Consider the following 57671-nt stretch of genomic DNA (forward strand, 5'->3'; position numbering starts at 1 on the left):
AGTTGTCCACGTTCTATTATGCTAAGATGGGAGTAGCTCATGTTGGGTTCTCCTGTGAAAAATGGTGTTGTGGTGACTTCCATTTTACACGAATCCAAACATGGGCCTCTTTGTTTTTTAGCTGTCGCACTTCATATTACAATCCGTCAGATAAATAAACTTAATCTTCATCCTCATCCAAAACAAGCTTCTTACGCAAACGCCTAGGCCGTATTGCAAGGTACGCTAGCGCTAGAGCCGCTGAAACAAGCGATGGCATGTACACGCCTGATAGTGCTAGAGGCAGAGCTGCAAAAAGCCATAGCAGCGACGTGCATACAAGCATAGCTAAGCGGTCTACTTTCAAAAATTGCTCGATTCGCTGCTTCTCCGGCAAAGGGTATACATGCTTCCATACCGAATAGCGATGAACGTGACGCAAGCCGCTTAATTGAACGGCAATCAATCCCATGAAAATAAAAAATACAAGAATACTGCCATAACCGGATAAAGACACCGCCTCCGCAAACCAATAGATGATCAAGCAGCCTAGGAAGAGCAGGCGAATCATCATCCCGCCCATCTCCGTTCTCAGGAGCGAGGCCGTATAGAGATAAACGAATGTATTGCGGCTCGCATAGCGGACTGCACGGAGCAGCCAAGCGATATACGGCCTTTTGGCGATACTTGATGGAAGCGTTGGCACGTCAATGAATAGTCCGAAAAAAACATAATAGCGTTTCCGCGTTCTCGCTTCCTCATCAATCAACCTCTCCCAAGGCAAACGGTGCTTGCTTGGCAAGCGGTATAGCAAGCCGTATAGCGCGCAGAGAAGTACGGTAAAGCCTGCTGCTTGCCACAGCACGCTCGTAAGCCATGCCGCAATGATTAAAACGGTTATAACCCAGCGCAGCAAACGCAGCAGGCGCCTCATGCCCGGCCATGTCATCCTCCGCTCTCTCCAGGCTCCCCAAATATTGACTGCCTTCATAACTACAGCGATTACAGCAAGTGCCCATCCTCCGTTAACAGCCGGTCCTTGCAAATAAATGGGAAGGTACAACAGAAACACGACTGCCGCCAGTAACGAACAAGCAATCGTATTATATCGAAACGATAGGCGTAAATAACCAGACATTTCCGCTTCGCGCGGCATCAAAAAAACGGTATCTCCTGCGACAAGCCAGGTCCGAAGCGGGCTCCAGCACAGAACCAGCGTTAACGCGGTAATGCCGACAGCCGCAAAGGGAAAGTCGCTGGGAACATCACGAATTAAATTGATGTAGCCGATAGCCGAAGATATGATGAACAAAGACATAAATGCCGGAAAACCGCTTTGACCCATGTATCGGAAATAGGGTAACGCCTCCTCACGGAACGCTTTGGCGCGGCGATGCCACAACGTTTCAAGCATGCGATCATGGCTCATTAAACATGGCCCCCAGTTACTAGCTTATAGAAGGCATCCTCCAGCGAGCCGCCGCGCATGTCCATTCCAGCTGCTTTCCTGACATCCTCCAGCGTGCCTATAGCGACGATTTTACCGTGATGCATCACGATAAACCGATCGCAATACGCCTCGACCGTTGAGAGGATATGCGAGCTCATCAGAATGGCTGCTCCCTTCCGCTTGACCTCAACCAACCTTTCCAGCAAGGAGCGGATACCGAGCGGATCAAGACCGAGAAACGGCTCATCTATAATGTACAAAGGCGGCTCTGCAAGCAGCGCATTCATAATCATGACCTTCTGTTTCATCCCCTTCGATAAATGGGAAGCGAAGGCTTTGCGCTTCGGTACCATCTGAAACTCTTTTAACAGCTCATCCTCTCGTTCTTCATAGTGGTTGTCCTTAACGCTGTAAGCCATGCCTGTTAAACGCAAATGCTCCTCCACCGTCAGCTCATCGAACAGCACCGGCGTCTCCGGCACATAAGCAAATGCAGCGCGGTAACGCTCCGTTTCCTCATCCAGAGTCACACCATCAATCCGCACATCCCCGATTTGCGGCTTCATAAGTCCTAGAATATGCTTAATTGTCGTACTCTTTCCGGCGCCATTTAGGCCAATGAGACCAACCATTTCGCCAGCCTTCACCTCAAAAGAGATGTCATGCAGTACCGGCCTTCTTGGGCTATAGCCGCCGGTTAAACCGTTTACCTGTAAAATGGACTCCATCCTATCACCTTCAACATTGCAATTTAGTATTAGCTAGTAAACAGCATACCGAAATATTCGACTAATATCAAAAAAGCATACCGCTGAGAGATTCAAGAACGTAAAAACGAGAAAAATGGGCAGCCATCGGCCCCCCATTTCCCTAGAAAAAACATTTTCTTTTACTTATTACTTTGAAAGCAAGTTATAAAGCACCTGCGCCACCTGAGCTCTCGTGGAGAAATCCCGAGGGTTCAGCTTTGATTGGCTTCCAGTAATAATGCCGCCCTCTACAAGCGATTTAAACGCATCGCTTGCGTAACCGGCAATTTGTTCTGCATCGCTAAAGCTCGACACGGTAACATTCGAGGTTGCCGCTGGAAGCTCTCCCAGCACCTCTAACGAACGGTAAAGGAGTGTGAATAGGTCTTGGCGCGTAATTTTGCTATTAGGCTCAAATGTAGTACCGTCAATGCCGTTCGTTATGCCTAGGCGTTTAGCTGCGCCCAAATAATTCGTGTAATAGGTATCTCCAGCATCAGAGAAATTATTTGTCTCCTTTACATTTGGCGAGATGCCGTAAGCTTTCAATAAGAAGACAATGAATTGTCCTCTCGCTACTGTCGCATTCGGGCCGTAATGCTCCTCGTCCGTTCCGGTAGTAATGCTTCTTGCAGCTAGGAAACCGACTGCATCCTCGTACCAAGACGTATCCGGTACATCCGTGAAGCTTACTTTGTTATAGCCGACAATATACTGGGAGAAATGTGTGGTAACGAATTCTACCGTTCCCTCAGCTGCGTTATATTTACCTCGAATCGTCTCGAGGCCTGATTCCGATACATAGTAGACAACAACTGCATTTGGATCTTCTCCCGCTTGTAACGAATAAGGTACGCTCACTTGAAGCTTGCTGCCGCCGAAGGTCGTTAACGGGCTAGTGCCCGCAAAGACGGAGAAGTCATAAACCGGGCGGTCGCCCAATGCTTCCTTGCCTTCATCGGTGAGTTCTCCCTTGGAAATAATGATACTGATGTCTCCCGTTTCAGCAGCTTTGCTTATACTTTCAATCGCTTCTGGTTCAAATATAACCGTCGCAATACCATAGTTAACTTTAACACCAGCGTTTGTATTGTTTGCCACATCGTTAAACGCATTTCTAGGAATGCTCAGCTCAACTGATTTGGTTTGGGAAGAAGCTTCGACCTTAAGCTCTACTACCGACGATTTGCCTGCTGCTTCCGCTTTTTTCGCTTGCTCCACTAAGCCTGAAATGACAGCCGTAGTCGCTTTCGCAACGGTTGAACCTGTTGAAGAGTCCGTTGTTGCTGAGACCGTAGCCGATGGAGACGTCCCGTCATCTCCGCCGACTGGCGCAGTTGGCGAAGGCGACGGTGATGGCGTTGGCGTAATAGGACCGCTTGGATCTGTGTTGGCAGGAATAACGATATCAATGGATTGGCCTGCTTTGTATGGAACAGATGTCGGAATTCCTGTTGCATTAGGAGTTGGACCATTGTATCCGGCTTTTGCTGCATATCTCACGTTATAAGTACCTGGCACAAGGTTAGTAATGGCTTCGCCGGTTACCGCTTTGTATTCCGTTTCAGAAACCAGTTTATATTCCAAAACTTTGTTTTTTGTTCCGATAATTTTCCCGTCCAGCTGCGCTGAAGTCGTTGGCGAAACTGCTGTTAAGCCAGAGGGTAAAGCTTCTACTCTTGAAAACAGACTGTCTAAAGCATTCGTATAGTTTCTGTAGTGAACGCCGGTACCTGCGCTGCTAACATAATTAGGCTGGATACTCGTCCATGTATACATCAATTCGATGTGTCCAAGAATGGGTGCTGCTGTGCCGTCCGCATCTTTGTTGTTTTTATTGTATTGAAAGAAAAACGGAACCTGCAATCTGTCACCTTTAATCACATTGCCGTTGGCATCCGTATAGCTAATGACCGAAGGCGGCGTAGCGGCATTGTTTTGAGTTTTGATATTCGTTAAATATTGATTAACAATATTGACATATAAATTAGCGTAAGGGTGGTTGTTCGCTCTAACCTGGAGCGTTTCGTTTTTATGAGGTATATTGCCTGTTTTAGCAACATCCACGCCGCCGTCCAGCTTTGTATCCCATAAATAAACCGTGCCGACATTGTATTTTTTGGCATACTGATTAATGAATTTTATTGCCGCTCTTGTATTAGGGCACCACGAACCGCCGAATAGAATTGTATAATTGCCATCACTATTTAATAGATGAGTCAGCTCGTCATAGGTTACATATTTATAAACGACGGACTGGTCACTGTCATCAAAGATTTCGATATTCGTTGGAGGATTTGATTCGATATTTGCATTTTTATTATAAGCCGTCTTGAAAAATTCAAAGTAATCGATCACATCGTAATTGGTAGTCTTGCTTCCATTCACTTCTGTCGTAATGGCTTCGAATACCGGTCTTACTTCTGCTTTATAAGCTTCTACCTTAGCAGGATCCACATTCCCATCTGTCAAATAATCATTCCAAACTTGATCCGTTTGCACGGAATCTATGATTCGATTATTTGTCCCGTCATAAACGAATAGAAAAGGAGCTTCGATTTTTTTGGCGGAAATCGTTATGTCTGCCCCGTCACTATCTTTTGCAGCGTAGCTAACGCTTTCAACTCCCGGGAGCTGCTCGTTAAGATTAGTTAAATACTTATTGATCACATCGACATATTTATATGCATATGGATTGCTGCTATCGGCAATTTCGAACTGATTGCCGTCTAGCTTTGTATCGAAATTATAGATCGTATCCACGCCATATTCTTTCGCTACTTGATTGATAAAGCCTATATTCGCTTGCGTGCTTTCACTCCATGCCCCTCCGAATAAGACAACATAATTGCCCTTGCTATCAAAAAGATTAACAAGCTCTTCGTAGTTCAAGGTCTGAAACACATGATTCTCATCATTCAAGTGTTCATAGGCCTTGCTGAAATAATCAAATGGCTCTGTACTACTATTTACTAACGCGTCCGCTGGGCTGGCATTAACAACATTGACTACGGGCAAAATGAGTAATGCCGATAGAAGCAGCGCTAGTATTCTCTTTGCTGTGTTCGATTTCATTTTCATATGTTCTCCTCTATCTCACTTTATTTTGTGTTTCTTAGCCGTATGAACTATGTATTCCCCACTCATAACTTGAGATTTTGATATGGAGGTCTGCGATTATCGGTTAGACCTCCATATCATGTTAGTAAGAATGGATTAGCAGATTTCTTCCTCGTCAGAAGAATTATCCTCATTCGCAGGCGGTGCTGCCGGCTGTTGTGTATCAGGTGAAGAAGATGACGAGGTTGATGAATTTGATGATGAGTTAGAAGTCGTTGGCGCCTTTGGCTGAACCGTCTCTTTTTTCACGAAATTAAGGGATTTCGATTTGTCTTCTTCTGTTTTAGCTGCTTCAGCTGGCGTTGCTTTTACTTCTTCCTTTACAACCGGAGCTGCTTTTACTTCTTCTTTTACTGCAGCAGCCTTAGGCTTGCTTTCTTCTTTTATCGCAGGTGCCGCAGCTTTTGGCTGTGTTTCTTCTTTTACTGCCGCTGCAGCGTTTTTTGTTGATTTGGACACTACTTCCTTTTTATCAACTACTGCACTTGCTTTTGGCTGCGCTGTATCTGCCGCTTTCTCTTCTTGCGGCTTCGTTTCTTCTATAATTGCCGGAGCAGCAGCTGTTTGCGGTTGTGCTTGTTCGGTTGCAGCAGCGGTGCTTACTTGCGGTAGTTTATCATCCGTATTAACGATCGTTATCGCTTTAGGCTGCTCTTCTTTTGCAGCGGATGTTACGGCGGGGCTGTTCTTCGGCACGGGAACCCCTTGTGCCTGTTTCGCAGATACGGCTGCGTAAGTTAAGGCTGAGAAAGCCACCGTTGCGGAAATCAATGTGATAGTCAGTTTTTTCATGTTTGTTAACATCCCTTTCGTTTCGCTCATTGAGCTTTGTATTCGTTTTTAATGATGGGTTATTGTTTTGTTTGTTTTGCTTGGATAAAAAAAAGGAGACTCAACAAGGGCGCATCATGCGCTCTCATCGAATCTCTGGTGGTCCAGTAGATTGTTCTTCTTTTGTTATCCGACAAAATGGTTAGCCAACACATCTTGATTACTTTTCTATCTTATTCCCCAAGGAATGCCATGTCAACGATTATTTTAATTTTTCCCATCGTTTTTGTCGGAATTAAGAGTGCCGCGGTTAATAGCTAGGTTCGTGGATAGAAAAAAAGGCATCACCGCCATGGATGATACCTCTTTCTTTTACGTATTTAATTACTTGATTTCAATTGTTTTTGCCGTTCCGTTTTCGCCCTTAACCTGTACGAGCTGACCAGGCTTCAACAGCGATGCATCACCGGTAATTGCAACATTAGCATCCACGTTATAAGTAAGCATAACCGTTTGCGAGTTTTCAACACGCGTAATAGATAGCGTTACAAGCTTCGCTTGTGCGTTGAACGTTAGCGTATTAAGTATACCAAGCTCCGAGAAGGGTGTTACCACGGGAGCTGACTTCGTAACTTCGATGAAAACGACTTTATTTTGATAAGTGCGCACAAGAACCTCATCACCGGCACGCAGGGCGCTCAGTGGAGCTTTCTTATCATCGCGGAAAATAAATACGTTCGAATCAATGGCCAATGAAGCTTCTGTGTTATCCGCTTTAACCACAGTCAGCTTGCCGTCAGCAGGAGCTGTTTTCAGCTTACCCGTAATGGCTTGCGCATCTTGATCCGGCATTTCCGTATCCGTACGGTCCAGAAGAGCGGCTAGCTCTGCACGAGTAACGGGTTGGTTCGGACGGAATGTTTTTCCGTGTTTATCGTTGTAGCCCGTAATAATCCCTTTCTGAAGGGCGAGCGCGACATAGCCGACTGAACCGGCTGGAATTTCTTTCGCATCCTTGAAGTCGAGCTTCGTATTGTTAAGCGCTTTCGCTTCGTCTTCCAATTTAAGCGCTTTTACAAGAAGGATCGTAGACCAAAGTCTTGTCGCATTTGCCTCTGGTTTTACTTCTGTTTCCGTTTCGGAGAACAAATCGTTTTCCAGCGCGACGGCTACGTAACCGACAGCCCATGGATACTTTTTCTCGATTTTGTCAGCGTCTTTGAATTGCAGATCCGTATTCATTTCCGCAGATGATTCCGCTTGTGCGCGAAGTCCCATCAATCTGACTGCAGCCGTTATCGTCTCAATGCGGCTAATTTTTTGATGCGGCTTGAATGTTCCATCCTCATACCCTGTAAATACACCCTTCGACGCTAGTCGCATTATGTATTCCATTGCCCATTTCAAGTCATCCTCATCTTCGAATTGCCATGTTACTTTATACTTATCATCATCTTTATCATGCTTGTCCTCTTGTCGGTCATTATTATCGTCACGACCGCCATCATTCCCTCTGTCTCTACCGCCATCTGCAAAAGCTGACGTCGCTCCGCCTGCAAGCATTAGCAGCGCAAGCGAGGAAATTGCTGTTTTTTTCAACATTGTGTTTTTCATTAAGAAAGCCACACTCCTTATTCGATTGCGGGTTTTGCCGCATTTTTTACCTTCGCCCATACGTTTCGGGAGAGGCGGATCGATTTGAGAGGGTGGCATTCAAAATTATTTTATTTTATTGTTCTTTCTCGGCCTCACGCTTCGCTTTCAGCCATTTCGGCGCTCCCTTGTTTTTGCCCTCGCGCTTTCGCTCCACCTTCTTGGGAGCAGGCTTCGGTGCCGCTTTTTCCGTTATTCTCGACTTCGGTGCGGAACTGGTCGATTTCACGTCAACAAGCTTCGTTTCCTTTGCAGCTGCCGGCGGTTCCTTCCGTTCCAGAGAGCGCTTCGCTTGGGCTGCTTCTGAGCGCTCGGCGAGTTTCGCCTCATGCCTAGCAGCAAACGGACGTGTTGCTTCTTTAAGTTCTTCCTCCGTAAGCAGCTTGCCCCGGAACATAGTCCGCTCTGACAAATCAATGCCGAGCTGCTTGCGGAACTTCTCCATAATAAACAGCTCCTGCGGCATCACAATCGATATGACCGTCCCTGGTCGTCCCATACGGCCGGTGCGACCAGCACGATGTACGTAGTGATCCGCGTCCGCAGCAGGATCAAGCTGTATAACGAGCGGCAAGCCTTCAATATCTAATCCGCGTGCAGCAACATCTGTTGCAAGCAGCAGCTGGCAGCGTCCCTCACGAAAACGTGTCAGCGTTGCTGCTCTTCGCTGCTTATCCGCATCTCCGTATAGAGCTTCAACCGTGAAGCCCTCATAGCTCAGCTTCGATTCCCAGTTCGAGATATTGTCGGTATCATTAAGGAACAACAGTGCGGATGACGGGTTCAGTAATCGAACAAGCCGCCTTGCCGTATCCGTCTTGTCCCGTTTATCGCTGACAACAAAATAATTATCGATCGTTTGGGATACCCGGTGCTCGGGCGTAATTTGAATGCGTTCCGGGTTTTTCATCCAACGACCTTCGAATCGCGCCATTTGATCAGGATAAGTCGCCGAGAAGAAAGCGATTTGACGCCCCTTACCCATGCCATGCAGCAGGATCTCGACCTCTTTTGTCGAGCCTAACTGAAATACCTGATCCGCTTCATCTACCACGACGTTATTTACATCGTTCAGCTTCAGCTTGCGCAGCTTGAGCAGCTCATGCATACGGCCCGGCGTACCGATGACAAGCTGCGGGCGCAGCTTCAGCTTCTCTACTTGACGCTTTAACGCCGCTCCGCCAATCAGCTGCTGAACGCGAATATTCAATGGCTCTGCGTAAATTTCCGCAACGCGTACGATTTGCATGGCAAGCTCTTGCGTCGGCGCTAAAATTACCCCTTGTATAGCGTTCGAATACGAATTCATCTTTTGAAGCATCGGCAGCAAATAAGCGAGTGTTTTACCTGTACCTGTCTGAGATCTCGCCGACACGTCGCTGCCTCCAAGCAGAATTGGAATCGTCTCTGCCTGTACATCCGTTGGTTCAATAATTCCGTTTGCTGAAAGCTTGTTCTCCAGCAGCTCATTAATACCGATTTCATTCCATGTGTGCTTACTCATTCTTTAATCCTCTCTCATTTAAACCTTTATTTTCGATTTAGCATACCGCCGAAAAGCCGGTCGATGGTGCGCGGCAGTAATTGATAAAACTTTATGCCAAGTGCTGCTTTTTTCGGAAGATCGAGCTCTGCTTTCCGCAGTTCGATCAATCTAACGATTCGTTTGACCACATATTCTGGCTTCATCATAAACCAACTGACATTTTTCACGTAAGAGCCGGAAGGATCAGCAAGCGAAAAAAAAGGCGTATCAATCGGCCCTGGATTCACGGCAGACACCTGAATTCCATGACCGCGGAGCTCCATTCTTAGCGAGTTTGTAAAACCCAGCACTGCATGCTTTGTCGCTGTATAACTGGTTGATTTCGCCGTGCCAATCTTGCCAGCTAACGAAGCGACGTTTACGATATGACCGCTCCCCCGTTTCACCATATGGGGAATGACAGCCTTCGTACAACGCACAACTCCCATGTAATTGGTATCCATCATCTGCTCAAAGCTTTCCACAGGCATGCTTGTAAAATACTCAAATTGCCCATAGCCGGCGTTATTCAGCAATACATCTATTTTACCGTATTTCGCAATGACGGCTTCCACTGTCTGCTTTACTTGTTCGTTGTCTGTGACATCCATCTGATAAAACGCGTTTTTTCCTTTTATTGCGGATGAAATCTCCTTCAGCTTCTCGATATTCCTTCCCGTCAGCACTGGAATCGCCCCATGCTCGGACAGTCTTATCGCCGTTAACGCTCCGATCCCGCTCGATGCGCCGGAGATGAAAATAACTTTATCCTTTAACATCCAACATCACCCATTTACAAGTTTACTTGATTGCTAATGCAGACGCAAAAAAAGCTCCCTAAGGAGCTATTTCTGTGCTAAGATGCGATTAAAACTTGGATGTCAAGTTCTCCGATTCCTTCCATAATTAGCGGAATCGTCAGCGCCTTTTGTGCGGTAAAGCCTGCTGATTGCGCGGATTGGATTACCTTAGGCGGCGTAATATCAACCCGTACACCTTGGTTAAACAGCATTGTGCTGGCATTTCCGCTGATCATGTTACCGAGCTCAGAAATAGCACTCTTCACGATTTCGTCGATTTCAGAAATTACGTATCCACCCATCATCGCAGAAACCATTTTCATAGCTACTTCTTCGCTTAGCCCGAATACAATGTCTCCGTTCATCTGTCCATTGAGTCCAATTTGAATCCAAATATAGTTCTCAACAAACTTTATATCCTTAAGACCTAGTTCACCAGTCGCAGGACGTATTTGAACCACTTGCTCAATCACGATTTTTGCGGATTCAAGAAACGGGTTAATGTATTCTGCCTTCATAATGAAGATACGCTCCTTTTCGACAAAATTCGCGCTTTGTCTTGTTTAATTTATATTATACTTAATTCATTAGGACAAGTATACTATAAAAAAAATATATATACCCAAAGAACTATATTTTTTCCACGAAAACTGTAGAATGTTGTTAATGAATGGAGGTTGCTCTGCATGCCTAACGTATGGGCTCATTTCATATTTGGACAGCTTGTGCTTGAGAAGCTTGGTGAAAGCGCTCTTCTGCAAATTGAGGAGCATAAAAACATGTTTAATATGGGTTGTCAGGGACCGGACTTTTTATTTTATCATCGTTTCTTCCCTTGGCAGCGCAGCTTGGCGTTGAACCGATTAGGTACCGAGATGCATAACCGCCATTGCGGTCCGGTGCTCACAGAAATGTTGGATGGTGTCATCGACAGGAAGACCTGCCCCAAAAGGCCTGATCCTTCTATACTATATACGCTTGGTTTTGTGCTGCATCATATTCTGGACCGTAACCTGCATCCTTATGTTTTTAGCAAATCCGGATTCCGCAAATGGGATCATCAACGATTCGAAATTATGATGGATACGTTAATTGCGAGAGAGCTTTGGGGAGTCGAAACGTGGAAAACCGCTGTTTGGAAATACGTAAGCACGAATGGCAGCTTCCCGCCTCCGATTCTGGACGTATTCGAATCGATTGCTTCAACCTATTACGGGGAGCTTGCACCGCTCATTCAGCGTGAAGACTGGAACCAAGCTAATCGCGATTTCACGGCTGCGCAGCGCTTATTCCATGACCCGCTTGGCATACGGAGAAAACTTACGTTTGGGCAAATCGAGCCTTTTGTTTTTAAGAAAGAGCCTTTGCCCTTTGATGTGTTAAATCTAGAGGAAAAGCCTTGGCTTAACCCGGTAAACGGCACAACCTATCATCACGAGAGCGTCTGGACCTTATGGGAGCAAGCTCTGGAGGACGGAATGGAAGTCTTGAATGCCATCCTAGTATGGATGCGGGCGCATGAAGGTCCCCAGCTTACGAAGGAGGACCGATCTCACGTACGTCTGCTGCGGGAGCAGGCTGTTGACTTAATTGGCAACCATTCGTATGAAACAGGCCTCCCTTGCGACTCAGGAGCAGCTATCCGTTACGCTGACACCGTATGGCCTGACCAAAGCGGCATTACGAAGTCTCCTTAATTCAAGGAAGGAGGCTTCGTAAATGACAAAAACCGCCTCAAAATTCGTTCGCTGCCTTAAACCGCTTTACTTGTCATGCTTCTCCGGAAACGCAGCCTGATAAGCCGCAGACGCTCATATAACACATCGACTGGCTTACTAAGCTGCGAAGCCTCTGAAGTCCCGTATACGTGCTGCAGCACGGGTTTCAAGTATTTGTCTCCAACCTGCGTCAGTGCATCCCAGACGAGCTGCAGCTCGTCCTCTGACACGTCGTTTAGCTCCCTGGTAATCAACGACTCCATATCGTAGCCCTCTTGCTCAAGCTGCTCGATACGATCCATCAGCTCACGTCTTGAGAGCTCCAGTTCAGCCCCAAGCTGCTCTAACGAGCCGCCCTGCTGTATCGTTGTCAAAATATGCTTTTTGGCTAATTGACGGTCCATCTGCGATTTATATTTCGTTTCCTTCTGTTTGTACAACCACTGCGTATAAATTCCGGAGTCTAGCTTCTCGACCACCCATTGCAGCGGAAATTCCGTCTCCCGGTCAGCCTCTTCTGTTATAGCGAGTACTTCCATACCATAGGACGCATGCTTAGTGCTGCCCCATCCTGGAATTTGTGTCAGCTCTTCTGCCGACTTCGGAACAAAAGCGCTAATCATCCACAACATGCGGTTGGTTGCAACAAGATAAGCCGAGCGCTTCTCCGAAACCGCTTTCGCACGTCGCCATTCGCGAAGTTTTTGGAAGAGATCCGGATTAGAGTGAAGCTCGCCATAGCACTGCAGCATGGCTACGAAGCTGCCTGCAGAAGCCCTGCGGTCATCCAGCATGCTGTCGATAATTGGTGTATAGCCTTCTCCCATCACCCTTGCAATGCCATGCCTGAAAGCTACAATCATATCCTCCCATGATGTGCCTTCGAACCAAGTTTGCGGATCTCCGGTTTCTGCTTCCCCTTCTACCCACATCACAGACCAAATACCTTGACGTTCACAAATAGACAGCTGCGCGCTAATGACATTTTGATCCTCACCAAGCTTCTCAAACGTGTTCAAGAATACGATTTGCATGTTGACCTCAATCCTCCAATAAATATGAATTAGCGAATGAATTGAACGAGAAGGCAACCATTCCGGAAACAGAGCGACATGCCGGAAACAAAAAAAAGCACCTCCTTTGCCTACGGCAAAGGAGGTGCTTCCTCACGTTCAATGATTCGATTGGTTTCATGCTATCATAATGATTTCTTTATTACAAGCATTTTGTTATTGTATAATGAGTTTATTAATGGAGTGGAGGCTATACCATATGCTGTTGCCTGATTTTGATTTTATGTCCGATTCAACGGAGGAAACTTCAACCCGATATGTCACGTTCATTGGTCCTAGCTTAAAGCGCTTCGATCTTGCGATTACATCTACAAGCCGTTTCTATGGCAAGAAGCTCATTACTGATCTCCAATTCGGAAAAACCGCTATCATCGGCCCTGATGATCTTGAAGAGGAAGGTTATCTTGAATATACGTTTAAGCTAACCGAAGAAGAAGCGTCCGAGCTTGCTCAATTCTTATACTTTGTTGTGGGAACGGTGCATTTTACAGATTAATCAGGGTACACTGAAATGGTAATATGGTAATACCATACCATTTTGGGAGGAGTCTGCTGATGGATCGATTTATGGAAGAAAATCGCCAGCCATATACAGATGTATCGACAGTTGAATCACAGCGTAACGACCTGATTCCGGAGGAGTTTCCGGATGGCCCGTACGGCTCTGACCTGCGGATGGAATCCCTTGGCAAGAGCACGCCATGGCGAATGGACCAGCGGCCACCTAACCCCTTCAACTATGAGAATCGAGCGCTTCATGCGGGAATGTCTCGCGATTATCCCGGGGAAGACGAATATGACCATGCTTTTCCTGAAGTACACGACGAGCCATAAAGAAACTTAGCCCTCAATTATGCACGCTCAATTGCGTGTATAATCGAGGGCTTTTTTATGGGGATTGTTTTATTTCGCGGCAGCTTTGAATGACAAAAAAGACCATCAACAGCCTATGCTGATGACGGTCTTTTTACATTTTGCTTTACGCTGGATTAAGCTCAAGATCATCTTCATCGCCGCGATCAAAAGCTTCGCGATCGAATTCACCTTCAGAATTGGCAACAAGCAGCGCCGTTACTGTCGTTCCTGTTGCATTTACAGCCGTACGGCCCATATCGATCAAAGATTCAACCGCAACGACTAGCGCAATACCTTCAAGCGGAAGGCCAACCGCTGTAAGCACTACCGTTGTTGAGATCGAAGCCGGTCCAGGTACGCCTGCCACACCGATAGAAGAGATTACACTTACCAAAACGATTAGTACATAATCCGTTGCCGTAAGCGTAATTCCGTATACTTCGGAAACGAAAACCGATACAATAGCAGGCCATATGCCGCCGCAGCCGTTAAAGTTCATCGTCGCTCCAAGCGGAGCTACGAAGCTGGCGATTTTCGGCGATATGCGAAGGCGTTTCGTAATAACCTCCAGATTAATAGGAAGCGTAGCAAAGCTGCTTCGTGTCGTGAACGCTACAGCGACCGTTGGATAAGCTTTTCTAAAAAACTTCAACGGATTAACCTTCGCTACGAAGGTTACCAAACCGCCAAATACGAATACGAAGTGAAGAAGGAGAGCAATATAGCTTACAGCAATTAGCATAGCTAGCGGCTCAAGCGTTTCCCAGCCGTATTTGGCCGCCATAACCGCAATTAGCGCAAAAACTCCGTATGGCGTGAAACGAAGAACAAACTTAACCACTTGATGCATAATTACCGTTGCGGATTGAATAAAAGCTTTGAACGGCTGTACGGAATCCGGGTTTTTCGCTCCTACCTTAACGATAGCGACCGCAATGAATAGGGCGAAAATAAGGATTGGCACGACTTTCCCCTCCGCAGCATCGCTGATCGGGTTGGAAGGCACTTGATCCAATATCACCTGGAAAAAGCTCGGCACTTCGCGTGCTTCGAAATTTTCAGGTGTCGTTAATGCAAATCCAGCACCTGGACTAATTGCCGATGCAACAAGTAGTCCGATGATAGAAGCTACGCCTGTTGTAGCTAAAAACCAAGCGATTGTCTTCACGCTAAGCTTGCGTAAAAACTCAATGTTCGTAATCGATATAATACTGTTTATGACTAGTACAAAAACGAGCGGAATAACAATCATTCGAATGAGGTTTATATAGATCGAACCGATTGTACCTACACCTTCCGTGTCCAGCTCAAAATTATTAAAAATAATACCTGCAACTAAGCCCAGTCCAAGAGCTACTAGAACCCGCGTTCCGAAGCCTACCCGTTTTTTGGCCATAAAATAAAGGCCGCCAAGAAGTATTGCTGATACAAACAAGGTGATCCAGTTGTTTTCAATTGCTGTCAATAAATTATTTTCCATAATACAACAATCTTCCTCTCTGTTAAAATTCTATGATGTTCAGCACAAATTAACTTTTAAATTAATAATACATAATCCCGATAAGAATACTGCGCTTTACGTAAAACAATATATCATCGGTGTTTCATTTATGTCAATATGATTTTTCCATGGCTAAATCTTAGAAAAAAAGAAGAGACGCGTCACAACCTGGCATAAACCAGTCGCTCCGCATCTCTATGTAACTTATAAGATAATTAATACACTTTTTCCAGAAAATTCACCGTAGCTTGGAGAGCTTCTGACAAGTATAGTGTAGCTCCCTCATAAGGATGCAGAACGCCAAACACATGATCCGCTCCTTCAATCGTAACAAAGGTTTGTTCCGGATTCGTTTGCCTCAGCCTTTGGTTCACGGCAAGCAACCGCTCGTTATCGGCGCTTCCTTGTACAATTAACGCCGGCTGCCTCAACGATTTGAATTGTGTCAGCACGTCAAACCGTTCTCTATTCGCCTCCGCATCCTCCGATACGAGCTGCTGGAGTCTCGTCACATTTTGCTCATCAGCTCCTCTAGCTGGCGTTGAGCCTCCATTCCATACGACGACGGCTTTCACATTCTCAGGCTGCTCCGCTGCTATAATGAGACTGCTGCTTCCTGCCCTGCTGTGCCCGATAATCGCAATTCGGTTGGCATCCGCTTCATGGCTTAGCGGAAGCAAGCCTTGCTTCACATGCTGTATGATCACATCAAGATCTACAAGCTCTTGAGAGACGGTGCTCGCTTCGGCCACACGTTCCTCAGCAAGTCCGGCTTCTTTGGCAGTTACACGAGAAAAGTCAAAACTGATTGCATAAAAGCCTTTCTCAGCTAAGCTGTCCGTTACCTCGGGCCAGAATGCCCAATCCTGAAAGCCTCTATAGCCATGCGCAATAATCACTACAGGTCTTGCGGCTTCTCCTTCCAGTGTCTTTACTCTGCCCTTCAAAATGAGCTGCTCGTTTAAATTAATCTCAAAAGGCTGTGACAAAATCGTTCTCTCGGTCATATTCACCACTCCTTAATAAAGAATAAAAAAAGGAGGCAATCCTTTGGAAAAAGGACACCTCCGTTTTTACGGTCGCATGTTTTGCTTTTTAAAAATTAATACAATAATACTTATAGACTTACTTGGTTATTTTTGAATAATAACAATCCTGCCTAGTTTTGTCAACGAAAAAGAGTTAGATTGTGTTATGACTATACTTTCGTAAGTTCGAAACTTGGTTTAACGTTTTTAAAATCTACATTTTCGCCGCTCACCATAAGGCCCATGCCCCAATCAAAATGAACCTGCTCCGACGGTTTATCCGCTGCGTCACGATACTGGAATAGAACATTTCTTCGTGTTCTATCACTACGGTTCACGTCCGAACCATGAATCGTCAAGTAGTTGAAGAACAAAACATCACCTGCTTTGGCTGGACAAAGCGTTCCCGAGGAGATCGGATACTCCTTATGATTAAGATAGTGTTTGCCTACATGCGGCAAAGGTCCTTGCAGATGCGAACCGGGAATCACAGCCAAGCAGCCGTTCTCCTCATCCGCGTCATCTAAATGCACGCTGGCAGCCAGCATGGAATGGTTATGATGCGGAAAATACGGGAAATCCTGATGCATCGGAAACGCTGCGCCATTAGCAGGGGGCTTCACAAGCATTTTGGAATGATGGAGCTGAACATTGTGACCGATGATTTTGTTCAGAACGGCCGTCATTTTCGGGTGAATGACTGCTCTCGTAAAGGCCGCGTCATGGTAATGCACATCGTGAAAACCTTTCAGCACCAGCTTCTTAAGCTGTTCAGGTGGAAGGAAATCACCCTGCCAAGCATGGTTCGTATCCGCTTGATTCTGAGCTGCGCGATTAATGATTCTCTCGACCGCCGCTCTCATCTCCAGCACCTCTTCCTCATTAAACACGCCTCTTACCAGCAAATACCCGTTTTCCTTGTAAAATTGCACATCATCATTGACGTTCATATCGATTCTCCTTATCCTATAATTAGTTTGAATATGCTTTCATTATAGATGTGGTAAGGTAAATTCGTATTTATCCGTCAAAGACGTCTTTTTGCACAATTACGCCAAGGGAGTTGATGGTTCATATGTATGTTTGGCCAAAAAGCGAAGAGCGATTAAATCGGTACGCACGCTTGCTGCATGGCGATAGCGTAACCATTCATGTTTATTATTGGGGAGCGGTACAAGGGTTAATCGAGAATACCGTTCATAAACATTCGTTTTTTGAGATTTGCTACGTTACCGGAGGCAGTGGAATTTACGAGGAGGGGCATGTCACTTATCCATTGCGGGAGGGAGTTCTGTTTTGTTCCCGTCCAAATATATATCATCAAATTCGGGATGTAGACCAATTGGATTTATTATATGTAGCGTTTGAGCTTGATGAGAAGCTTTCAAAGCCAGATGAATTCGATTATTACAATCAAGCCTTAAATAGCGGACCGATATGGACAGATAAGCAGCAGCTCTCGCCGACTGCTCACATTTGGCACGCTTTGCTCGTTCCAAGCGGCGATAGTCATGCTGCTCCGATTTCTTTAATCCCTCAGCTTGCGCACGCCTTGATCCTTACTTTTCCCACTATCGTTGGCGGGAAGAACAGCAGCACGGAAACGGTATTACCTGCATCTAATGCTGCAATGCTCATCAGCCGCGCCAAGCTGTACATACGCGACAATCTCGGAGCGAACCTGAACCTCGCAGAGGTTGCCCGTTATATTAACGTATCGGAGCGGCATCTCTCTAGGCTGTTCTCGCAGAGCGTGCATGAGTCATTTTCCATGCTCGTTAGGCATGAGCGAATACGCGCCGCTGAGCAGCTGCTGTCGCAAACTTCAACGCCTATTAAGAGCATTGCTGAGCGCTGTGGTTTTTCATCCGTTCATTATTTTACAAGAACCTTTGCTGAGGCTAAAGGTATCCCACCCGCGGCTTTTCGGCAGGCTAGCCGCAGAAATTCCGAACAAGAATAGTATTTCTAATTAATATGGGCTCATAAGTCATGTATTGTGATTTCGCTTCTAACCATAAAACGGGCATTCACACCTGCTTGTCCGATTCCTTTTGAAATATAAAAGGTGCCGTGCTGGTCCGTGTGGAGCCCTTTGTAGATTCCTTTAGCCGAAAGCGGACCTTTCGGCTTAATCGCAAAAAAGAACGGCACGTTCAGCTGCTTTCCATGCAGATGACCGGCCATTAAATAATGATACGGACGTTCGATCTTCAGTACGACGTTAGGATCATGTGTGATGATGATGATGGGCTTCGAGTCGTCGACAAATCGAAATGCTTGCTTGATATTACTGTGACCAGTACCGTAATCATCGATCCCGACTAATTGGAAATCCTCTAATAACACAGACTCGTTTAGCAGAACTTTTATTCCATAAACCTCAAATAGATCAAGCAATTTTCTTAAATGAGGCAGTTCATAATCATGATTACCCAAAACGGCATAAACAGGGACACCGCAGTCAGCTATCACTTTAAAGTATTGAGCGGCTCGTGATAAGTAGCGTTCTCTATAGGTAAAATCACCTGTCAAAAAAATATAGTGAGGATTAGTCATCTTAATTTCTTCCCTGATTCTTCTTGCACTCACACGCAGCCTGTCAAAGTGAAGATCGCTTATTTGAAGAATACGCTTGTTAATGCCAATTGGATTGTTAATCTTTTCCACTTTCAACCATTGTGTTGGAAAGATAAAGAACAGATATATGATAATGATGCATCCGCTAATGATTAAATAAATCAATATGATCCCACCTTTCCTCCATATGTAGATATACTTTATAAACTAGTATATTCAACTGCATCCACGATCACAACTGCGGAACAACTTCACCTTTCAGCTATTATGGCAGTGGCTTTGCTCTATCAAACTCTGTTATTTCAGTAAAATGATACAAATCACAAATTAACTTGTTGACAATGAAACAGCAGAGATGTTAACCTAATCACAAGTTCTTTATAAAGAACAAAAACGAAAAACGAGCTTTCAAATAAACTATAAATAAAATGGTGATGGTTTAACTATTTCCTAATCTTTAATTCATTATTTAAACCACACACAACAGTTCTTAAATAAGAACAACATGCCATAATAAATTCTTTTCATCAGCTTGTGCTTTATCAGCGACAGGAGGAAACAATGAGCGCTATAGTCGGTGTTTGTCATCTCAATAATGAACCAATTCATCCAGAACTGGGTATGCAGCTGTTACAAAAGCTGCAGCACTTTCCTGCAGATGATATCAACGCATGGCGCAATGAACATGTTTTCTTGGGATGTCACGCGCAATGGATTACTCCTGAATCCGTTAACGAAATTCTGCCTTACTTCGATTATTCAAGCGGCCTCGCAATAACCGCCGATGCCATCATTGATAATCGTCCTGAACTGTTTGAAAAGCTGCAAGTTGGATTGACTGACCGCAAGAAAATGACCGATAGCGCACTAATCCTGCTTTCCTATCAGAAATGGGGAAAAGACGCTCCCAAGCATTTAATTGGCGATTTCGCTTTCGTTATATGGGATGAACAAAATCGCACCTTGTTTGGAGCTAGAGATTTTTCTGGCAGCCGCACGCTTTATTTTGCTCAAACAAAAGAGTTGTTTGCTTTCTCTACAACCATTCAACCTCTTTTTTCAATACCAGGAATAAATAAGCAGCTAAACGAGCAATGGATATCCGAATTCCTAGCAATCCCTATTACAACCGATGCCGTTGATTTGTATACAACCGTGTACAAGAATGTAGGACAGATCCCCCCCTCGCACACGATTACGGTTTCCGATGGCGAGTTGAGGTTTTCTAGATATTCGACCTTAGCAGTTGAGAACAAATTAAAACTCAAAACCAATGAAGAATACGAAGAGGCGTTTAGGGACGTTTTCCAAACAGCGGTCTCGTCTCGGCTTCGCACGTATCGACAGGTTGGAGCAAAATTAAGCGGAGGACTCGATTCCGGATCAGTTGTAAGCTTTGCAGCGAGGGAGCTGCGTAACCAAAATAAACAATTACACACTTTCAGCTATGTGCCGCTTGAAGATTTTCAAGATTGGACGCCCAAGAGCAGAATTGCAAACGAGCGCCAAAATATACAATCTACAGTTAAGCATGTTGGCAACATCAATGATCAATATTTGAATTTCCCTGAAATGAACCCACTTACTGAGGTTGATGAGTGGCTCGAGATCATGGAAACACCGTATAAGTTTTATGAAAATTCCTATTGGATTAAAGGAATCTACCAGCAAGCGCATGCTCAAAACCTTGGTGTTCTGCTAACAGGCAGCCGAGGAAACTGGACGATATCCTGGGGACCCGCCCTCGATTACCAAGCAAGCTTGATTAGAAGCTTTAAATGGATTCAGTTTGCCAAGGAAAACCATCTTTACAGCAAAGAGCTTGGAATTAAGAAATCGCGCATTCTTCCAATCGTAGGAAAAAAAGCCTTCCCAAAAATTTCAAAGCTGTTATTAACGAATAACGAGCCTGAACTTCCAGATCTTATTAACCCGGAATTCGCTAAAAAAACTAACGTCTATGAGCGGTTACAGCAGCATGGTTACGACTTCTGGGGAAATCCTTTCCAGGATGTCTATGAAGTGCGAAAAAAACAATTTGAAATGCTCTATTACTGGAATATTACTGGTACAGTCGGATGCAAGCAATCTCTGCGTTATTCCATGTGGGAACGCGATGCAACCAATGATTTGCGAGTCATTCGATTCTGTTTATCGGTACCAGAAAAGCAATTCGTCCAAAACGGTTTCGATCGTTCCCTCGTTCGCAGGTCAACAAAAAACTATTTACCCGAAAATATAAGACTAAATCAAAAAGTACGCGGAATACAAGGTGCCGATGGTCTACATCGGATGATTCCCTCATGGGGCCTACTAATTGACGAGCTCAAACAGGTTATAAAAGATCCAATTATTTCGGAGTACTTGAATATTAAGGAACTAAAAAACGCATTGTCTATCATTGAAAAGGATCCGCGTCCGGAGCTCGTCTTCGAGACTCATTTCCGAATACTGATGCGCAGTCTAATTTTCCACCGTTTTATCAAAAAACAAGCTTGAAGGGAGGTGATTTCTATGCAAAACCAAGTAAAAAAAGCGTGGCAACAACCTGCTTTGGAAGTGCTTAATGTCAATATGACAATGGCTGGTCCTGGACTTAAAACACCTGATGCTGTTCAACCCGACCCAACTGAAATTATCAACTTCAGCTAGTCTTAAATCAATATTCTTTTCATACTTAGAATTCAGGTGCCTATATTCTCATATATGGGCACCTCCCCCCCCAATATCGCATTACGATCCGGAGTGATACTCATGATAAAGACCGAGAGCAAAAACAGCTATTATTCCTTTGGTTTCCGTATCGATAGCTATCTTCCGCTGCCTGAACTGCCCCCAATTAATGAACACACCAATATGAATATGGAAACTGTCAGAGTAGCGATAACGGATCTTACAGCTTGCTGGAATTCCGCTGCCTCTTCAAGTGAATATTTCGCAGTGAAAGACAATCAAGTACTTATTCGAGTTCCCAACACGGCTATTTTCTGCATTAGTAATGGTGAATCCATTATGGTCTCTCCTTTTGAAGGCTTTAACGATGATAAAATCCGTCTCTACATACTAGGTACGTGCATGGGTGTTATTCTTTTGCAAAAAAGAATTCTTCCGCTGCACGGCAGCGCTATCGCTATTAATGGCAAGGCCTACGCCATTCTCGGCGCGTCCGGTGCTGGGAAATCAACGCTTGCATCCATCCTGCTTGAAAAAGGGTTTCATTTATTGAGCGATGATCTAATACCGGTAACTATAGACCAAAATAATGTTCCAATGGTTTCGCCTTCCTATCCGCAGCAAAAAATGTGGCAGGAAACCATTGATCATCTTGGCATGAGCTCATCCCAATTACAACCGCTCTTTGATAGAGAAACTAAATTCGCAGTGCCTGTCTCTTCAAGATTTTGCAACCAATCCTTACCTTTGGCTGGTGTATTTGAACTCGTAAAAACGGAAACAAACGCAACGATAGAGCCCCTGCAAGGACTTGTAAGGTTTCAAACGTTGCTTCGACATACATTCCGCAACTTTCTCCTTGAGCACTTAGAATTGCGTGAGTGGCATTTCACAACGCTTTCACGCTTCGTCAATCAGATTGACATGTATCAGCTGCAAAGGTCATCTTCCTATTTTAGTGCACATGAGCTCGCCGATTTCTTATTAAACACCATTCCCGAGGAGGATTTAGAAAATGAATAATACTGAAACGATAACTTTATCCGATTTCATTGTTTCTTGCGAACAAAATATTGTCAGCGATATGGGCGACGAAAAAGTAATGCTTAGCATCCGTAACGGCAACTATTATAATCTTGGTACGACCGGAGGCCGTATTTGGGATTTTTTGAATGAGAAAATTTCAGTTAAGGAAATAGTTGATCAATTATTATCCGAATATGACGTTGAACAAAAGGAATGTGAATATCAAGTTATTTCCTTTTTGGAGCAGATGAGGAAAGAAGGTTTAGTTCTTGTTACTCAAGAAAATTAAACTAATATTCTCGCTTAAAAGGCACACCTTTTTCTTGTTTTGCGAGACTTATTTCTTCTTGGGCTGGGCGCGTATCCTTATGTATAGGCCATTTTCAAAAATCGCTCCGTCGCTTGGCGCAAAGAGGGAAGAAACAGCAAATCATGCCGTACAGACAGACCTGCGTACGATAAAACATATTTCTCACGCCTTAGCGATTGTAAGCCGGCATACGTTTTGGGACAGCAAATGCCTCGTTAGGGCGATTGCAGGCTTAAAGATGCTAGAGCGGCGTAAAATTGACAGTACTCTGTACCTCGGTACGGGGAAGGATGAACATGGGAAACTGATCGCGCATGCCTGGCTGCGCAGCGGGCCACTATATATTACGGGAGCCGATGTGATGGATCAATTTATTGTTGTGGAGAGATTTGCAAAAAAGGCTAGCTGAGCTCCTCTATCCGTCCCCATATCCAAATCATATGCGTCATTGGTTATCCTTGAAAGGAGAAACAAATGAATTACATTTTGCACTATATGAAGCGATTGCATCATTTTTCGGGAGTCGCTTTATACATCAACCTATTCGGAATGACGATCTCCAGTTTTTTAGATAGTATTGGCATCTTACTATTGATTCCTATGCTGAGTCTTATCGGTATCGTAAGCCTGGATGTTAGTAACAGCTATTTTTCAGGACTTTCTGATTATATGCGAGAGCTCTCTCCTACTCTTTCTTTGCTAATCATTTTAGGTATCTATGTCATTATTGTATTCTTACAAAACCTCATTCAGCAGAGGGCTTCTATTCGAAATGTTGAGATTCAACAGCATTTTAGCCGTCAATTGCGTTACGAAACCTACCATTCCATTCTTCTTTCAAACTGGCCCTTTTTCTTGAAAAAAAGGTCATCCGATCTTATTAATTTGTTGACAATAGAATTAGCCCGCGTGATTGGGGCTATCAATCTTTGCCTACAGCTAATAACCTCCCTTATATTCACATTGATCCAAATCGGAATTGCCTTTTGGTTATCGCCTACTCTGACTATGTTCGTATTAGCCTGTGGCATTATTCTAGGAATGTTCTCCAGAACATTCATAAAAAAGGCCAAAGCGCTCGGCAATCAGACCTCACAATTGTCTCAGAGTTACCTGGCGGGAATTACCGATCAACTAAACGGAATGAAGGATATTAAAAGCAATACGCTTGAGCAATCCCGTTTAAATTGGCTCTCTGGATTGACTAAAGGAATGATGGAGGAACAAGTGTCCTATGTCAGACTGAGGATGAATTCACAGCTTGTTTATAAATTAACATCTGCGCTCCTCATTTCATGCTTTATATTGGTTTCATTCAAGCTTTTCCAAACGCAAAGTATTCAACTGCTGACGATTACCGTCATTTTTGCGCGTTTATGGCCAAGATTCACCACTATTCAATCCACACTGGAACAGCTTGCTTCCATGATCCCTGCTTGCAAAGCGTTAATGGTTCTTCAGAATGAATGCAGCAATGCAGCTGAGCGGCTTGAAATGGAGGATGACAAAAGAGAGACTTTACGCATAGAACACGGGATTGAGTGCCGTAATATGAACTTTCGATACAATCAAGATGAAGATAATTTTACGCTGCAAAACATTAATCTATTCATTCCTTCAAACAAACTGACAGCAATAGCCGGCCCATCGGGCGCTGGAAAAAGCACTCTTATTGATCTTATAATGGGATTGATGCAGCCTGAATCAGGTCAAATTCTAGTTGATGGGGTTCCAGTCTCAAAGGACAATCTAGTTTCTTTCCGTCAATCCATTAGTTACGTAGCTCAAGATCCGTTCCTATTCAATGCAAGCATTAGAGAAAATTTTTACATGGTCAAGCCTGATGCTAACGATGAACAGATCTGGGAGGCATTACAATTCGCATCTTCGTCTGACTTTGTTCGAAAGCTCCCTAATGGACTTGATACTGTAATTGGGGATCGTGGAACCAGACTTTCCGGAGGAGAACGCCAGCGGCTTGTAATCGCACGAGCTATCATACGTAAACCATCTATCCTCGTTTTAGATGAAGCTACAAGCGCATTAGACACGGAGAACGAAAAGAAAATCCAGGAAGCTATCGAGCGTTTAAAAGGAACGATGACCGTTATCGTTGTTGCTCACAGGTTATCAACCATTAAACAAGCTGATCAAGTTATCGTAATCAATCAAGGAATACTTGTTGAGCAAGGAGAATTTCTTAAGCTCGCTGCTGATTCAAAGAGTTTATTTGGAAATTTATTAAATAATCAATCTATGGCTAGTGCTTAATATTAGATATAGATAACAAAAAAAAGGGCTTACTCATAGGTAGGCCCTTTAGCTTGTAGCTTAAGATATTAGAATATTTTAATTCAATATTCATATGACAACATCCAATATCATACATAAGTGGCGGCTAAAGAGCTTTCGCATTCCTTAAATATTCGTTATAATAGGATTTAGTCTACAACGATGTAATGACGGAGGAGTTTGTTATGATCGGAGAACGCATAAAGACGCTGCGTAAGAGAAATGGCTTATCACTGACTGAACTTTCACAAAGAGCCGGTGTTGCGAAATCTTATCTAAGCTCCATTGAACGAGGACTTCAACAGAATCCTTCGATTCAATTTCTCGAAAAGGTAGGCGCGGTATTGAAGGTTCCTGTAGAAGAATTTTTGAATAGCGATCAGTCTGAGCAAAAAGCTGAAAATCTTGATCTCGAATGGGCCGATTTAGTAAGAGAGGCCATGGCTTCTGGTGTCAGCAAAGATCAATTCAAAGAATTTTTGGAATTCAATAAATGGAAAATCAAGCGCGAATAGCGCTTTTTTTATTTCTACACAGCAGTACCTTGCATCTCATCATTGCTGCTTTCCTTTAAAATAAGTAGTGCTTTTTGCACATCTTCTTTACTAAAGCCTAATGTACGTGCATTCATTATTAAAGCAACCCATTCCAAATCCAAGTCTTGATGGTCATCTGAGTTTATAAGTACCATTTTCCCATGTCCCCCATTCAATTTGGGACGGTTGCACCACTGACTCCATGCGTTTAAGGTGCCCAGATACTAAACGCATTTCAACGTCTCCCTATGCTTGTCATTCACTTATAGATGTATTATAGATCACCATAATTGCGCATGCTGTCGCTTCATGTCTTACAAAAATGATAGATAATTACATTTTTTGTCGAATAACTTTAAGCATTATTAAAGAAAATAGAATGAATGGCCCAAAATCTGTAAACACCAAAAACTAATCCTTACGGCTTATTTTTATTGCGCAGCCTTAATGTAATCAACCGCTTCCCTCTCGAGTTCCGAATGTTCTGGTATCTCATAGCCGCTCGGATTCGAATATTGCCAGCGCCAGGAATCCTCGCACATTTCTTCTAATCCTAATGTCGCAGTCCAGTTCAGCTCCTCATTTGCCTTCATTGTATCCGCATAGCAAATGGCAATATCGCCCGGTCTGCGTTCAATAAGCTCGTACGGTATACTTCTGCCAGATATCTTTTCAAATGCAGCTATCATCTCCAGCACGCTATAACCGCGTCCGGTTCCGAGATTATAAATATCCACACCCGATTTACTTTTGGCCTTCTCTAACGCCCGCAAATGCCCTCTGGCAAGGTCTACAACGTGGATATAATCCCTTACCCCTGTACCATCAACGGTAGGGTAGTCGCTTCCAAAAACATTTACATGCTTTAGTTTTCCAACAGCTACCTGGGATATGTAGGGCATAAGGTTATTCGGGATCCCATTCGGATTCTCGCCGATTCTACCACTTTTATGTGCGCCTATGGGATTAAAATATCTCAAGATAGAGATCCCCCATTGCTCACTTGACACCGCTAAATCCTGTAGAATCTTTTCTAGCATCAGTTTAGTTCTACCATACGGATTAGTCGCTCCCACAGGAAAATCCTCTGATATTGGTACTTGTTCTGGAAGTCCATAAACAGTTGCAGATGAGCTAAATACAAGCTTATGTACTTCATACTTTTTCATAACTTCGCATAGGATTAAAGTGCTTGTTATGTTCGTGTGATAGTAGGTCAACGGTAAACGTACGGATTCACCAACCGCCTTCAACCCCGCGAAATGAATAACTGCCTCAATAGAATGATTGCTAAAAACCTCTTCCAGTCCGCTGCGATTCATTATGTCCATCTGGTAAAACGTTAATGTTTTGTTTGTGATTTCTTCAACTCGTTCTAATGAAATACGGCTGCTGTTGGACAAATTATCTACAACAATAACTTCGTGGCCCGCTTCCAGAAGCTCAACGCAAGTATGGCTCCCAATGTAACCAGCTCCGCCTGTCACTAAAATTGCCAATATATCAGCTCCTCTCAAGAAATAATTTCAAAAAATAAATCCATTCTTTAATAAGAGTAATATTCAAATAATTCCACTTTTGTATAAATACTCTCCTGATTTTATTAAATTTGATCGCGTTAATTTTGTTAGTATATGGTCGAGACCGTATTTCTAGAATCCAATATAAGTACAATAACGCTAACCTTTATACTCACATACTATTACTCTCCTGAAGCCCCATCAGCTCATATAACTTCTCTAGCTCACCGCTGTTGCTGTAATCAGAGCTTTTACAATGATTCGCTAGGCGTTCTCTCAGCTCGCGGTCGTTGTATAATTTCTCGATCCCCTCAGCTACGCCTTCGATTGATAAATCAGTTATATAGCCATCCGTCATATGTTCGATCTGGCTTTCCGCCGTCGAATAATTTGTAATAACGATTGGCTTTCCTAAAATCTTAGCTTCTGTAACGGTAACCGCTTTACCTTCGTACCTCGAGGGCTGCACATATAAGTCACATAAATTCATATACGGATAAGGATTTAATTGCTTTCCTAGCAATATAAATCGCCCTTCCAGTTGATTTTTCTTGATCAATTCTTGTAACATCGCTTCATCTCCGCCATAACCGACAATATACCAAACCATATCGTCATAGCCTTTATCTACTAGAAGCTTAAACGCTTTTATCGCATCATCAAATCCTTTGGCATGACAGAGTCTTCCGACAGACAGCAGCTTAAAACGCGTATCATGAGCCAGAGGGTTAGATTCTGCCTGTTCATAGGACATACTGCGAATAAACAATGGCGAAACGATATTTTCCATAACGACTACCTTATCTCTTAATGATTCATAGCGCTTTAGAAAAGATTCCCTGCAAGCATCGGAAACGGCAATGATGTATTCAAATTTTTCCCACATCTTCAGATCCATTTTATAATTTGCATCTATCGTGGAATAATCCGTATGAATCCAAGCAATTTTCTTATCGGCGGTTACCTTGTCGGCAACGAAGTAATGAGGCCATAAATAACTGATTGCAACGTCATATTCCTTTTCTAATCTGGGTAGAAATGGCATTGCATACTTCCACACTAATTGCATTTGAACATAACCGATTTCATGTATGCCTTTAATTTTGCCTTGAAGTAAAGAATGGCCTTTCGCTATAACACGGGAAAGACCAATTGGCAGCTGCTTATCTTGAAATGTTTCTTTAATGGATTTTCTGAATGAGGTGTACTGAGCAATTTCGCCAAGTAAATTCGCCTTATCTGTTAGCAAACCCATAAAATCTCCCTTATGCCGGTACAGCATCAGATCGATGTCAAAATCTGCATAGTTAAACTCATCAAGCATTCCAGCTAAGCTTCTCTCGACACCGCCGACTTCCATATCGTAAGAAGCGATCAATACATTTCTCATCCTGAGCTCCTATTCACATATAGGTTTCGTTATTTTGATTTTTACTTCTGAGCTTCCTCCACCCCCATATGAATGGCCGAAGCGGAAAATAGAGAAAGTGCAGCGGCTGTGGAAGCGGCAGCGTCTTGGCATCCTCTGGATATGGAAAAAGAAAGCTTGCAATAAACGTGACCTTTTGTCTAAAGGTCAATAGACCAAATAAATACTTTCTATGATAGCGGTCTACTTCTTCCGCTATTGGAGGACTATGAAGATTTATCATTCTATGTACGTAAAACATGGCATCCTCAGCCGACCATTCTGCTCTTCTATCATTTAGTAACGGCTTCATTTCCTCACGTAAAGGAACTGCAAACAGCCTCGCTAATAATAGTAATGCCTGACCGCCAATATGCGTGAACTGATGCTTTCGAAGGAGAATAATCAGCTTAGGCCAATCTATCTTCTGATCCAACAGCTGCTTAATATCAAGTAACCAACGAAGTCTAGACCAGCCGTGACGAGCGCCATGAGAGACCAGAAACATAAATAAGTCTTCTCTACCCAAATAGTAAATAGGCCGTGTGATTAACGAACTTTGTCTTCTTCTCTCCCATAGATCATCAAACTTCGGTTCCTTCGCCGGAGCAGGATTGAGTCTCCAATGAACCTCTACTTTGATTCCCTTTTCAGGATGCATAAATGAAGTATGATGATGACGCCATTTCCAGTCATTCAGTACGGAGACGATATAATCATCCTTTTCATACCCGCAAGAGAGGAGGAGGCTTTCCGTTCTCTCTAAGTCTTTCATCGGAATAAGCAAATCTAAATCGCATGAAGTCCGAAGAGATACGTCACCATAAAGATCTGCAGCAATGACGGGCCCCTTTAAAAACAACGATCTTATACCGTTGTCAGAAAATAATTTGGCAATCTGCTCCATCTCGCCGCTCAAAGTAAGCATTTGCAGCGTATTCCGATAATAGTCGCGCTGGAACAGTTGGGATACAAACGTAGGAATCCCAATCGCTTTTAATTTTTGCAGCTTGTTATTAAGTGAAGGAAATACTCGATGGTGTCTCACTAACTCAATAAACCGGTCCCAGTCCGCATGACGGATGAGTTCCTGCAAATCAAATGTAATATCAGTCTTGTTATCCATTGCAAGAATGGAGAGCATTAATCTTAATTCATCAGATAGTTCTTCTTTATGGAGAGTGACATCGTTATTCATGAATTTCTCCTTCATGCTAATTAGCCAATAACGAACAAAATACTTATTTTGTTCTATAAAACGAACACAAGTACAGATTAACACCTTACCTAATATCTGTCAATCATCATTCCATTTGTTCCTTTTTCTTTTAGAAAAAAAGGATTTGATCTGCTAGAATGAATAAGTGATTGGAACGTTTTTACGAATAAGGAGGTTTAATCCTATGAGAAAAATAATCGTATACGGAGCCGGAGGCCATGCAAAGGCTGTTATAGATACGATTGAAAAAGCAGGTTTGTATCAAATAACAGGCATTCTTGATGGTTATAAGTCAGTCGGCTCAACCTTTTACGGCTATGAAGTTTTAGGCGATGAAAGCTGGCTAGCAGCCAATCTTTCAACCGTCAGCAGCGGCATAGTAGCCATTGGAGATAATTGGACCCGTGCAGCTGTAGTCGCAAAAATAAAAGAAGCAAATCCTCATTTTTCTTTTATAAGTGCTGTTCACCCAGCAGCTTCTATCGCTAAGGGCGCACAAATCGGCAACGGGACAATCGTCATGGCAGGCTGCGTCATTAATAGCGATACGCAGATCGGCGAGCACTGCGTCATGTATACTCAATCTTCTGCTGATCATGACTCTAGGCTAGGCAGCTTCGTTACCTTTGCCCCTAAAGCTTGTACGGGAGGCAACGTTAGTATTGGCGATTATTCCGTTCTATCCTTAGGTGCAAATGTTATTCATGGTAAAACGATCGGCGAGCACACTGTAATCGGCGCCGGCTCTACCGTTTTAACCGATATCCCAGCTTATACAATTGCTTATGGTACTCCAGCCAGAGCTGTACGCTTAAGAGAACAAGGTGAGCGTTACCTTTAATTGACTTCCTAGGCTGATTGCGCGCTCTTTTCTGCCGCTCTCTCGAACACATCGTTAATACAGTCCACAACCCTTACCTGATCAACAATGGTCATACTCGACCCCGAAGGCAAACAAATTCCACTTTGGAATAATCGCTCACAAACGGATACGTCGCCGGCGTGGGCATAGAAACGGGTACCTTCGAACAGCGGTTGCAAGTGCAATGGCTTCCATAGCGGGCGGGCTTCAATATTGGAGGCCGCCATCGCATCTAGCAGCTCCATTATCGTAGTATTCGTTTCGTTCTTGTCCATAACGAGAGTCGTCAACCAACGATTCGATCTGGTATACTGCAGTTCAGGCATAAAATGAATACCGGGCCTAGCCGAGAATGCCCGTACATAGTTGTCATATACCGCCCTTCTAGCTGCAACCCGTTCGTCCAAGACCTCCAGCTGCGCTCGTCCAACACCGGCTAAAATATTGCTCATTCTGTAATTAAAGCCCATACTGCTGTGCTGATAATGCGGAGCCGCATCCCTTGCCTGCGTTGCAAGAAAGCGTGCTTTATTTAAAAGCTCTACATCATCGGAAACAAGCATGCCGCCTCCAGAGGTCGTAATGATTTTGTTCCCATTGAAAGAATAAATACCGAACTTCCCGAAGGTGCCGCTCTGCTTTCCTTTGTACGTGGAGCCCAGCGATTCAGCGGCATCCTCGACTAAGGGAACCTCGTATTGCTCACACAAAGCAACAAGCTCATCCATCTTAGAAACTTGACCATACAGATGTACAACAATTACCGCTTTAGGCAGCTTTCCTTCGCGGCTTGCTTCCTCAAAAGCTCTTTGCAATGCAATAGGCGACATATTCCACGTTTCCGGTTCAGAATCGATAAACACAGGCTCTGCACCGCAATAACGAATAGGATTGGCACTTGCTACGAATGTGAAGCTTGAGCAAAAAACCTTATCCCCTACGCCTACTTCAAGCAATTGCAAGGAAAGGTGTAAGGCAGCCGTACCGGAGCTGACAGCAACCGCATCTGCAGATCCCGTGTAAGCTGCAATTTGTTTCTCGAAAGCATCGATATTGGGACCTAACGGCGCAATCCAATTCGATTCAAAGGCTTCATTAATATAACTGCGCTCCTTCCCGCTCATATGCGGAGGGGATAAATAAATTCTTTTCATCTCATTTGCTGACAATTTGCCACACATCCTCTTCAAATATAATAAGCCACTCCTCAAGCAAATCAGATGCTTGAAAAATGGCTTTTATCCCTCACTATTGGTCGTCGTTCCTTGGAATACAGGCATCGTCACGTGATTGCCATTCGATACTCCTTCGGATTTCAGCACCTTTTTTACAGTCAGCAGCAATATTTTAATATCCAACAAGAGGCTTCGATTTTCTACATACCAAACATCATGCTCGAATCGGGCTTCCCATGAAACTGCGTTGCGCCCGTGAATCTGTGCCCAACCCGTTATTCCGGGACGGACGAGATGGCGCTTCGCCTGCTGCTCATTATAAAGCGGCAAATATTCCATAAGGAGCGGCCGAGGCCCAATTAGGCTTAGCTCACCTTTAATTACGTTAACGAGCTGGAGAAGCTCATCAAGGCTAAATTTCCGCATTAGGCTTCCGAAAGCGGTCAGTCTTAGATGATCGGGCAGCAGCTCACCCAAACTGTCTCTCTCCGAGGTCATTGTGCGAAATTTATACACATTAAACGGAACACCGTGCAAGCCTGGGCGCTGCTGCTTGAATAAAATAGGCGATCCTAGCTTTGATCGGACTAAAATTGCGGTTATTGCAATAACGGGAGATAGTACAATTAGCAACAAGCTGGAAATGGCCAGATCAAACATTCGTTTTATCATCCGTATGGGCTCCTGATATGTATTCTATTTTTCTCTTAGTTTGACGACAGCAGCTGTCTCATTTTTGAAATCATCTTCGGCCCGACGACACGGCTCACGACTTTCTTTACCTCGCCTCTGAAGCGGACATGTGCAGGAAGCCAAGATTGAGCAAAATGATGAATCGTGTGGCTGTCATTCGTTATGTAGTTTCCGCCGTCGATATAATCATAAGGACTAAAATAAGTTCTCGGATAAAAGGTTACGCCATTACGCAGCACCTGATAATCACCATTCAGCTTGAGACCATGACGACTGCAAATTTCAGTAATGACTGCCGTATTCGTCGTCGTGTCCAGCTTTCCGTCAGGCAGCAAGAAGCTTCGCGTATCATAATTTTCCAGCAGCTCTTTGATCCAAGGATGTCCCTTTGCTGCCCCCATCGTGCCGGATTGCAAAAACTTCTGGTCCTCGAAACCTGAAAAGGCTTCATGCTGAAGAAAAACGCTTAACGGCTTGATAACCTCGACATCCGTATCCAAATATATGCCGCCGTGCTTATGAAGCGCGTATAGACGAACATAATCGCTTACGAAAGCAAATTTACGGGCCTCGTATGCCTCTTTAACATAAGGAATAGAAGAGATATCAAAGTTATCTTCATTCCACTCCATTACTTGAAAATCACCCAAATGTTTTTCCCAGCTTTTCATGCATTTCACGATTTTGCGCGGCTTTTCTCCGCGGCCAAACCAACAGTAATGCAAGATCCGAGGAATTTTTTCCATTCCGCTCACGCCGCTGCCTCCTTTATGATGGCCATACTAAATATTTGCTTGTATACCTTATGTCCAAAGTGATGACACTCTCAAAATAGAAAAAAAACAAATAAAAAACCAAAATTGCGAAGTATATCAATTTCTGATCCTTCTCACGGAATACCTTAACGATCCACCCTATCAGAATTAACTGATAAAGGTTAAAATAAATTGTCATTCGTGCGAAAATCCAATTTTGGGTGGAAATGATCATGAGCACGATACCAATGACCGAAAGGTTAGCTAGGATATCACTCTTTGGAAACAGATATCTCAGCTTCTCTCTACCAAAAAAAGCTATGATTACTGGGACAGCATAAACGAATACCCGTATTACACTCGCTCCGCCTTCTTCAAAGTTCTGATAATGGGCGTACTGAGTGCCCTGTATCGCTTTAAATAACAAATCGGAGAATTGATTAAACCCAATGACAATTAAGATGGCCACTGATAATAATGCAAAAGTAGTGCCCGTCCACGCCTTCCTTCTAACAATGAAATAGAGCGGGAGCATAACGAGTGCGCTTTGGTGAAAAACGGTGGCGAAGAGTACCACTAACATATACGTTTTCCATTTGCCTTCGAACAAAGCCCTTGTTGCTGCAAATACGATAGCTGCTGCCAGAAACTGTCTGAGGCCGTTCATCGATACGACAAATGCGCCGGACGTAATGTAAACATACAAGCTTAATTCATACATCCGTGAATATTTGTACATTACAATTGCGATAAGCATGTTTGTCACTAACGCAGTTGTAATAAGCAAGATTTGCGGATCCTCTGTGATTTGTTTCAGAAGAAGCTGCAAAATACTAAATCCCATATCTTTTTGCTCGGTTATGGTGTCCCACTGGTAATTGTTCACTTCATAACCGTGCATATAAAAGAAGGTATCACCTATATTGTTTCTTAACCCCGACACTAGAATAAGCGATATGGCGGCTACCGCAGCTAATATTTTATTAGGCTGTATAAATGTAGGTCCGACAGCAGCTGGAGCCGAAAAATACCTGGATACGAGGGCAAATAAAAAAACGACAACTAGGTTAAGCCACAGGATAGTCATTTGCCGTTCCTTTCAGCGTATATACGTTTTTCGTTTTCAGCCTAATGTAACCATATAGAAGCAGGCCCGGAATACATGCAGATAGAATGATTAGCTTAGATGGCACCTCATGAAGCCATTTTCTGTTTCTTGACATTAAACTGCTGGAAACATAGTGTATGGCCTGACGATATTTAAACGTCATTCCGCCAATTGGAAGCAGCAGCAGTGACTTGCGATAGAAAGCAAAGCCCTTAGGATTTTTCCGGTACTGCATTAACATATTTCTTGAAGATCCGTCCGGTAAATATTCGACATGACAGAGCACTTCATTCAGGATCAATAACTCATAATGCTGATTTAAATAATGATATTTATAATCAAGCCCCACATACTTCTCTCCGACAAATAACGGATAAGGATACAGCTTCGTTAATGCGGTCCGATAAACTAATTTCTTATCTCCCGTAACGCCATATTTATGATATAAATCAAACAAGGTAGCACTAGTTAGTCCTTCTGGTAATTCCGAACCGACTATGCTTCCGTCTATATAAGCATCCAGTCCAACAAAACCGCAAACCTTATCGCTCCGATGCTTACTCCAAAAAGCTACAATATGCTCCACTGCATCATCAGGCATATAGTCATCAGAATCGATACACACATTCAGTTCTGTTACCATTCGTTCATAAGCGGTGTTATGCGCTCCATGCATTCCCTGATTTTGTTGAAGGACATAGGTAATCGGCATACGCTCCTCAGCGATCCAGCCGGCTACGAGTTCTTCAGTCCCGTCGCTTGAGCCATCATCAATGATAAGCCATTCAAAGTCTTTGCAGGTCTGCCGCTGCAAGCTCTCATAAACCTGATGCAAGCAATAAGCCCGATTATACGTGGGCGTAAACACGGTTAATGTCTTCATGTCTCACCTCATAATGGGATAAATAATAATCTGCAGCCCGCAGCGCCGTTTGCTGGATATCATAGCCTTTGATTGCTAAAATACCAGAGGGAATCACACGCGACGGCTGTTTTGCTGCTATGAGGACTCCCTCAACAGCACTGGCTTCGTTTTTAAGAGAGAAGAACTTGACTAAATGTATGCCCATATCAACTTCCGTTGTAATATGATCGGAAATGATACAGGGCAATCCGGCAGCCTGTGCCTCAACTAAAGTAACCGGAAGACCTTCATGATGAGAGGGAAATACAAACACGTCAAACGCTTGGAGCAGACTGTTAATATCGCTTCTTACGCCAAGGAATTTCACCTTAGCGGTGATTCCAAGCTCGTTAACCTTCTGTTCGATCTCCGAGCGCAGAGGCCCATCACCGACAAGCAGCAGCACGCTGCTTGGTTTCTTTTGCTGCAGCTTGTGGAATATGCTGATAAGCTGGGCATGGTTTTTTTGCAGATTGAACCTTCCGACATGACCAATGACAAGACAGTCGTCAGGAATACCAAGCTCCTCCCGCATCTTCGAGCGAATATCTGCTGAGAAAGCAAATTGCTCGCAAGCTATTCCATTCTGCAAAATAAGCGTGGATTTCTCCCTGCCAGGAAACATCCAGCTGGCCGCTTCGCTTGAGCAAGCGACATTATGTGTCGCAGCCGAGCGCACGAGAGTTCCTGCATACCATTTGTAGAGGCGGGCAGCAATACCGCCTTCGCTTCTCGTATTGTGGCTGTGCGCGATGCGAACGGGAAGGTTTGCCCTTTTTGCCGCACGCAGGACAAAGCCGCTCATTTTATCCATGTGTGAATGAACGACCTTGTAATAAGCGTGCATATGAAAAAATTGATCCAAAGCATGCAAATACTTTGAATGTCCGACATCGGTTATATGCGGGATGCGATGAATATTTCCGCCGAGACTGCGTATTTCTTCATCGAAAACCCCCTCTTTGCAGGTTAGAAAATCAAATTGGATCTTCGACCGATCAATATGACGGTATAAATTCATAAGCAAAGTCTCTGCGCCTCCGCGATTCATGTTCGCTACGACATGTAAAATCCTTAAAGGACCGCCCATTGCAATCTCTCCTTTTTATCTGGCTGCGGCTGTTCCATTAATGGCTTGTAGATGTCGTTTAACTCTAGCGCTACCTGAGCCAATGAATATTTTTTAACCATTTCCGCGCTTTTTTCTCCCATTTGAAGCCGAAGCGTATTCGATCGACTAAGCTCAAGCAGTCTGCCGGCAAAAGCCGTTACCTGATTAGCGGATAGCACATACCCATTTTCCCCTTCAACAACCAGCTCCGAATGGCCTCTATTCTGCGTTGCGATAATCGGCAATCCGCTAGCCATAGCCTCCATAATATTTACCGGCAGCCCTTCGCGGAGACTGGAGGCGACAGCGACATCGCACATCGGCAATAGCCTTTCAATATCCGACCTATACCCGAGAAAATGTACCATGGCGCCAACACCAAGCTGCTCTGCCAGCCCTTGGCAAGCCGAAAGCATCGGGCCTTTTCCCGCTAGCAGCAGCCTTGCATGCGGTACCTGTTCTTTAATGGAAGCCAAGGCACGAATAAGCAGTTGATGGTTTTTGTTTTTGTTGAATTCAGCTGCGTAAAACAGGAGAAAGTCATCTGTCCGGAAATCAAACTCCTGCCGTAGCCGCCATTTATCAATTTTAGGCAAAGGCTTATACCTCGTTGTATTCACGCCAACGCCATGGATATGCGCAATTTTCTTCGCTTTGAAGTTCTTGGAAACCGCCAGCTGGTAATCCTCGTTGTTGATCGTGATCAGACAGTCCGTTTTGCGTGAGAGGCTCTTTTCTATCGGATAATAAAGCATCCAGTTCAAAAACGAGGATCCTTTGCAAAAGTGAAAGCCATGTGCGGTATAGATTACCTTCGTGCCTTTTTTTCTAGCTGTTTGCGCAGCCAATCGAGCGAGCACGCCGCCCATCGGCGTATGGCAATGTATAATTTTATAATCCTGTTCCTGGATGATCGCTTTCAGCTCACGGTAGGCTTTCAAATTATTTCTGTGAACCGGTGAGCGCTCGATCGACAAATTAAACTTGCGGTCAACAAAAGGGAGGTCCAGCTCGCCCTTTGCGGCGATATGAACCTCCCAGCCCTGCTGCTTAAACCATTCAAGAACAGGCAAATGAAAAGCCTTGAAATGATAATCAACCGTTGCACAAAATAGTATCTTATTAGGCATCCTATACCATCCTATACTAGAATTATTTTCTAGCAGCTTCTCGCTCAATCGTTTCCGACAAATAGTTTAATAAATCGTATCGCAGATCCTCCCGCTGAAGAGCGAACTCGATCGTTGTCTGTATAAAGCCCATCTTTTCTCCCACATCATGGCGCTTGCCTTCAAATTCATAAGCATAGACAGCCTCGGCTAAATTTAATGCCGCAATGGCGTCTGTCAGCTGTATTTCTCCGCCCGCTCCCGGCGTTTGACTTCCTAAAATCTCAAAAATGGCGGGGTTCAAAATATAACGGCCCATAATGGCCATATTCGATGGAGCAAGTTCTCTGGAAGGCTTCTCGACCAAATGCCTCACCCTGTGAAATGAATCCTCCATCGGCGTGCCATCAACGATGCCATAACGGGAAACGGCTTCATCCGCTACACGCTGCACACCGATTATCGAAGTATGGTACTCTTCATACTTTTCAATCATTTGCTTAATGCAAGGCTTCTCCGCAGAGATAATATCATCCCCGAGCAGTACTGCAAACGGCTCGTCGCCGATGAATTTGCGGGCGCACCAGATCGCATGACCGAGGCCCTTTGGTTCCTTTTGACGAATATAATGTATATCTACCATATCCGCTGATTTGCGGACCTCGCTTAACAAATCATATTTATGCTTGGCGGTCAAAATTTGCTCGAGCTCCAACGAATTATCGAAATGGTCCTCTATCGCGCGTTTCCCTTTGCCCGTGACAATAATAATATCCTCAATGCCTGATTCGATCGCTTCTTCCACAATGTATTGAATCGTCGGCTTATCAACGATCGGCAGCATTTCCTTTGGCATTGCTTTTGTTGCCGGAAGAAACCTCGTACCCAGCCCAGCGGCTGGTATTATCGCTTTCCTTACTTTCATAGCTTCAGCAACCCCTTTGTCTTTTTAGCCTGTTACAGATGCAAATTCAGGGAACTCCACAACGTTGTTGGCAAGATCCAGCAGCCTGACCCGTAACTCAGCTTTACTCATTCCGCCATGAAGGGCAATGATTTCTTCAATTTGGTCAAAATAAATCTCACATGCTTTACCTATGTAAATTTTCGGGTATACTTGCTTTTCATTGATTTCATTATCCTTGAGCATTTCTTCAAAGAGCTTTTCGCCCGGCCGAATGCCTGTATAATGAATGCCGATTTCTTCCACCGTGAAGCCTGACATACGAATGACGTTTTGTGCAAGATCGGTAATTTTGACGGGATCGCCCATATCCAGAACGAATATTTCGCCGCCCCTGGCGAGTGCCCCCGCTTGTATCACAAGTCTTGAAGCCTCTGGGATCGTCATAAAATAACGAACCATATCCGGGTGGGTAACCGTTACGGGTCCGCCTTTCTCTATTTGTTTTTTGAACAGCGGAATGACGCTTCCGCGGCTGCCCAGCACATTGCCGAACCGAACAGCAACAAATTTCGTGTTGCTTATGTGATCCATGTGCTGTATCACCATTTCAGCAATTCTTTTCGTTGCACCCATGACGCTCGTTGGATTAACGGCCTTATCGGTTGAAATCATTACGAACGTATCCACGCGGGCATGATTAGCTGCTCTAGCTGCATTCAATGTACCCATCACGTTATTTTTGAAGGCCTCCTCCGGATTTCTCTCCATCAACGGAACATGTTTATGGGCAGCCGCATGATATACAACCTGAGGACGATGCGTCTGCATTACCGTCAGCATTTTATTAGCATCCTGAAGATCCGCGATTTCAGTTATAAATTCAATATTGGTATGTCCATACAGCTCCCTTAGCTCCATCTCTATGGAGTAAATGCTGTTTTCTCCATGCCCGAGCAAAATAAGCTTTTCAGGTAAGAATCTTGATACTTGACGGCATACCTCAGAGCCAATCGATCCCCCAGCCCCAGTTACCATCACAACCTTCTGCGTTACGTAGCCTGAAATACTCTCAATATCCAGCTCTACGGGCTCCCGGCCGAGTAAATCCTCGACCTGAACATCACGAAATTGACTAACCGAGATCCTTCCTGTAGCCAGATCCTCTAACATCGGAATGATTTGGGTCTTTGCTTTCGTTTTCGCACATTCGCTAAAAATCGTGTTCAACTGCTTTTTACTCAATGACGGAATCGCGATAACAATATTGTTTATATCCAACTCAATTGCGACCATTGCAATGCTGGAAACGCCGCCCCTAACCGGTATTCCCATAATATCAAGGCTATGCTTATTCACATCATCATCAATGAAAGCAATCGGCAGCAGTTCCGTATCGCTGTTGCTCAGAAGCTGGCGGGCAAGCATCGTGCCAGCTGAGCCAGCGCCTACGATCAAAGTACGCTTGCGCATGCCGGCATTTTTCTGGTAGCTGCCTCGGAAAATTCTCCAGCAAAGTCTTGAGCCTCCGATCAACAGCATGTGGATCATCCAGGTCACTGCAAGCAGCCTGAAAAAGACATCCTGCATAACGAGCTGTTGAATGACAGCCGCCGCAAGGATAGAAAACGAAACCGCCTTTGTAATAATGAGCAACTCACCAACGCTTGCGTACTCCCATGCCTTCTTATACAGCTTGTAATAGAAGGAGAAAGAATGATGGCTTAACAAAAGAGTAATCGAGCTGATTACAATCGGTGTCGTCACCACATCAAGCGAAGCACTAAGTAAAAATCTGCTGAAAAAGATGGCGGTAAGCACGATAAAAGAATCGATCAACATTAAAAAAGACAATCTTTGCCGATACGTCAAAGCCATTTCACCCTTTCCTGAAATACATCAAATAAAGTAAATGCTAACGATGCATTCCGCTTTTGCTAATATCACGGCGACTACAGCAACACCTTTAGAGTGTTTAACTAAAAGGCTTTATGCAAAACCATTTAGTTAAAAACCCTAATGCAGAAATCAGGGCATTCAACCCCACCTCACACCACACTCTTGACGACTCGCGTCTAAGGTTTTTCCTAACCCACAGCATGGCCGAGTGCCCCCATTGATAACGGTGAGGAGACATTACCGAACGAAACTGTCCTAATAGACCGAATTTCGTGCTTTATAAAGAACACACGCCCGTAAAAAAAGCGCTATTGATAACGATCATCAAACGCTCTTCTTATTTAATATGACGCCAAGTATGTTGGCTTTAGCAAATAACAACGCACGCTTCGCTTCGAGCGCCAATTCTTTATGGGTTTTTCCGCTTTTCAAAAGCAACAGCACGCCATCGCATTTACTAACTAATGCGTTCGTATCTGATACGCCTAATACTGGCGGGCAATCCAGCAGTACCATATCATACTGCTCGGACGCAAACGCCATAACATCCTCCATAACCTGCGAATCAAGCAGCTCCGTCGAATTATATAGTCGCTGTCCGCTTGGCAAAATATCCAATCCTTCGACCTCTGTATTATAAATGGCTTCGCGAATTTCGAGCTGTTGTCCTAGTACATTCGACAGCCCTGGCGAAGTTTGTACATTGAATATTTTGTTAATAATCGGATTCCGGAAATTCGCATCAATAATTAGAACCCGGTCACCGCGTTGTGCCATACAAACCGCTAAGTTAACTGTAGCCGTCGACTTACCATCACCCTCAGAAGGGGATGTGACAAGCAGAGAACGCATCTTATTACCATCTGCCGCATATTGAATATTATTTCGTATACTGCGATATTGCTCTGAAATGGTGCTATGAGGATTGATGTAGGCCATAAGGCTTCTATTTACAAAAGAATTTGACGCCTTTTTCCTTTCACGAACCAATTGTTTCACCTCTCACTAATATGCTCTTTTGTTTCTTTAATTGTCTGCCATAATCTTTTCTCTTCATTTTATTCACTGAGCCTAACATCGTTAAACCTAAAAGCTCCTCAATTTCTCGCTCTGATTTGATAGAATCGTCTAGTGAATCTAGAAGATAGATTAGACCTATGCTTAAAATTAATCCGAACATAAAACCAACGTATACGATTGTATTACTTTTCTCGTTAATGGGATATGGATTTTCCTCCGCTGTCGTTAGGAGTCTAATACTACTTATTCCTAAAGTATCAGCTGCAACTTTCCTATAAATCTCCACTCCAGTATTTGCGATATCAGCCGCCAGCTTCGCATTAGGATCAATGACCGATACAACTGTAACAAGCGATCCATCAACATTATCTACTCGAATCTGATTCCTTAGCTGTGCTACTGAACGGTTGAGTCCAAGCTGTTCGATAACCTGATCCAACACGATTGGCTCCCTGAATAAAACCCGTACGGTAACAAGCATTTCAGGACTTGCAGCAACAATCATTCTTGAAGAGGCGGCGTACATAGGTGTTTCAGGCCTACTATTGTACAGACCCGCCAATACCGTAAAGACTATCGTAATTAGTAATATCAACCATATTCGCTTTCGAATGACCATGTACATTGCTTTAATGTTAATCTCTTTAACTTTTTCTTTATCACTTCGCATTTTTAACATCTCTTCATTTCTTTTACCTTCCATTTACACACCTGCTTAATGTTTGTAATAAAGAACAATAAGTTAATATTAGTTCTTTATATAGAACATGTCAAGACACGTTTCCTTAATTTCTTGTTAACCTTCAGTTATCGATATGAAGGATAATGATATTTGATGTTTTCTTTTTCTCATTCGAATAGAGACTGGTCTCCGGCCTGTTTTCCTTCCACATATTTGAACGAATCAGGTCTTTTAACGTTTGAAAATCTCCCTTGCTCATACCTTCATCAACGGCATTTTTAATAATGGAACGCCATTCTTCATCCAATATTTCATCATGGTTAAGTTTTGGTAAATGCTCTTCTCCAAGTAGATACTCAATGTTTGAATCCAAAGGCGCTGCTATTTTTGCCATTACTTGAAGAGACGGGTTGTTTTGCATGTTGCGTTCAATGTAGCTCAAATATGACTTGGATACGCCAGCTAGGTCGGCAAGCTTCGTTATCGAATAGCCCTTTTTTTCCCTTAGACTCTTAATCCGTTCCCCTATCATATTATTCTCCTTTGTCCAGTTTAGATCTAAGCTAAGCGCTTGCAATCAAAGTTAAATTTTATAACATACAATATATTTATTTTAGTTCTTTAAAGAGAACAGGTCAACCTATTTTCATATATTACGTTGATTTATGAGATCATCGCAAGAGGTAGTCGTAAGGTTGCCCTTACTGCTACTGCTTATTAAATCAATTACAAAATTTCCAATATGTGCTAAAGCTCATACTCAATCCCTTTTGGACATGAGATAATTGAAATCAGATAATGCAAAAGCTTACACTCATGTGTTTATTTCATATTAAATGGAGGTGCATATTGTTCATGAATAATATCTATATCATTGAACTCATTCGATGGGGAATAAGTAATAACGGAACTGATGCTATAAAGACAACAGAGGGGATAAATTCTGCCTTGCAGTGGGCAAACCTCAATGATTTTCTAATAGTAGTTTTACCAAAAGGAGACTATCTTATAGATAAAAACTCTTCTGTAGAACTTTACAGTAATACAAACTACAAATTTTATGGCTGTGTGTTTAAAAAAGAATCAAATAAATTATCAGAATATACTGTTATATCATGTGATAGCATTAAAAATGTAATAATCGAAGGCGCTACTATAAAAGGAGACAGAGAAACGCACGATTATTCTAGTGGAGGTACTCACGAATGGGGTTATGGTATAAATTGCAAATATGCTTGCTACAACATATTAATAAAGAATTGTGAAGCTTATGAATGTACAGGTGATGGATTTACAACAACAATGGATTTCTCTAGCATTGGTGGCATTCAACATCCAACACATTTTGCTAAAGGAGATATTAATAGCACAGGAAGCTTGGATACTACGAAAACCAATTACACTACTGTAACAAAATTCTATGATGTTACAGGAAATCTAGTTAAATCAGTAGGATACTTTTACTATTCTGGTGATGGGTATGGTGGCTACGGCTTGGGCAGCAACTTAAATAAAACCGCGATAAAAGTACACTTTTACAAAAAAGACGGTTCCTATTTAGGCTATAGAAACACAAGATCTTATGAATTTAATTATTTGGACTCGTTACCAATTGGCACATCACAAGTAAGATTTTCTTTTTTACAAAATTATGATTTGATGAGTGGCAACCTGCATTATGTTTCATGCGCTAAAATTCCTCAGTATATAACTTACACAAATTGTAAATCACACAAGAATAGAAGGTTAGGTGCTTCTGTAAGCGGAGGAAGGTTCATAACCTATGACAGTTGCGAATTTTATAATAATAGTAATCCTATGGATAGGTCAAACGGCTGCAATCCCGGCTACGGTATCGATATTGAAGATGGTTATATGTCCAATCAAAAAATAACCGTTAGAGACTGCAATTTCTACGATAATAGATCTGGAGCGTTTATATGTATCAGTACTAGGGGGGTGCATTTAGAAAACAATAAATTCAGAGGAGCTGTTAATTTTAGCGGGAGTGGTGATGATTATTTATCACATAATAATATTTACTATGGCCCAATAACCGGCAAATCGATTACCAGTGGTGTAGAATCAGACGGGACTTTTTGCACATTTCGAAGCGATTCTATATTTGGTGAGAACTGTAATATTAACGCTGGTAATACTACAATTGATAATTGTGTTTTCACAAAATGCAGCCTATCTTTTAGCGGTGAAACTGTTAAAATCTACAACTGTAAGATCACCTTCGATAACCCTGAGAAAGATGGAGTACTCTTTTTTTCAAGTAAAAATATAGAATTGCGTAACTCCCTATTCGATATTAGAAGAGCCAAGGGAATTTCAAATGTTAGTTACGGCGTAACGGATAACGCTATCCTCTCAAATGTAAAATTTTTAACCAATGAAACGAGTGGTGGAACTTATTTTGGGACAAAGAATTTGATTGTAGAAGATTGTGAGTTTATCCACACAGGGACTACTATTAACTACAGTCGAATGATGGTATCAGAAAGCATGAGAGTTGAAAATTCAACATTTAAAAACCAATCATTCCGATTTGACGGAGGTGATATTGGTAGTGATAAGCTAGCCTTGGATAAGGGATATAGTACTCATATCTTTAAAAATAATAAAATAGTTTGGGATGCACCTTACTCACTTTACACTCATGAAGCTAGAGGGCAAGGAGTTTCTTTCCTCTCGATACCCAGAATTGACATTATAAATAACAACCTAGAAGTTATCGGGCAAGTAACCTCCTTAGGTTCCTTATTTGCATTAAGAGTGTTTACTGAAAATTATTTATTTCTTTCTAACAATACAATTGTTACTAAGAATAATACAGGGATTAACACTAAAGGGACTATTACTATCGAAGGGGTATATAGAAAGAATGGAACAACATTACCGATACCAAAGACATTAATTATTGCAGAAAATAACATCAAAATTAATTCAGATATTATTTTTACGAGCAATGTTAATGTACAATTAGAAAAAATCATTCTTGGAGAAGCTTTTCATCCTGCTGGTGCTATAACGGAACCTACCTTTGGAACTTATAATCTTGGGCAATTGATCTACAACACTTCTCCTACGCCAGGCGGATTTGTTGGGTGGGTTTGTACCACCGCTGGCACAGCCAATGTTACTCCATGGGTTGCTAATAACACTTATACAGCTAATAGCTTGGTTAATGCAAATGGAAAAGTTTATAAATCTAAAGTAACTGGAACTAGTGGTTCAACTCCTCCATCACATAAAAATGGTGAAGCTGCTGATGGTAATATAATTTGGGTGTATGTTGATGTTTTAGCTGTGTTTAAAAAATTCGGACCGATTTCCATCTAGCTTAACGAATACAGTAAATTCATTCTAAGAAATTTTAGAAATTATTTCTGTGAAATATTTTTTTAATTTGCTTTTTATATGCATAGAATATCCTAATTGATAAAGATAATCCACATTACTATTTCTGATACCGCTTAAATAATCTTCTGAAAAGCACTTAATAGAAGCCTCATTCGAGAGACAATTAATTACATTGTCATTCGAAGTATACTCAAAAATTTTTTCTCTGATTTCCTTGTTTGACAAACTTCCCTGAAACAAGTTTTGTATGCATGTTTTGAATGTATTTAGCAGCATAACACTGATGCCATTCAGATGTATTTGAGAATCACTGAAATGTTCATTAATAACTTCTTTTTGTATTTGGTATCCACTCGTCATATCGTCGAATAAATACGGCATGTATTTGCTAGTCAATCCGCCTATCCTATAGTAGTACAATGGATAGTTAACAACTTTAACACGATCTGCTTTTAGAAACACTTCTAAATTATAGAATAGATCATCTCCCAAATAGTGAATTCTGTTCAGATAACTTCCTGAAGTTAAAAGCAGATCTCTTTTGTAAAGTTTGGCAAATAAAGATGCTGGAAAAGAATGTCCATGGAAGTATGATGTTACTAAGTTTTTTTTCACATCTTCTTTTGTGTAAACTTTGTCACTTTCAAAAAAAATACTTTGTGTTCTTCTCTTGATTAGCTTTCCATTGCCTACCACCTTATAAGTATTGCAAACGGATATGTCTGCATTATTAATTATTGATTCGTTATAAAGGAACTTTATAATGTTTTTATCCACCCAATCGTCTGCATCTACAAACATTATATAATCAGAGGTAGATGCTCTAAGGCCAGTTTCACGAGCAATTACACTACCTTCGTTTTTTTTGTTTATCAAAATAATTCTTGAGTCCCTATCTCTGTATTTCTCACAGATTTCCAAGCTATTATCTGGGGAGCCATCGTTCACTAATATTAATTCAAAATTTGTGAATGTTTGTGATAAAATTGAAGTGATGCACTTTTCAAGTTTTTTACCTGCATTATATATAGGTACAACAACACTTACACGTTCTTTATTCATCGAGGTCCCCTCCATTTATTTATTTTTCACCCTTCTTGTATAAAAAAATCCTTTGCTCTTTTAATATCTAATAAGAAATTATATAAAAAGAACCGGCAGCTAAGTGGACTACGCTGCTTTAGTCCATTTAGCTGTTGGTTCTTTTGTCCCCTTTGAAAATAATAAAAAAACAATTCAATCTTATATTTTAGAAAACACCTTTAGCTTTAGGCCTAAAGTTAAATTGAGAATGACTCCTTTTATGTATTGAAATTCTTGATTCTTAAAAAATACCGCAAGATATATAATGTTAGGAACAATTAAACATATAATCCCTCTGTAAATCAACGATATGAAACTATCCCCAATGACAATATAATTACATACAATTGTCGTAATAAAGCATGTCACAACAGTTAATATCAAGAAATAGCCATAATCCCTAAAATAAGACCAAACCGATCTTTTAAATACAAGCTTATACACTAAATAAGGCTGAATCCAAAAAACCACTGCAACTGTACTTAAAGTCGTTCCCATAAATATTCCAGCTAACCCAAAGAACTTCACAAGTATCAAAGAAGATATTATGTTTATCAAGCCTTCTATTAATGTTGCATACTTATCCTGTACAAATAATCCCGCCTTGTTCTTAAAGGTTCCAATTGCCATACGCATGCCATACAAATAAAAATTCAATAAAATAATACCAAAGGTTAATTTGCTTAATAAGTACTCTTCACCTAACCACCAGCTTATAAACGGCTCTAATAAGTTATATAAGAAGATCGCACAAAAAGAGTAAATCCAAAAGTTTATGAAATATGAAATTTTAAAAATGGAATATGTCTTATCCTCATTTTCTGTTGCGATGAGATTCCCTACGCTAGCTCCAATTCCTGCTAAGATCGGATTCACCAATGCAGATAATTGCTGCGTTATCATTGTATAATTGGAGTATAGCCCTACTATTGCTACGCTGAAAAAAGAGGAAATTAAAATGTTATCAGTACCAAAAACTAAATAACCACCTGCATTATGAAAAAACATGGCTTTCACGTTTTTAATGATTTTGTTTTTCGTTTCTTTATCAATGCTATATTTTTCTTTTGTTTTAATATATGGATATCTTTTATTAACAATTTGCCCATTAACAATATTTTCTATTGCAAATAAAAGCAGCTCTAATACTAAGTATAATAGGTAATTTTGAGTGATAACTAATACTAATATTCTTGATATAATTGTCGTAATTTGAAATAACAAATTAACTTTGGTCAGAACATAACCTCTTTGGTCTGCGTATATGAGAGACTTCTTGTGAGCGTTAAAATATGAGATTACATTTTTTACAACAAAAATGGAATAAATAATTTCGATATGCGCTATTTGCTCTCCGTCTTTCATGAGATGACCAAGAAGAGGATAAAGACCGATGCTCAAAAAAAGCGTAATGATTGCAAGTACATAATAGGCTTTCTTATACAATTGAAGTAAAGCTAATACCTTCTCTTTATTCTCCTCAGCCAAAGGTTTATACATATTGTATACAATGCTAGTTGCAATTCCGCCTTCAATTAAAACCAACAACGATAAAACATTCGTCAATAACCCGTTAATTCCTAAATAAGATGTTCCTAGACTATCTAAAAATACCTTTCTAGCGATGAACCCCAGAATAGCAATTATTACTTGTGAGAATATACTTATCGAAATATTATTTATTGTATGTTTGGTCCTCATCATACATCCTCTCTAAAATCTGACTTGGTTTTCTAGCAGCTATACAATCACGAAGCAAAAACTAAATTAGTGCATAAATTTTCTCCATATCACGTGTCGTGTTGAAGGTTTCTTTAGATAAGTTAGCAGAAAATGTATTACCTAACACACGATTATGTATCAACTTTATCACCGCATTATAAATCTCATTTTCATCTATGCTGACAACTAAGCCTGTTTCTTCATGTTTGATCTGTTCTTTTGCACCTGTAAAATCAGTCGTTATTATCGGTTTTTTCAAGCATCTGGCTTCGGCAAGAGTTATGCAATAACCTTCGTGTCTTGATGGCTGTACATATATATCGCACTGTTCTATGTATGAATAAGGATTGGGATCAGAACCCATAAATATAAATTCCTCTTCTAAATTATAATCCTGGACTAATTTCTCATATTTCGTTCGATAACTCCCATCTCCGATACAATACCATCTAACTTTATAACCTTCTTTGATTAATCTCTGTAATACTCGAATAGCTATATCTTGGCCTTTTTCAAATGATAATCTACCCACGGTTAATATTCTTAAACCATCAAAATTATCTTTAAATCCTGTCCCCTCTTTGCTTTGGGCATTAATTAATTGTGAAGATATTATATTGGAGAAGACATCCGTCTTCTCCCTTAGAACGGGCACAAAATCGACTAGCTTGCTTCTTCCTTCATTTGATACAACAAATATTTTATTAAATCGACTATATATTTTTAACGCAAAGCTTTGATCAAAACCAATTTTCGTAATGTCGAAATGTATCCATTGAATTTTATTTATTGATTTGATTTTATTCACGACAAAGTAGCTTATGAAATCCATTGGACCGGCATACGCTACTGCAAGATCATATTCATCATTCAGTTTTGGAAAACCAGATAAAATATACTTAAAGAATATACGCTTATCACTCGTAATCTTAGATAGTGTGTAAATGAATGCTAGTTTAACCGCATTTATTAAGCGTCCTCTTTTAGCAAGCTCCCAGACGGATATTTTGGGTGGTTGATTTAGCGTGTTTTTTATCTTTTTATAGCCTTCTAAATATTCAACACGAACTCCTCTTGGTATATGATTTAGAAACTCTCCATACTCTTCCAACAAAAGAAGCGTAATATCATACTTGTCTTTTGGGATCTCTGAAAGCATATTGAGAAGTGCCTTTTCTGTTCCGCCTACATTCATATTTATTGACATAAACACTACTTTTTTCTTCATACTCTCTCCAAATACTGACTTTGATATTCTATAAACTCATTTAGCTTTTTAAATTGATTTTTAGCATCATTTGAGATCGAAGCGAGGTCTGTTTTGTTATTAAAAGAACTTTTTATCGTGCTTTCATCATATTGTAAATGGAGTTCATTCATATTTATTAAGACCTTATCCATGTTTATGTCTCCAAGCATTTCACTTGTTTTTTTGCTATACACTACAGGCATCAAACCAATTTCCAATAACAAAGCGATAATATTCGCATGAAATCTTGCCGCAACGAGCAATTCGAATGAAGCAATTAGTCGAATGGCTTCATCTATATCCCCTTTATAATCATATATTTCAATTTTTTCCAACGTGCTTGTTGTAAGTGATGATTTTATAATGTTTATGATTTCGAGATCGCCTTCTTCTTCACAGAAGGACATTAAATAACATTCATAACCTTTGTCCGTTAGCAGCTCTATTGATTTCACTGTACTTTTTATATAGCTATCGTAGTACTCAGATAGTCCTTTTTTATGTCTTACATCGATTATTGAGAAGCCAACTCGATTTTTTATTGCTGATCCTTTATATCTTTCCATATCCATTTGAAAAACAATATCTGGTGCGTATCTAACTTGTGACAAGTTTTTAAATAAGTTATATGAATACAAATCCCTAAAACAAACATCATCACATTGCTTAAAAAACTCAAGATAGTCACTAAAGAATTGTTCGGTCGTGAAGGGGCCAAAGTTAGCACCTAATATAAAAACAGCTTTATTCCTGTCCTTAAACTCCTTGACAAGATTCATTCTATCCTTGTATAAAGATCGATGGTATTCCTCTTCTCTAAATATGGAGCCGCCTATAAAAATAAGCGCATCATGTTCTTTTGCTATTCTTTCATAATTATTTAAATAATCAATAACATTCAAACGCTGGCCGATCTTGTTAAAAATCGTGTATTTACGCCTATTAAGATTCTCGTATTGAGATATAAATTCATCATAATTACTTCCCACATAATTAAGCGTAAATTCACAGTTTGGATATTTTCTTGCTAGGATATCTAAAAACAAATCATCACCTAAATTAAATGCCAAGTATATGTCTACAAAGATTTTTTTCATATCATTATCACCGCTCTTTAATTTTCTATTAATTGGTAAAATTTATTTAATTGATTAATTGAATTATACGGTTCTTCAATATTCAACTGCTTAACGATCTCTTCTCTAAAGTTCGAATCATCTAAATACTTTTTGATTCCATTGAATATACTATTTTTATTATGCTCTACGATTAGTCCATCGATGTTATTATTTATGATTTCTTTTGCTGTATGAAAATTTGAGCATACAATAGGCCTTTTCAATATTTTCGCTTCACAAACAGTTAGTCCAAAACCTTCTTTTATTGAAGTTTGAACATATATATCGCAATTTTTCATATATGGATAGGGATTCAGCCTCTTCCCAAGCAAGAAAAAACTATCTAATAAATCATTCTCCACTATTAATTCCTGAAGTTTTTTTCTCTCTGGACCCTCGCCGATTACAAACCATTTGAACCTATATCCCGAATCTTTCAATAAACGCGCAACCCCAATAGCACTTTCATACGATTTTGCAGAAACTAGCCTGCCAACAGTTAATATATTTATGACTGTCTTATCAAATTCTTTAATTTCAACTTCTTCCGACATCGTGTTGATTAAATTGGGATTAACAATATCAAATACGATATCGATCTTGTCGTCATAGTCAGTTCTAATCTTCATTACTGATTCTTTCGTGTGCTGAGAAACAGCTATTATTTTAGTAATGTTCTTATACGATTCATAATCCAATTCTTTATCGTAAAGTGTATTTACATAGTCTGTATTAATCCAGGCTAGTTTCTTTGATGCCTTGACTTTACTTGCAACAAAATAGGTAGGCATTCCTTGACTATAAGCGATTGCTACATCATACATACTCTCAATGGGGTATATTATTCTAGCTAAGTTTTTATACACCACTTGCTCGCTATGTAATGTTTTTTTTGCATACTTATTTAACCTCAAATTTAATGAAGTTTTAATTTTATAATATGAATATGTAATGTTTTTGGCTGCTGCGAATTTTTCATGATTAAGAAATCTAAAATATTCAGGCACAGGTAAAATATTTATATGCTTAGGGAGGTATCTTTCAAGATCTTCTCCTCTTTTAAATAACAATAAATCTATTTCGTATTTTGAAGGTTCAATCAAATTCAATAGTGAAACTAAGCTTTTTTCTGCACCGCCTATAGATAAGGAATCGATAACAAACAATAGCTTTTTCTTCACGTACTCACCACTTTTTCTTTTATTTTCTGTTTATATCCTTTCAATTTATATAAATAACTTCCATAAATAATACTTAGCCTAATAAATTTATTTTTCACTAAAAATATATATGGTTTATAAAAAATATTATTGCTTGAAAAATCTCCTGAGTATTTCCCTACATATTGCATTGATAAAATTTGTTTTACATTACCTATGGCATTTTTCATGCCTAATGCTTTGAAATTTATACTCTGCTGCTCCACTAAGTTAATGACTATATCTTGAATCCGTTTCGTAATGATCTCTTTTGTTATATTTTCATGGAATTCGACAGAATTAAATATTTTTTCAATATGCATGCAAACATTAATATTATTTTGCAGATAATCAATTGATATATTAGAACTTATGCTGTTTTCATTAAGTCTATTATAGTGATACAGGTGCCCTTTTATTGCAGCGAAGGAATTGCAGTGAACCGCATACTGTAATACAAATATTAAATCCTCAGACATAAAAATATTTTTGTCCATCTTAATATTATTTTTAAGTATTATTTCTTTTTTATAAATTTTACTCCACAGAACTCCTCCTGTTCCCTTACACACCATATTCATAAATGAATGTTTGGAAACAACCTCATCAAAATCAAAATCCGTATAGTTAAGTACCCCGTACTTGGATATATCCTTATAACCACAACAAACTAAGTCAGATCCAGTACTAATCATTTTGCTTAATAACAATTCGATGTAATATTTATCAACAGTATCGTCAGAATCAATAAATACTAAGAAATCTCCTGTTGACTCCAGAATTCCCTTATTTCTAGCTTCAGATGGACCATTATTTTCTTGATAAAAGTACAATATTCTTTTATCTTTTTCTCTATACTCAAATACGATCTCTTCACTACGATCAACAGATCCATCATTTACAAAAATTATTTCAATGTTGGAGTACGTTTGACTCAATATGCTCTCTAAACATTTGGAAATGAATTTTTCACAATTATATACAGGTACAATTACACTTACTTTTGGAAACATTCTAACCTCCATAAAACAGCTAATATTTTAAATATGATTAAATTACTAAAAAACATACCATCCAGTTAAATTCTCAATAAAGAACACTATATCAAAAAAAAAGCCTACCCCAGCAAAATCAAACAATTTTATGATCTATACGAGACCATACTTTAATAGTAGTTCTTTATAATGAACACGTCAATGTAAAATTCAATTCTTATCATTAACAACATCCATCCCAAGTTTTAATTACTAAAGCTAAAAACACCGAAAATCAGCATTTTCGGCGTTTTTAGCTTTTTATATAGGTTACTTATATTCTTTTAGCGTTGCCCAATACCCATCGACCTTTTTATTCCTTATCTCCCGACAGCTTCTCCTGTGCCTGCAGCTTGCGTAAATAATCATCCAGATTATCGAACCTCTCCTCCCAGATGCGGCGGAAGGACTCAAGCCAATCATCCAGCTCAATCAGCGGCTGCGTTCGGAGCTGATAAAAGCGTCGATTCGCGCTTGGCTTAACTTCAACAAGTCCAGATTCACTAAGTACGCGAAGATGCTTAGAGGTTTGCGGCTGGTTAAGTCCGAGTTGATCAGCAATTTCCCCCACGGATAGCGGACCATTACGCAGGAGTTCGACAATATGCAGCCGATTCGGCTCCGCGAGAGCGTTAAAAATCGTCTCTTTCATAACCTCAACTCAATTCGAAAAAACAAATATTTTATACCGCATTCTTTGGTGTTAGAAAACGCCTGTACCTAAGGAAATGCCAAACCCTTCGGCTCCCTATGAACTGATCGTTAACTTATAATACAAATATACACTTTATGGAATATTCCTGTCAAAGAATATTCGTTACTATTTTCACAACATCACTTTAAAAAGATCTCCTCACCACGCTTGGTACATGCGTAAGGAGATCTCCATTAATTATCCGATAAGAGCAACCAAGCTCTTAAACTCCAGCTCCTCAAACTTCCGCAGGACGCTGTCGCGGTCATATGCCCAGCAGCAGCCCTCAAGCTCTGCCGATACCGGCACATCACAGCGGATCGTAGCCAAATCGCGGGACAAATGAAGCATAGCCAGATCCGCTTCGATTTTAGCACGAATCGTTTTGGACACTGCCTCTAAATTTGCCAGAAGACCCTCGATAGAGCCATGCTCTTGAATCAGCTTATGAGCCGTCTTCTCGCCGATCCCTTTTACACCGGGATAGTTATCGCTGGTGTCGCCCATGAGACCTTTGATATCGATAATTTGAATCGGTGTTAGCTGGCGTTCTTCCATTAAGGTCTCTGGCGTGTACACCATATAGTTGCCGATTCCCTTCTTCATGATGGCAACCGACACACGTTCATCCACCAGTTGAAGCATATCATGATCGCCCGTCACGACAAAAATTTGCGCTTGATCCTTCAGTGCTGCAGCCAAGGTTCCGATACAGTCATCCGCTTCATATCCCGCAATGCCTATGTTCGGTACATTGAAGCTCGCGACAACGTCTTTTACAAGATCAAACTGCGGCACCAAATCCTCCGGTGCGGCAGGACGATTCGATTTGTAGCCGTCATACTGCTCAGTCCGGAATGTGGTGCTTCCCATATCCCAGCAGCAAGCCACATGCGTTGGATTAAAGGTGTTGATCGCGTCCATGAAATAACGAACAAATCCATGCACGGCGTTTACCGGTACGCCTGCGCTCGTTTTACGAACGCTACCTCCGAATGATGTTGCAAAATATGCCCGAAATAAAATCGCCATGCCATCAACTAAAAGCAAACGCTGCTCACTCATATTTTAATAACCCCTCTCTCACTCATTAACCTCTTTATTGCCCGCGAATAAAGTTTCCAATCCTTTTCGCCGCTTCTTTCAATCGTTCTTCGTCTTCGACAAGCGCTATCCGCACATAACCTTCGCCTTCGGAGCCGAAGGCTTCCCCTGGAACGACAACAACTCCGGTTTGCCGCAGCATTTCCTGGGAAATCCGTCTTGATGTCCAAGGTTCGTCCTGCGACCATTGCATCGGAGGCAGCTGCGCCCATACAAACATGGTTGCCTTTGGCGCTGGAACCTGCCACCCTTCAGCACGAAGCGCTTCAATAAATGTGTTACGTCTCTGCTCGTAAAGCTTTCCGGTCTTTGGCAGCTCCGCGCCAGCAATCGCTTCCTTCAAGGCCGCTATGCCAGCCTCTTGAACGGGATCGAACACACCGTAATCGATATTGGCTTTTAGCTCACGAAGCGCGCCGACCGCAGCCTGATTCCCGGCCAAAAAGCCTATTCTGCAGCCAGCCATATTAAAGCTCTTGGATAAGGAATGAAATTCAACCGCTTGGTCAAGCGCACCCGGAACCTCTAATATACTTGGCGGCTCGCAGCCGTCAAAGCCCATTTCCGAGTAAGCAAGATCATGTACGACTAATACGCCGTGACGACGAGCCTTATCTATGAGCCTCTCGAAAAATGCAACGTCTGCTACCGCTGAGATAGGGTTGTTCGGATAATTGAGCAAAATAAAGGTAGCTCTGTCCCAATCCGCATCAGAAATAGCATCCAGATCAGGCATAAAGCCGTTTTCTTCCTTTAGCGGCATCAGAACTGCTTCCACCCCGGCAAGCGCTAATGACCCTGCGTAAATGGGATAACCCGGATTAGGCAGCAGAGCCATATCTCCTGGATCGCAAAGCGCCATTGCCAGATGCGCTAGTCCATCCTGTGAACCAAGCAGCGTAACAATCTCGCTGGCGGCATCAAGCTCCACGTTAAAACGATGCTTCATCCATTCCGCCGCATGCTGACGAAAGGGCAAGCCGCTTTTTGTAGCTGGATAGGCATACATATCCGTGCGCAAAGCCGCCTCACTAAGCGCTTGCCTGACAGCCGGCGAAGGCGGCTGATCCGGGCTTCCGATGCCAAGGTCGATAATATCAAGCCCGCTTTCTGCTGCTGACCGCTTCCACGCCGCGACTTCTGCAAAAATCGATGACCCTAACTGCGACAGCCTGTTCGATCGCCATTTGGTTTGCGACATTCGTTTATTCACCCTTTTCCGTTGTTCCAAACTTGTTCGTATTGCTCTTCCTTATAGCCTACCGTAACGGTTTGTCCATCCGTTACGATTGGACGCTTAATCAGCATTCCGTTTGATGCAAGCAGCGCGTATTTCTCATCTTCTGACATAGAAGCCAGCTTGTCCTTCAAGCCAAGCTCCCTATAAACTTCGCCCGATGTATTAAAAAATTTCTTCAGTTCCAATCCGCTGTTCGCAACAATCACCTTCAACTCCTCGGCTGTAGGCGTTTGTTCAACGATATCGCGGGATACGACGTCATTCCCTTTGTTTTTTAGCGATTTAATCGCTGCTTTGCATGTGCTGCATTTAGGATATTGAATGATGGTTAATTGCTTTTGCTTTGTCATCGTGATGAATCCTCCAATAGGTATGTGACCAATTCGCTATCCTTCCGACAGCTTCTGCTCTAATAATTCAAGCTCAGGCGGCAGTGATGCCTGCCATTCCATCCATTTTTTCGTGAGCGGATGCGTGAATCCAAGAATCTCAGCATGCAGCGCTTGACGACCGACCGTACTTTCCCAGTCATCAATTGACCCTTCCTCAGGACCGTACATCTTATCCCCGATAAGCGGACAGCCTATATGCTTCATATGAACGCGAATTTGATGCGTCCTGCCCGTTTCCAGCTTTAAGCGAACGGCAGCCGCGGCTGCCTTGCCCGTGGAAGATCCAAAGCTTGATATGGTCTCATAATGAGTAATAGACGGATAGCCCTCAGGCGTGACTATTCGAATATGAGGCTGGTCTTGATTCCGGTCAATTGGCGCATCCACTGTGCCTTGCGCTGGCACGGGGCTTCCGTAAACATAAGCGCGGTAGAGCTTTAAAAAACCGTTCGCCTGCATTTGCTCTGACAGCTGTTGATGCACATAAGATGTTTTCGCAATCGCAACCAATCCTGAGGTTTCCTCATCAAGGCGGTGAACGGGCCTAAAGCGCACACGCTCCCCCTTTTCCTGCCAGTGATACACGACCCCGTTTGCAAGCGTGCCCGTGTAATGCCCGTGTGTAGGATGGACGATCATACCTGCAGGCTTATTGATAATGAGAAGATCCTCGTCTTCGAAAACGATTTGTATTGGGATAGGTTGAGGCAAAATATCCTCGGAAACCTCCCGCTCCATGCGTACGCGTATAATATCGCCGGCGGCAACGGGAGCGGTTGTATATGCACGGACTTCGTTCACCGTAAGCCCATGCTCTGTCAGCTTCACCTGCGACAACAGCTTACGCGACACGCCTAGCTGCCGCTCTAGTACGGTTCGCACCGTTTTCCCATGCTCCGCGTCGCGAACCACAGCGACTAACGGCCGATAATATAATTGCTCTAAAAGATCCGTCATTTCTTTGGTTTCCGGAACACTTCCGCGCTTCGAATATATTCAATATCCGGAACGCCAAGCTTCGCATTGGCTACTCTTGCAGCCGCGAAGAAAAAATCGGACAAGCGGTTTAAATACGTTAGTACCTCTTGGTTAATGGGATGCTCGGCAGCAAGCGTGACAACGCGTCGTTCTGCTCGGCGGCATACCGTTCTGCATACATGCAGCTGCGCAGAAACCGAACTTCCGCCTGGCAAAATGAATTTCGTAATTTCCGGCGCTTCTGTAACATATTGATCAATCCAATTTTCCAGCCGTTCAGCCGGCTCTGCCGAGATTTTTAAAGGTGCCCCCTCTACAGCATAGGCAAGATCCGAACCGCAGTCGAACAGCTCCTGCCCAATGTCGATGAGCAAAGCCGACATTTCCGCAAGTTCCTCATGCTTATCCGCTTCTGCCGCTGCTAAGCCAACAAAGCAATTGAGCTCATCAATCGTGCCATAAGCCTCAACACGCGCGTCGT

At 42.2% G+C, this 57671-nt stretch carries 54 protein-coding genes and 1 riboswitch (1 of these 55 running past the window's edge); of the genes, 13 read left to right on the top strand and 41 right to left on the bottom strand.

The genetic code is table 11. From position 1 onward, the window contains the following. Positions 1 to 160 precede the first annotated feature (160 nt). From AC1DLI_RS02620 to AC1DLI_RS02655, 8 genes are all read right to left on the bottom strand, one after another. A complete protein-coding gene (locus tag AC1DLI_RS02620; protein ID WP_477599381.1) occupies positions 161 to 1408 on the bottom strand; it encodes an ABC transporter permease in 1248 nt (415 codons plus the stop codon). Next, positions 1408 to 2157 carry an ABC transporter ATP-binding protein gene (locus tag AC1DLI_RS02625; protein ID WP_477599383.1) on the bottom strand — a complete coding sequence of 250 codons (750 nt, stop codon included), beginning with the start codon at positions 2155 to 2157 and terminating at the stop codon, positions 1408 to 1410. Before AC1DLI_RS02625 ends, AC1DLI_RS02620 begins: the two co-directional genes overlap by 1 nt. 168 nt (positions 2158 to 2325) lie before the next feature. After that, entirely contained in the window at positions 2326 to 5253 is a 2928-nt protein-coding gene (locus tag AC1DLI_RS02630; RefSeq protein WP_477599385.1) for an S-layer homology domain-containing protein, read from the bottom strand. 141 nt (positions 5254 to 5394) lie between these two features. Then, positions 5395 to 6120, bottom strand: coding sequence for a hypothetical protein (locus tag AC1DLI_RS02635; RefSeq protein WP_477599387.1), 726 nt, complete (start codon positions 6118 to 6120; stop codon positions 5395 to 5397). Between the two features lie 333 nt (positions 6121 to 6453). After that, on the bottom strand, positions 6454 to 7683 hold the full coding sequence (locus AC1DLI_RS02640; protein ID WP_477599389.1) for an S-layer homology domain-containing protein: 1230 nt from the start codon (positions 7681 to 7683) through the stop codon (positions 6454 to 6456). Between the two features lie 115 nt (positions 7684 to 7798). After that, positions 7799 to 9226, bottom strand: a complete 1428-nt coding sequence (locus AC1DLI_RS02645; protein ID WP_477599391.1) for a DEAD/DEAH box helicase — start codon at positions 9224 to 9226, stop codon at positions 7799 to 7801. A 26-nt stretch (positions 9227 to 9252) separates the two neighbouring features. Further along, entirely contained in the window at positions 9253 to 10026 is a 774-nt protein-coding gene (locus AC1DLI_RS02650; protein ID WP_477599393.1) for an SDR family NAD(P)-dependent oxidoreductase, read from the bottom strand. Positions 10027 to 10103: 77 nt separating this feature from the next. After that, positions 10104 to 10565 (bottom strand): chemotaxis protein CheX, encoded by a 462-nt coding sequence (locus AC1DLI_RS02655; protein WP_054028542.1) that lies wholly within the window; start codon positions 10563 to 10565, stop codon positions 10104 to 10106. Between the two features lie 168 nt (positions 10566 to 10733). Between AC1DLI_RS02655 and AC1DLI_RS02660 the strand changes: the two genes are divergently transcribed. Next, entirely contained in the window at positions 10734 to 11744 is a 1011-nt protein-coding gene (locus AC1DLI_RS02660) for a zinc dependent phospholipase C family protein (RefSeq protein ID WP_477599395.1), read from the top strand. Positions 11745 to 11800: 56 nt separating this feature from the next. Here the strand turns inward: AC1DLI_RS02660 and AC1DLI_RS02665 are convergent, their stop codons facing one another. After that, positions 11801 to 12799, bottom strand: coding sequence for an HRDC domain-containing protein (locus AC1DLI_RS02665; RefSeq protein ID WP_477599397.1), 999 nt, complete (start codon positions 12797 to 12799; stop codon positions 11801 to 11803). Between the two features lie 238 nt (positions 12800 to 13037). Between AC1DLI_RS02665 and AC1DLI_RS02670 the strand changes: the two genes are divergently transcribed. Together AC1DLI_RS02670 and AC1DLI_RS02675 are read left to right on the top strand one after the other, a co-directional pair. Beyond that, positions 13038 to 13334, top strand: a complete 297-nt coding sequence (locus AC1DLI_RS02670) for a DUF3055 domain-containing protein (RefSeq protein ID WP_364143520.1) — start codon at positions 13038 to 13040, stop codon at positions 13332 to 13334. A 59-nt stretch (positions 13335 to 13393) separates the two neighbouring features. Beyond that, on the top strand, positions 13394 to 13672 hold the full coding sequence (locus AC1DLI_RS02675) for a hypothetical protein (protein WP_477599400.1): 279 nt from the start codon (positions 13394 to 13396) through the stop codon (positions 13670 to 13672). 145 nt (positions 13673 to 13817) lie between these two features. Here the strand turns inward: AC1DLI_RS02675 and AC1DLI_RS02680 are convergent, their stop codons facing one another. The 3 genes from AC1DLI_RS02680 to AC1DLI_RS02690 all read right to left on the bottom strand — a co-directional run bounded on the left by AC1DLI_RS02680 (position 13818) and on the right by AC1DLI_RS02690 (position 17172). Next, entirely contained in the window at positions 13818 to 15173 is a 1356-nt protein-coding gene (locus AC1DLI_RS02680) for a dicarboxylate/amino acid:cation symporter (RefSeq protein WP_477599402.1), read from the bottom strand. A 236-nt stretch (positions 15174 to 15409) separates the two neighbouring features. Further along, positions 15410 to 16201 carry an alpha/beta hydrolase family protein gene (locus AC1DLI_RS02685; RefSeq protein ID WP_477599404.1) on the bottom strand — a complete coding sequence of 264 codons (792 nt, stop codon included), beginning with the start codon at positions 16199 to 16201 and terminating at the stop codon, positions 15410 to 15412. A 191-nt stretch (positions 16202 to 16392) separates the two neighbouring features. After that, entirely contained in the window at positions 16393 to 17172 is a 780-nt protein-coding gene (locus AC1DLI_RS02690) for a phytanoyl-CoA dioxygenase family protein (protein ID WP_477599406.1), read from the bottom strand. A 125-nt stretch (positions 17173 to 17297) separates the two neighbouring features. Between AC1DLI_RS02690 and AC1DLI_RS02695 the strand changes: the two genes are divergently transcribed. Then, the gene (locus AC1DLI_RS02695) at positions 17298 to 18185 is read left to right on the top strand and encodes an AraC family transcriptional regulator (protein ID WP_477599408.1); all 888 of its coding nucleotides are present in this window, start codon (positions 17298 to 17300) and stop codon (positions 18183 to 18185) included. Between the two features lie 20 nt (positions 18186 to 18205). Here the strand turns inward: AC1DLI_RS02695 and AC1DLI_RS02700 are convergent, their stop codons facing one another. After that, positions 18206 to 18967, bottom strand: a complete 762-nt coding sequence (locus tag AC1DLI_RS02700) for a metallophosphoesterase (protein WP_477599410.1) — start codon at positions 18965 to 18967, stop codon at positions 18206 to 18208. Positions 18968 to 19363: 396 nt separating this feature from the next. Between AC1DLI_RS02700 and AC1DLI_RS02705 the strand changes: the two genes are divergently transcribed. The 7 genes from AC1DLI_RS02705 to AC1DLI_RS02735 all read left to right on the top strand — a co-directional run bounded on the left by AC1DLI_RS02705 (position 19364) and on the right by AC1DLI_RS02735 (position 25618). Then, positions 19364 to 21301, top strand: coding sequence for an asparagine synthase-related protein (locus tag AC1DLI_RS02705; protein ID WP_477599412.1), 1938 nt, complete (start codon positions 19364 to 19366; stop codon positions 21299 to 21301). 15 nt (positions 21302 to 21316) lie between these two features. Next, a complete protein-coding gene (locus AC1DLI_RS02710; protein WP_477599414.1) occupies positions 21317 to 21454 on the top strand; it encodes a paeninodin family lasso peptide in 138 nt (45 codons plus the stop codon). 102 nt (positions 21455 to 21556) lie between these two features. Further along, the gene (locus AC1DLI_RS02715; RefSeq protein WP_477599416.1) at positions 21557 to 22498 is read left to right on the top strand and encodes an aldolase; all 942 of its coding nucleotides are present in this window, start codon (positions 21557 to 21559) and stop codon (positions 22496 to 22498) included. Beyond that, positions 22491 to 22790 (top strand): lasso peptide biosynthesis PqqD family chaperone, encoded by a 300-nt coding sequence (locus tag AC1DLI_RS02720; RefSeq protein WP_477599418.1) that lies wholly within the window; start codon positions 22491 to 22493, stop codon positions 22788 to 22790. The genes AC1DLI_RS02715 and AC1DLI_RS02720 overlap by 8 nt, the downstream gene beginning before the upstream one ends. Next, positions 22771 to 23220 (top strand): lasso peptide biosynthesis B2 protein, encoded by a 450-nt coding sequence (locus AC1DLI_RS02725; protein ID WP_477599420.1) that lies wholly within the window; start codon positions 22771 to 22773, stop codon positions 23218 to 23220. Before AC1DLI_RS02720 ends, AC1DLI_RS02725 begins: the two co-directional genes overlap by 20 nt. A gap of 65 nt (positions 23221 to 23285) precedes the next feature. After that, positions 23286 to 25082 (top strand): ABC transporter ATP-binding protein, encoded by a 1797-nt coding sequence (locus AC1DLI_RS02730; protein WP_477599422.1) that lies wholly within the window; start codon positions 23286 to 23288, stop codon positions 25080 to 25082. A 206-nt stretch (positions 25083 to 25288) separates the two neighbouring features. Further along, positions 25289 to 25618 (top strand): helix-turn-helix domain-containing protein, encoded by a 330-nt coding sequence (locus AC1DLI_RS02735; protein WP_477599424.1) that lies wholly within the window; start codon positions 25289 to 25291, stop codon positions 25616 to 25618. A gap of 14 nt (positions 25619 to 25632) precedes the next feature. On the opposite strand, the gene AC1DLI_RS02740 is transcribed toward AC1DLI_RS02735, so the two are convergent. From AC1DLI_RS02740 to AC1DLI_RS02755, 4 genes are all read right to left on the bottom strand, one after another. Beyond that, positions 25633 to 25794 carry a hypothetical protein gene (locus AC1DLI_RS02740; RefSeq protein ID WP_477599426.1) on the bottom strand — a complete coding sequence of 54 codons (162 nt, stop codon included), beginning with the start codon at positions 25792 to 25794 and terminating at the stop codon, positions 25633 to 25635. 18 nt (positions 25795 to 25812) lie between these two features. Then, positions 25813 to 25894: riboswitch (cyclic di-GMP riboswitch) on the bottom strand. 176 nt (positions 25895 to 26070) lie between these two features. After that, positions 26071 to 27138, bottom strand: a complete 1068-nt coding sequence (galE, locus tag AC1DLI_RS02745) for a UDP-glucose 4-epimerase GalE (RefSeq protein ID WP_477599428.1) — start codon at positions 27136 to 27138, stop codon at positions 26071 to 26073. A 193-nt stretch (positions 27139 to 27331) separates the two neighbouring features. Next, a complete protein-coding gene (locus AC1DLI_RS02750; RefSeq protein ID WP_477599430.1) occupies positions 27332 to 28549 on the bottom strand; it encodes a glycosyltransferase in 1218 nt (405 codons plus the stop codon). A 13-nt stretch (positions 28550 to 28562) separates the two neighbouring features. After that, the gene (locus AC1DLI_RS02755; RefSeq protein ID WP_477599432.1) at positions 28563 to 29765 is read right to left on the bottom strand and encodes a nucleotidyltransferase domain-containing protein; all 1203 of its coding nucleotides are present in this window, start codon (positions 29763 to 29765) and stop codon (positions 28563 to 28565) included. Positions 29766 to 29970: 205 nt separating this feature from the next. Here AC1DLI_RS02755 and AC1DLI_RS02760 point away from each other — a divergent pair, with 205 nt between their 5' ends. Further along, positions 29971 to 30627, top strand: coding sequence for an acetyltransferase (locus AC1DLI_RS02760; RefSeq protein ID WP_477599434.1), 657 nt, complete (start codon positions 29971 to 29973; stop codon positions 30625 to 30627). A gap of 8 nt (positions 30628 to 30635) precedes the next feature. Here the strand turns inward: AC1DLI_RS02760 and AC1DLI_RS02765 are convergent, their stop codons facing one another. The 12 genes from AC1DLI_RS02765 to AC1DLI_RS02820 all read right to left on the bottom strand — a co-directional run bounded on the left by AC1DLI_RS02765 (position 30636) and on the right by AC1DLI_RS02820 (position 42540). After that, positions 30636 to 31802, bottom strand: coding sequence for an aminotransferase class I/II-fold pyridoxal phosphate-dependent enzyme (locus AC1DLI_RS02765; protein ID WP_477600049.1), 1167 nt, complete (start codon positions 31800 to 31802; stop codon positions 30636 to 30638). A gap of 84 nt (positions 31803 to 31886) precedes the next feature. Then, positions 31887 to 32492: a sugar transferase gene (locus AC1DLI_RS02770; protein ID WP_477600051.1), complete on the bottom strand. Its 606-nt coding sequence runs from the start codon at positions 32490 to 32492 to the stop codon at positions 31887 to 31889. Between the two features lie 38 nt (positions 32493 to 32530). After that, entirely contained in the window at positions 32531 to 33271 is a 741-nt protein-coding gene (locus AC1DLI_RS02775) for a glycosyltransferase family 32 protein (protein WP_477599436.1), read from the bottom strand. 13 nt (positions 33272 to 33284) lie between these two features. Continuing rightward, complete coding sequence (locus AC1DLI_RS02780) at positions 33285 to 34358, bottom strand: EpsG family protein (protein WP_477599438.1); 1074 nt, start codon at positions 34356 to 34358, stop codon at positions 33285 to 33287. Then, positions 34339 to 35262 carry a glycosyltransferase family 2 protein gene (locus tag AC1DLI_RS02785; protein WP_477599440.1) on the bottom strand — a complete coding sequence of 308 codons (924 nt, stop codon included), beginning with the start codon at positions 35260 to 35262 and terminating at the stop codon, positions 34339 to 34341. The genes AC1DLI_RS02780 and AC1DLI_RS02785 overlap by 20 nt, the downstream gene beginning before the upstream one ends. Beyond that, on the bottom strand, positions 35228 to 36373 hold the full coding sequence (locus AC1DLI_RS02790; RefSeq protein WP_477599442.1) for a glycosyltransferase family 1 protein: 1146 nt from the start codon (positions 36371 to 36373) through the stop codon (positions 35228 to 35230). The genes AC1DLI_RS02785 and AC1DLI_RS02790 overlap by 35 nt, the downstream gene beginning before the upstream one ends. Further along, the gene (locus AC1DLI_RS02795; RefSeq protein WP_477599444.1) at positions 36358 to 37524 is read right to left on the bottom strand and encodes a glycosyltransferase family 4 protein; all 1167 of its coding nucleotides are present in this window, start codon (positions 37522 to 37524) and stop codon (positions 36358 to 36360) included. Before AC1DLI_RS02795 ends, AC1DLI_RS02790 begins: the two co-directional genes overlap by 16 nt. A 22-nt stretch (positions 37525 to 37546) precedes the next feature. Then, positions 37547 to 38428, bottom strand: coding sequence for a UTP--glucose-1-phosphate uridylyltransferase GalU (gene galU / locus AC1DLI_RS02800; RefSeq protein WP_477599446.1), 882 nt, complete (start codon positions 38426 to 38428; stop codon positions 37547 to 37549). 24 nt (positions 38429 to 38452) lie between these two features. Beyond that, complete coding sequence (locus AC1DLI_RS02805; RefSeq protein ID WP_477600053.1) at positions 38453 to 40279, bottom strand: polysaccharide biosynthesis protein; 1827 nt, start codon at positions 40277 to 40279, stop codon at positions 38453 to 38455. Positions 40280 to 40630: 351 nt separating this feature from the next. After that, on the bottom strand, positions 40631 to 41296 hold the full coding sequence (locus AC1DLI_RS02810; RefSeq protein WP_477599448.1) for a CpsD/CapB family tyrosine-protein kinase: 666 nt from the start codon (positions 41294 to 41296) through the stop codon (positions 40631 to 40633). Continuing rightward, complete coding sequence (locus AC1DLI_RS02815) at positions 41286 to 42029, bottom strand: YveK family protein (RefSeq protein WP_477599450.1); 744 nt, start codon at positions 42027 to 42029, stop codon at positions 41286 to 41288. Before AC1DLI_RS02815 ends, AC1DLI_RS02810 begins: the two co-directional genes overlap by 11 nt. Positions 42030 to 42129: 100 nt before the next feature. Further along, complete coding sequence (locus tag AC1DLI_RS02820; RefSeq protein WP_477599452.1) at positions 42130 to 42540, bottom strand: helix-turn-helix domain-containing protein; 411 nt, start codon at positions 42538 to 42540, stop codon at positions 42130 to 42132. 323 nt (positions 42541 to 42863) lie between these two features. Here AC1DLI_RS02820 and AC1DLI_RS02825 point away from each other — a divergent pair, with 323 nt between their 5' ends. Beyond that, on the top strand, positions 42864 to 45356 hold the full coding sequence (locus AC1DLI_RS02825) for a right-handed parallel beta-helix repeat-containing protein (RefSeq protein WP_477599454.1): 2493 nt from the start codon (positions 42864 to 42866) through the stop codon (positions 45354 to 45356). A gap of 24 nt (positions 45357 to 45380) precedes the next feature. Here the strand turns inward: AC1DLI_RS02825 and AC1DLI_RS02830 are convergent, their stop codons facing one another. The 12 genes from AC1DLI_RS02830 to AC1DLI_RS02885 all read right to left on the bottom strand — a co-directional run. Beyond that, the gene (locus AC1DLI_RS02830) at positions 45381 to 46439 is read right to left on the bottom strand and encodes a glycosyltransferase (RefSeq protein ID WP_477599456.1); all 1059 of its coding nucleotides are present in this window, start codon (positions 46437 to 46439) and stop codon (positions 45381 to 45383) included. Between the two features lie 180 nt (positions 46440 to 46619). Beyond that, positions 46620 to 48161, bottom strand: coding sequence for a lipopolysaccharide biosynthesis protein (locus AC1DLI_RS02835; protein WP_477599458.1), 1542 nt, complete (start codon positions 48159 to 48161; stop codon positions 46620 to 46622). 61 nt (positions 48162 to 48222) lie between these two features. Next, complete coding sequence (locus AC1DLI_RS02840) at positions 48223 to 49410, bottom strand: glycosyltransferase (RefSeq protein ID WP_477599460.1); 1188 nt, start codon at positions 49408 to 49410, stop codon at positions 48223 to 48225. Continuing rightward, positions 49407 to 50528, bottom strand: coding sequence for a polysaccharide pyruvyl transferase family protein (locus tag AC1DLI_RS02845; protein ID WP_477599462.1), 1122 nt, complete (start codon positions 50526 to 50528; stop codon positions 49407 to 49409). Before AC1DLI_RS02845 ends, AC1DLI_RS02840 begins: the two co-directional genes overlap by 4 nt. Positions 50529 to 50545: 17 nt before the next feature. Continuing rightward, positions 50546 to 51730 carry a glycosyltransferase gene (locus AC1DLI_RS02850; RefSeq protein ID WP_477599464.1) on the bottom strand — a complete coding sequence of 395 codons (1185 nt, stop codon included), beginning with the start codon at positions 51728 to 51730 and terminating at the stop codon, positions 50546 to 50548. Further along, positions 51727 to 52761 carry a glycosyltransferase family 2 protein gene (locus AC1DLI_RS02855; protein ID WP_477599466.1) on the bottom strand — a complete coding sequence of 345 codons (1035 nt, stop codon included), beginning with the start codon at positions 52759 to 52761 and terminating at the stop codon, positions 51727 to 51729. The genes AC1DLI_RS02850 and AC1DLI_RS02855 overlap by 4 nt, the downstream gene beginning before the upstream one ends. A 334-nt stretch (positions 52762 to 53095) precedes the next feature. After that, positions 53096 to 53434, bottom strand: a complete 339-nt coding sequence (locus AC1DLI_RS02860) for an ArsR/SmtB family transcription factor (RefSeq protein WP_477599468.1) — start codon at positions 53432 to 53434, stop codon at positions 53096 to 53098. Between the two features lie 240 nt (positions 53435 to 53674). Beyond that, the gene (locus tag AC1DLI_RS02865; RefSeq protein WP_477599470.1) at positions 53675 to 54541 is read right to left on the bottom strand and encodes a 5'-3' exonuclease; all 867 of its coding nucleotides are present in this window, start codon (positions 54539 to 54541) and stop codon (positions 53675 to 53677) included. 34 nt (positions 54542 to 54575) lie between these two features. Further along, the gene (locus AC1DLI_RS02870; protein WP_477599472.1) at positions 54576 to 55781 is read right to left on the bottom strand and encodes an aminotransferase class I/II-fold pyridoxal phosphate-dependent enzyme; all 1206 of its coding nucleotides are present in this window, start codon (positions 55779 to 55781) and stop codon (positions 54576 to 54578) included. 8 nt (positions 55782 to 55789) lie between these two features. Further along, the gene (locus AC1DLI_RS02875) at positions 55790 to 56170 is read right to left on the bottom strand and encodes an arsenate reductase family protein (RefSeq protein ID WP_477599474.1); all 381 of its coding nucleotides are present in this window, start codon (positions 56168 to 56170) and stop codon (positions 55790 to 55792) included. Between the two features lie 36 nt (positions 56171 to 56206). Continuing rightward, on the bottom strand, positions 56207 to 57169 hold the full coding sequence (locus AC1DLI_RS02880; RefSeq protein ID WP_477599476.1) for an RluA family pseudouridine synthase: 963 nt from the start codon (positions 57167 to 57169) through the stop codon (positions 56207 to 56209). Continuing rightward, a protein-coding gene (locus tag AC1DLI_RS02885; RefSeq protein ID WP_477599478.1) for a cob(I)yrinic acid a,c-diamide adenosyltransferase crosses the window boundary here: on the bottom strand, positions 57166 to 57671 show its 3' portion. It continues 67 nt past the right edge of the window; only the last 506 of its 573 coding nucleotides appear in the window; the start codon falls outside the window, past its right edge; its stop codon occupies positions 57166 to 57168. The genes AC1DLI_RS02880 and AC1DLI_RS02885 overlap by 4 nt, the downstream gene beginning before the upstream one ends.

This window comes from Paenibacillus sp. 01T443 (assembly GCF_056398325.1).

Bases quoted from the DNA above. Each gene is read 5' to 3' on its own strand.
- AC1DLI_RS02790 (WP_477599442.1), bottom strand. From the start codon at position 36,373: ATGGGCGGTCCTTTAAGGATTTTACATGTCGTAGCGAACATGAATCGC.
- AC1DLI_RS02765 (WP_477600049.1), bottom strand. From the start codon at position 31,802: ATGAAAAGAATTTATTTATCCCCTCCGCATATGAGCGGGAAGGAGCGC.
- AC1DLI_RS02740 (WP_477599426.1), bottom strand. From the start codon at position 25,794: ATGGTACTTATAAACTCAGATGACCATCAAGACTTGGATTTGGAATGG.
- AC1DLI_RS02750 (WP_477599430.1), bottom strand. From the start codon at position 28,549: ATGAGAAATGTATTGATCGCTTCTTACGATATGGAAGTCGGCGGTGTC.
- AC1DLI_RS02685 (WP_477599404.1), bottom strand. From the start codon at position 16,201: ATGACCGAGAGAACGATTTTGTCACAGCCTTTTGAGATTAATTTAAAC.
- AC1DLI_RS02780 (WP_477599438.1), bottom strand. From the start codon at position 34,358: ATGACTATCCTGTGGCTTAACCTAGTTGTCGTTTTTTTATTTGCCCTC.
- AC1DLI_RS02720 (WP_477599418.1), top strand. From the start codon at position 22,491: ATGAATAATACTGAAACGATAACTTTATCCGATTTCATTGTTTCTTGC.
- AC1DLI_RS02670 (WP_364143520.1), top strand. From the start codon at position 13,038: ATGCTGTTGCCTGATTTTGATTTTATGTCCGATTCAACGGAGGAAACT.
- AC1DLI_RS02675 (WP_477599400.1), top strand. From the start codon at position 13,394: ATGGATCGATTTATGGAAGAAAATCGCCAGCCATATACAGATGTATCG.
- AC1DLI_RS02840 (WP_477599460.1), bottom strand. From the start codon at position 49,410: ATGAAGAAAAAAGTAGTGTTTATGTCAATAAATATGAATGTAGGCGGA.
- galU (WP_477599446.1), bottom strand. From the start codon at position 38,428: ATGAAAGTAAGGAAAGCGATAATACCAGCCGCTGGGCTGGGTACGAGG.
- AC1DLI_RS02760 (WP_477599434.1), top strand. From the start codon at position 29,971: ATGAGAAAAATAATCGTATACGGAGCCGGAGGCCATGCAAAGGCTGTT.
- AC1DLI_RS02865 (WP_477599470.1), bottom strand. From the start codon at position 54,541: ATGAGTGAGCAGCGTTTGCTTTTAGTTGATGGCATGGCGATTTTATTT.
- AC1DLI_RS02820 (WP_477599452.1), bottom strand. From the start codon at position 42,540: ATGATAGGGGAACGGATTAAGAGTCTAAGGGAAAAAAAGGGCTATTCG.
- AC1DLI_RS02730 (WP_477599422.1), top strand. From the start codon at position 23,286: ATGAATTACATTTTGCACTATATGAAGCGATTGCATCATTTTTCGGGA.
- AC1DLI_RS02755 (WP_477599432.1), bottom strand. From the start codon at position 29,765: ATGAATAACGATGTCACTCTCCATAAAGAAGAACTATCTGATGAATTA.
- AC1DLI_RS02835 (WP_477599458.1), bottom strand. From the start codon at position 48,161: ATGAGGACCAAACATACAATAAATAATATTTCGATAAGTATATTCTCA.
- AC1DLI_RS02640 (WP_477599389.1), bottom strand. From the start codon at position 7,683: ATGAAAAACACAATGTTGAAAAAAACAGCAATTTCCTCGCTTGCGCTG.
- AC1DLI_RS02650 (WP_477599393.1), bottom strand. From the start codon at position 10,026: ATGTTAAAGGATAAAGTTATTTTCATCTCCGGCGCATCGAGCGGGATC.
- AC1DLI_RS02630 (WP_477599385.1), bottom strand. From the start codon at position 5,253: ATGAAATCGAACACAGCAAAGAGAATACTAGCGCTGCTTCTATCGGCA.
- AC1DLI_RS02710 (WP_477599414.1), top strand. From the start codon at position 21,317: ATGCAAAACCAAGTAAAAAAAGCGTGGCAACAACCTGCTTTGGAAGTG.
- AC1DLI_RS02825 (WP_477599454.1), top strand. From the start codon at position 42,864: ATGAATAATATCTATATCATTGAACTCATTCGATGGGGAATAAGTAAT.
- AC1DLI_RS02785 (WP_477599440.1), bottom strand. From the start codon at position 35,262: ATGAAGACATTAACCGTGTTTACGCCCACGTATAATCGGGCTTATTGC.
- AC1DLI_RS02655 (WP_054028542.1), bottom strand. From the start codon at position 10,565: ATGAAGGCAGAATACATTAACCCGTTTCTTGAATCCGCAAAAATCGTG.
- AC1DLI_RS02680 (WP_477599402.1), bottom strand. From the start codon at position 15,173: ATGGAAAATAATTTATTGACAGCAATTGAAAACAACTGGATCACCTTG.
- AC1DLI_RS02690 (WP_477599406.1), bottom strand. From the start codon at position 17,172: ATGAACGTCAATGATGATGTGCAATTTTACAAGGAAAACGGGTATTTG.
- AC1DLI_RS02660 (WP_477599395.1), top strand. From the start codon at position 10,734: ATGCCTAACGTATGGGCTCATTTCATATTTGGACAGCTTGTGCTTGAG.
- AC1DLI_RS02880 (WP_477599476.1), bottom strand. From the start codon at position 57,169: ATGACGGATCTTTTAGAGCAATTATATTATCGGCCGTTAGTCGCTGTG.
- AC1DLI_RS02860 (WP_477599468.1), bottom strand. From the start codon at position 53,434: ATGAAAGAGACGATTTTTAACGCTCTCGCGGAGCCGAATCGGCTGCAT.
- AC1DLI_RS02735 (WP_477599424.1), top strand. From the start codon at position 25,289: ATGATCGGAGAACGCATAAAGACGCTGCGTAAGAGAAATGGCTTATCA.
- AC1DLI_RS02705 (WP_477599412.1), top strand. From the start codon at position 19,364: ATGAGCGCTATAGTCGGTGTTTGTCATCTCAATAATGAACCAATTCAT.
- AC1DLI_RS02815 (WP_477599450.1), bottom strand. From the start codon at position 42,029: ATGGAAGGTAAAAGAAATGAAGAGATGTTAAAAATGCGAAGTGATAAA.
- AC1DLI_RS02855 (WP_477599466.1), bottom strand. From the start codon at position 52,761: ATGTTTCCAAAAGTAAGTGTAATTGTACCTGTATATAATTGTGAAAAA.
- AC1DLI_RS02635 (WP_477599387.1), bottom strand. From the start codon at position 6,120: ATGAGCGAAACGAAAGGGATGTTAACAAACATGAAAAAACTGACTATC.
- AC1DLI_RS02695 (WP_477599408.1), top strand. From the start codon at position 17,298: ATGTATGTTTGGCCAAAAAGCGAAGAGCGATTAAATCGGTACGCACGC.
- AC1DLI_RS02830 (WP_477599456.1), bottom strand. From the start codon at position 46,439: ATGAATAAAGAACGTGTAAGTGTTGTTGTACCTATATATAATGCAGGT.
- AC1DLI_RS02795 (WP_477599444.1), bottom strand. From the start codon at position 37,524: ATGCCTAATAAGATACTATTTTGTGCAACGGTTGATTATCATTTCAAG.
- AC1DLI_RS02845 (WP_477599462.1), bottom strand. From the start codon at position 50,528: ATGAAAAAAATCTTTGTAGACATATACTTGGCATTTAATTTAGGTGAT.
- AC1DLI_RS02620 (WP_477599381.1), bottom strand. From the start codon at position 1,408: ATGAGCCATGATCGCATGCTTGAAACGTTGTGGCATCGCCGCGCCAAA.
- AC1DLI_RS02715 (WP_477599416.1), top strand. From the start codon at position 21,557: ATGATAAAGACCGAGAGCAAAAACAGCTATTATTCCTTTGGTTTCCGT.
- AC1DLI_RS02665 (WP_477599397.1), bottom strand. From the start codon at position 12,799: ATGCAAATCGTATTCTTGAACACGTTTGAGAAGCTTGGTGAGGATCAA.
- AC1DLI_RS02875 (WP_477599474.1), bottom strand. From the start codon at position 56,170: ATGACAAAGCAAAAGCAATTAACCATCATTCAATATCCTAAATGCAGC.
- AC1DLI_RS02870 (WP_477599472.1), bottom strand. From the start codon at position 55,781: ATGTCGCAAACCAAATGGCGATCGAACAGGCTGTCGCAGTTAGGGTCA.
- AC1DLI_RS02645 (WP_477599391.1), bottom strand. From the start codon at position 9,226: ATGAGTAAGCACACATGGAATGAAATCGGTATTAATGAGCTGCTGGAG.
- AC1DLI_RS02625 (WP_477599383.1), bottom strand. From the start codon at position 2,157: ATGGAGTCCATTTTACAGGTAAACGGTTTAACCGGCGGCTATAGCCCA.